This is a genomic window from Mycobacterium gastri (assembly GCF_002102175.1).
GTDB classification, from domain to species: Bacteria; Actinomycetota; Actinomycetes; order Mycobacteriales; family Mycobacteriaceae; genus Mycobacterium; species Mycobacterium gastri.
On record NZ_LQOX01000128.1, the window covers coordinates 57672 to 115342 of the forward strand.

45 protein-coding genes, 2 tRNA genes and 1 pseudogene (2 of these 48 cut by a window edge) are annotated in these 57671 nt (G+C 65.9%); 38 read left to right on the forward strand and 10 right to left on the reverse strand.

Annotated elements, in window-relative coordinates; genetic code table 11:
- The 6 genes from AWC07_RS19745 to AWC07_RS19770 form a co-directional block, all read left to right on the forward strand.
- Positions 1–1785 carry the 3' portion of a glycerol-3-phosphate 1-O-acyltransferase gene (locus AWC07_RS19745; RefSeq protein WP_036418317.1) on the forward strand. 606 nt of this gene lie to the left of the window's left edge, so 1785 of the gene's 2391 nt are visible here — the last part of the coding sequence; its start codon lies beyond the left edge, outside the window; its stop codon occupies positions 1783–1785.
- A gap of 1148 nt (positions 1786–2933) precedes the next feature.
- A complete protein-coding gene (locus AWC07_RS19750; RefSeq protein WP_306316101.1) occupies positions 2934–3461 on the forward strand; it encodes a single-stranded DNA-binding protein in 528 nt (175 codons plus the stop codon).
- A gap of 77 nt (positions 3462–3538) precedes the next feature.
- On the forward strand, positions 3539–5215 hold the full coding sequence (gene ettA / locus AWC07_RS19755) for an energy-dependent translational throttle protein EttA (protein WP_036418315.1): 1677 nt from the start codon (positions 3539–3541) through the stop codon (positions 5213–5215).
- 103 nt (positions 5216–5318) lie between these two features.
- Positions 5319–10130 carry an NAD-glutamate dehydrogenase gene (locus AWC07_RS19760; protein ID WP_036418312.1) on the forward strand — a complete coding sequence of 1604 codons (4812 nt, stop codon included), beginning with the start codon at positions 5319–5321 and terminating at the stop codon, positions 10128–10130.
- On the forward strand, positions 10127–10543 hold the full coding sequence (locus AWC07_RS19765; RefSeq protein ID WP_036418309.1) for an acyl-CoA thioesterase: 417 nt from the start codon (positions 10127–10129) through the stop codon (positions 10541–10543). Before AWC07_RS19760 ends, AWC07_RS19765 begins: the two co-directional genes overlap by 4 nt.
- The gene (locus AWC07_RS19770; protein ID WP_051508226.1) at positions 10540–11226 is read left to right on the forward strand and encodes a DUF8010 domain-containing protein; all 687 of its coding nucleotides are present in this window, start codon (positions 10540–10542) and stop codon (positions 11224–11226) included. The genes AWC07_RS19765 and AWC07_RS19770 overlap by 4 nt, the downstream gene beginning before the upstream one ends.
- A gap of 15 nt (positions 11227–11241) precedes the next feature.
- On the opposite strand, the gene AWC07_RS19775 is transcribed toward AWC07_RS19770, so the two are convergent.
- From AWC07_RS19775 to AWC07_RS19790, 4 genes are all read right to left on the reverse strand, one after another.
- Positions 11242–11868: a class I SAM-dependent methyltransferase gene (locus AWC07_RS19775; protein WP_051508225.1), complete on the reverse strand. Its 627-nt coding sequence runs from the start codon at positions 11866–11868 to the stop codon at positions 11242–11244.
- 16 nt (positions 11869–11884) lie between these two features.
- Positions 11885–13474, reverse strand: coding sequence for a glycoside hydrolase family 13 protein (locus AWC07_RS19780; RefSeq protein ID WP_036418303.1), 1590 nt, complete (start codon positions 13472–13474; stop codon positions 11885–11887).
- A complete protein-coding gene (locus AWC07_RS19785) occupies positions 13474–13869 on the reverse strand; it encodes a globin (protein WP_036418343.1) in 396 nt (131 codons plus the stop codon). Before AWC07_RS19785 ends, AWC07_RS19780 begins: the two co-directional genes overlap by 1 nt.
- Positions 13870–13943: 74 nt before the next feature.
- Positions 13944–14681, reverse strand: a complete 738-nt coding sequence (locus AWC07_RS19790) for a hypothetical protein (RefSeq protein ID WP_036418299.1) — start codon at positions 14679–14681, stop codon at positions 13944–13946.
- A gap of 220 nt (positions 14682–14901) precedes the next feature.
- Between AWC07_RS19790 and AWC07_RS19795 the strand changes: the two genes are divergently transcribed.
- The 3 genes from AWC07_RS19795 (at position 14902) to AWC07_RS19805 (ending at position 16321) form a co-directional block, all read left to right on the forward strand.
- Positions 14902–15576 carry an HNH endonuclease gene (locus AWC07_RS19795; protein ID WP_036418298.1) on the forward strand — a complete coding sequence of 225 codons (675 nt, stop codon included), beginning with the start codon at positions 14902–14904 and terminating at the stop codon, positions 15574–15576.
- A gap of 63 nt (positions 15577–15639) precedes the next feature.
- Entirely contained in the window at positions 15640–15867 is a 228-nt protein-coding gene (ctaJ, locus tag AWC07_RS19800) for an aa3-type cytochrome oxidase subunit CtaJ (RefSeq protein ID WP_036418297.1), read from the forward strand.
- Positions 15854–16321, forward strand: a complete 468-nt coding sequence (locus AWC07_RS19805; protein ID WP_036418296.1) for a DUF5130 domain-containing protein — start codon at positions 15854–15856, stop codon at positions 16319–16321. The genes ctaJ and AWC07_RS19805 overlap by 14 nt, the downstream gene beginning before the upstream one ends.
- 77 nt (positions 16322–16398) lie before the next feature.
- Here the strand turns inward: AWC07_RS19805 and pepN are convergent, their stop codons facing one another.
- Positions 16399–19002 carry an aminopeptidase N gene (gene pepN, locus AWC07_RS19810; RefSeq protein ID WP_085105201.1) on the reverse strand — a complete coding sequence of 868 codons (2604 nt, stop codon included), beginning with the start codon at positions 19000–19002 and terminating at the stop codon, positions 16399–16401.
- 187 nt (positions 19003–19189) lie between these two features.
- On the opposite strand from pepN, the gene AWC07_RS19815 reads away from it, so the two are divergent.
- The 5 genes from AWC07_RS19815 (at position 19190) to AWC07_RS19835 (ending at position 23217) form a co-directional block, all read left to right on the forward strand.
- Positions 19190–20920 carry a PE family protein gene (locus tag AWC07_RS19815; RefSeq protein ID WP_085105196.1) on the forward strand — a complete coding sequence of 577 codons (1731 nt, stop codon included), beginning with the start codon at positions 19190–19192 and terminating at the stop codon, positions 20918–20920.
- Between the two features lie 94 nt (positions 20921–21014).
- Entirely contained in the window at positions 21015–21626 is a 612-nt protein-coding gene (locus tag AWC07_RS19820) for an Rv2466c family mycothiol-dependent reductase (RefSeq protein ID WP_036412174.1), read from the forward strand.
- Between the two features lie 46 nt (positions 21627–21672).
- Positions 21673–22152, forward strand: a complete 480-nt coding sequence (locus tag AWC07_RS19825; RefSeq protein ID WP_036412177.1) for a ribose-5-phosphate isomerase — start codon at positions 21673–21675, stop codon at positions 22150–22152.
- A gap of 26 nt (positions 22153–22178) precedes the next feature.
- Positions 22179–22985, forward strand: a complete 807-nt coding sequence (locus AWC07_RS19830) for an Fpg/Nei family DNA glycosylase (protein ID WP_036412171.1) — start codon at positions 22179–22181, stop codon at positions 22983–22985.
- Positions 22986–22989: 4 nt separating this feature from the next.
- Positions 22990–23217, forward strand: coding sequence for an Mtp family mycobacterial-type pilin (locus AWC07_RS19835; protein WP_084293466.1), 228 nt, complete (start codon positions 22990–22992; stop codon positions 23215–23217).
- A 69-nt stretch (positions 23218–23286) separates the two neighbouring features.
- Here the strand turns inward: AWC07_RS19835 and AWC07_RS19840 are convergent, their stop codons facing one another.
- Both AWC07_RS19840 and AWC07_RS19845 read right to left on the reverse strand, forming a co-directional pair.
- Complete coding sequence (locus AWC07_RS19840) at positions 23287–24471, reverse strand: serine hydrolase domain-containing protein (protein ID WP_036412169.1); 1185 nt, start codon at positions 24469–24471, stop codon at positions 23287–23289.
- A 30-nt stretch (positions 24472–24501) separates the two neighbouring features.
- A tRNA-Gly gene (locus AWC07_RS19845) sits at positions 24502–24572 on the reverse strand.
- 146 nt (positions 24573–24718) lie between these two features.
- Between AWC07_RS19845 and AWC07_RS19850 the strand changes: the two genes are divergently transcribed.
- The 4 genes from AWC07_RS19850 to clpP2 all read left to right on the forward strand — a co-directional run bounded on the left by AWC07_RS19850 (position 24719) and on the right by clpP2 (position 27689).
- Positions 24719–24795 (forward strand) — tRNA-Pro (locus AWC07_RS19850).
- A 36-nt stretch (positions 24796–24831) separates the two neighbouring features.
- The gene (gene tig / locus AWC07_RS19855) at positions 24832–26334 is read left to right on the forward strand and encodes a trigger factor (RefSeq protein ID WP_084293465.1); all 1503 of its coding nucleotides are present in this window, start codon (positions 24832–24834) and stop codon (positions 26332–26334) included.
- Positions 26335–26439: 105 nt separating this feature from the next.
- Complete coding sequence (gene clpP1 / locus AWC07_RS19860) at positions 26440–27048, forward strand: ATP-dependent CLP protease proteolytic subunit ClpP1 (protein ID WP_139829797.1); 609 nt, start codon at positions 26440–26442, stop codon at positions 27046–27048.
- The gene (clpP2, locus tag AWC07_RS19865; RefSeq protein ID WP_036412165.1) at positions 27045–27689 is read left to right on the forward strand and encodes an ATP-dependent CLP protease proteolytic subunit ClpP2; all 645 of its coding nucleotides are present in this window, start codon (positions 27045–27047) and stop codon (positions 27687–27689) included. Before clpP1 ends, clpP2 begins: the two co-directional genes overlap by 4 nt.
- 1 nt (position 27690) lies before the next feature.
- Here clpP2 and mmuM read toward each other — a convergent pair whose 3' ends face one another.
- Entirely contained in the window at positions 27691–28575 is an 885-nt protein-coding gene (gene mmuM, locus AWC07_RS19870; protein ID WP_036412163.1) for a homocysteine S-methyltransferase, read from the reverse strand.
- Positions 28576–28890: 315 nt separating this feature from the next.
- On the opposite strand from mmuM, the gene clpX reads away from it, so the two are divergent.
- From clpX to proB, 17 genes are all read left to right on the forward strand, one after another.
- Positions 28891–30171: an ATP-dependent Clp protease ATP-binding subunit ClpX gene (gene clpX, locus AWC07_RS19875; RefSeq protein WP_036412161.1), complete on the forward strand. Its 1281-nt coding sequence runs from the start codon at positions 28891–28893 to the stop codon at positions 30169–30171.
- 357 nt (positions 30172–30528) lie between these two features.
- Positions 30529–32490 (forward strand): 2-oxoacid:acceptor oxidoreductase subunit alpha, encoded by a 1962-nt coding sequence (locus AWC07_RS19880; RefSeq protein ID WP_036412158.1) that lies wholly within the window; start codon positions 30529–30531, stop codon positions 32488–32490.
- 68 nt (positions 32491–32558) lie between these two features.
- Positions 32559–33650, forward strand: coding sequence for a 2-oxoacid:ferredoxin oxidoreductase subunit beta (locus tag AWC07_RS19885; RefSeq protein WP_085105197.1), 1092 nt, complete (start codon positions 32559–32561; stop codon positions 33648–33650).
- A gap of 1 nt (position 33651) precedes the next feature.
- Entirely contained in the window at positions 33652–34257 is a 606-nt protein-coding gene (gene mobA / locus AWC07_RS19890; protein WP_036417391.1) for a molybdenum cofactor guanylyltransferase, read from the forward strand.
- A 1082-nt stretch (positions 34258–35339) separates the two neighbouring features.
- On the forward strand, positions 35340–35957 hold the full coding sequence (locus AWC07_RS19895) for a transglycosylase family protein (RefSeq protein ID WP_036417397.1): 618 nt from the start codon (positions 35340–35342) through the stop codon (positions 35955–35957).
- 114 nt (positions 35958–36071) lie between these two features.
- Positions 36072–37328, forward strand: coding sequence for a saccharopine dehydrogenase family protein (locus AWC07_RS19900; protein ID WP_036417395.1), 1257 nt, complete (start codon positions 36072–36074; stop codon positions 37326–37328).
- Between the two features lie 72 nt (positions 37329–37400).
- Entirely contained in the window at positions 37401–38012 is a 612-nt protein-coding gene (locus AWC07_RS19905) for a DUF937 domain-containing protein (protein ID WP_036417389.1), read from the forward strand.
- 44 nt (positions 38013–38056) lie between these two features.
- On the forward strand, positions 38057–38677 hold the full coding sequence (locus AWC07_RS19910; protein WP_036417387.1) for a LysM peptidoglycan-binding domain-containing protein: 621 nt from the start codon (positions 38057–38059) through the stop codon (positions 38675–38677).
- A gap of 76 nt (positions 38678–38753) precedes the next feature.
- A complete protein-coding gene (locus AWC07_RS19915) occupies positions 38754–41417 on the forward strand; it encodes a valine--tRNA ligase (RefSeq protein WP_036417385.1) in 2664 nt (887 codons plus the stop codon).
- The gene (gene folC / locus AWC07_RS19920) at positions 41414–42859 is read left to right on the forward strand and encodes a bifunctional tetrahydrofolate synthase/dihydrofolate synthase (protein ID WP_036417383.1); all 1446 of its coding nucleotides are present in this window, start codon (positions 41414–41416) and stop codon (positions 42857–42859) included. The genes AWC07_RS19915 and folC overlap by 4 nt, the downstream gene beginning before the upstream one ends.
- Entirely contained in the window at positions 42856–43242 is a 387-nt protein-coding gene (locus AWC07_RS19925; RefSeq protein ID WP_036417382.1) for a DUF4233 domain-containing protein, read from the forward strand. The genes folC and AWC07_RS19925 overlap by 4 nt, the downstream gene beginning before the upstream one ends.
- 49 nt (positions 43243–43291) lie before the next feature.
- Complete coding sequence (gene ndk / locus AWC07_RS19930; RefSeq protein WP_036417381.1) at positions 43292–43702, forward strand: nucleoside-diphosphate kinase; 411 nt, start codon at positions 43292–43294, stop codon at positions 43700–43702.
- 323 nt (positions 43703–44025) lie between these two features.
- Positions 44026–46941, forward strand: coding sequence for a ribonuclease E (gene rne, locus AWC07_RS19935; RefSeq protein WP_085105198.1), 2916 nt, complete (start codon positions 44026–44028; stop codon positions 46939–46941).
- A gap of 213 nt (positions 46942–47154) precedes the next feature.
- A complete protein-coding gene (gene rplU / locus AWC07_RS19940) occupies positions 47155–47466 on the forward strand; it encodes a 50S ribosomal protein L21 (protein WP_036409685.1) in 312 nt (103 codons plus the stop codon).
- A gap of 14 nt (positions 47467–47480) precedes the next feature.
- On the forward strand, positions 47481–47735 hold the full coding sequence (gene rpmA / locus AWC07_RS19945; RefSeq protein WP_036409687.1) for a 50S ribosomal protein L27: 255 nt from the start codon (positions 47481–47483) through the stop codon (positions 47733–47735).
- A 79-nt stretch (positions 47736–47814) separates the two neighbouring features.
- Positions 47815–49254 (forward strand): GTPase ObgE, encoded by a 1440-nt coding sequence (obgE, locus tag AWC07_RS19950; protein ID WP_085105199.1) that lies wholly within the window; start codon positions 47815–47817, stop codon positions 49252–49254.
- Positions 49251–50408 (forward strand): glutamate 5-kinase, encoded by a 1158-nt coding sequence (proB, locus tag AWC07_RS19955; RefSeq protein ID WP_051508111.1) that lies wholly within the window; start codon positions 49251–49253, stop codon positions 50406–50408. Before obgE ends, proB begins: the two co-directional genes overlap by 4 nt.
- Here proB and AWC07_RS19960 read toward each other — a convergent pair.
- The gene (locus tag AWC07_RS19960; protein ID WP_036416096.1) at positions 50356–50994 is read right to left on the reverse strand and encodes a TetR/AcrR family transcriptional regulator; all 639 of its coding nucleotides are present in this window, start codon (positions 50992–50994) and stop codon (positions 50356–50358) included. The two genes, proB and AWC07_RS19960, sit on opposite strands and share 53 nt — an antisense overlap.
- 92 nt (positions 50995–51086) lie before the next feature.
- Here AWC07_RS19960 and AWC07_RS19965 point away from each other — a divergent pair, with 92 nt between their 5' ends.
- Both AWC07_RS19965 and AWC07_RS19970 read left to right on the forward strand, forming a co-directional pair.
- Positions 51087–52346 (forward strand): cytochrome P450, encoded by a 1260-nt coding sequence (locus AWC07_RS19965; RefSeq protein ID WP_036416094.1) that lies wholly within the window; start codon positions 51087–51089, stop codon positions 52344–52346.
- Between the two features lie 219 nt (positions 52347–52565).
- Entirely contained in the window at positions 52566–55439 is a 2874-nt protein-coding gene (locus AWC07_RS19970; protein ID WP_085105200.1) for a PPE family protein, read from the forward strand.
- Positions 55440–55447: 8 nt separating this feature from the next.
- Here AWC07_RS19970 and AWC07_RS19975 read toward each other — a convergent pair.
- Positions 55448–55651 (reverse strand): annotated as a pseudogene (locus AWC07_RS19975) (NAD-dependent deacetylase); the annotation flags it as partial.
- Between the two features lie 158 nt (positions 55652–55809).
- Between AWC07_RS19975 and AWC07_RS19980 the strand changes: the two are divergent.
- Positions 55810–57671 carry the 5' portion of an NAD(+) synthase gene (locus tag AWC07_RS19980; RefSeq protein WP_036415067.1) on the forward strand. The gene runs 181 nt beyond the window's last position, so 1862 of the gene's 2043 nt are visible here — the first part of the coding sequence; it begins with the start codon at positions 55810–55812; its stop codon lies beyond the right edge, outside the window.

Sequence of the window (57671 nt, forward strand, 5' to 3'; positions counted from 1 at the left end):
CGTGCCGGGCTGAAGCAAATACCCGGTGCCACGGTCGAAGAGGCCGGGAGAATTCTCGATGAACTGGCCACCGGTTGGAGCCAGGTGTCGGTAGACCTGATTTCCGTCCTCGGCAAGCTGATCAGCCGCGGGTTCGATCCCGAATTCGACTACGACGAATACCAAGTCGCGGCCATGCGCACGGCGCTGGAATCGCATCCGGCGGTCTTGCTGTTCTCCCATCGGTCATATATCGACGGTGCGGTGATACCGGTGGCCATGCAGGACAACAGGTTACCGCCGGTGCACATGTTCGGCGGCATCAACCTCTCCTTCGGCGTGATGGGTCCCCTGATGCGCCGTTCGGGGATGATCTTCATCCGGCGTAACATCGGCGACGATCCGTTGTACAAGTATGTGCTCAAGGAGTACGTCGGCTACGTCGTCGAGAAGCGCTTCAACCTGAGTTGGTCTATTGAAGGTACGCGGTCTCGCACCGGAAAGATGTTGCCGCCCAAGCTGGGACTGATGAGCTATGTGGCCGACGCCTACCTTGACGGCCGCAGTGAAGACATTTTGCTGCAAGGGGTGTCGATCTGCTTCGACCAGTTGCACGAGATCGCCGAATACGCTGCCTACGCGCGCGGTGCCGAGAAGACCCCTGAGGGTTTCAGCTGGCTCTACCGGTTTATCAAGGCGCAGGGGGAGCGCAACTACGGCAAGATCTATGTCCGTTTCCCCGAAGCGGTTTCGATGCGACAGTATCTCGGCGAACCGAAGGGGACGCTAGCTCATGATCCGGCCGCGAAACGGCTTGCGCTGCAGAAGATGACGTTTGAGGTGGCGTGGCGGATATTGCAGTCGACGCCGGTGACCGCGACCGGGTTGGTGTCTGCGTTGCTGCTTACTACCCGCGGGACCGCGCTGACGCTCGATCAGCTGCACCACACCCTGCAGGATTCACTTGACTACTTGGAGCGCAAGCAGACCCCGATGTCGACAAGTACGCTGCGGTTGCGTTCGCGCGAAGGAGTGCGCGCAGCGGTCGATGCATTGTCCAACGGACACCCGGTCACCCGGGTGGACAGCGGCCGGGAACCGGTGTGGTACATAGCGCCCGACGATGAACTCGCGGCGGCGTTCTATCGGAACTCGGTGATCCATGCTTTCTTGGAGACTTCGATCGTCGAATTGGCACTCGCCCATGCCCGGCATACCGACGGTGACCGCATGGCCGCTTTCTGGGTCCAGGCGATGCGGTTGCGCGATCTGCTGAAATTTGACTTCTACTTCGCCGACTCGGCAGCGTTTCGCGCCAACATCGCCGAAGAGATGGCCTGGCACCAAGATTGGGAGCGCCAAGTCGCAGCAGGCGCCGACGGGATCGACGCGATCCTTTATGCCAAGCGGCCATTGATGTCGGATGCGATGTTGCGGGTGTTCTTCGAAGCGTATGAGATTGTCGCCGACGTGTTGCGTGACGCTCCTCCCGATATCGGGCAGAAGGAACTGACGGAGTTGGCGCTCGGAGTCGGCCGTCAGTACGTGGCCCAGTCACGGGTGCGCAGCAGCGAGCCGGTGTCGACGCTGCTGTTCGCCACTGCGCGCCAGGTTGCCGCCGACCAGAACTTGATCGCGCCGGCTCCGGACCTGCTGGAACGCCGGATCGCTTTCCGGCGCGAACTGCGAAATATTCTGCGCGACTTCGACTACGTCGAGAAGGTTGCGCGCAACAAGTTCATCGCCCGCGAGTTCCAAGCGCGTCGGGGACACGCCGAAGAGAAGTCGTCGAGCACCGCCCAGTAGCTGGCGGGACGGCGGCGCCGGGCCCGGCACTGAATCCGCGGGCGCAGTCCCGCGTCGCGGCAGTCGCACCAGTTCGTCCCGCTTGGCTCAAATCAGTGCATACCGTGGGGGCCACGTCGCATTGGTCGCAACTGTCACATGTGTCCCTGCGTCGGTCGACTCGCGATGTGCCCCGGCTCACTCGGAAATTCATGGTGACCACGAATGCGGCTGGTCAACGATGTCTTCTTGCGCAGCCTTGGATGCCCGGCTCTGTTTTCGGCACACCTTGGCTCTTTTCGGCACGCCGATACCGCACCTTCGCTCAAACCGCTTGTGATGGCAGGCGTTCGGGGGATGTTTTACGTGCTCACCGAATCGGCGGTCATGCCGCCGCATCGAGTGTGCAGTGACGGCTTTGACTGTGTATGCAGGGCGGGAATGCCCACGATCGGCCGCCCTGACGGCACAGTCGGCGCCGCCAGCGCACAGTCGGCGCCTTCAGCCGCCGAGGCAACCGCATCAGCACGCGATTTCCATCTCCCCACACCGGGGCCGCAGCCCCACGACCGCTCTGCGCGACAGTTTTAGGGCCGGCCGTGCCGTGAATGAGGTTGTCGCGCAGGTGGGTACGCCGAGCCTCTGCCTCCGACAGAGGCCAGTGTTGCGGACGTGGCTATACAGCGATATGGACCGGAAGGCCCAACCAGCACAGCGCCCCGGGCCACCTGGAAGGCCCAACGGCGTGTTCTGGCTCTCGGTTCAGTGCACAATATTCGGCGCATCAGCAAGCGAATCCGCGATCAACGGACTGCAGCGACCCGGGTGCTGCGAATCGTGAGCTAACTCGGGTCGCAGCTGTCCCACTGTTTGTGATTGGCTCCGGTACGCGTCTTGCCCGGCAAACAGCGACAAGTCAACGTGCACAACGGAATTACCGCTAATCGTCGGGCACGACTCATTGCGGGGCCGGTGGCGAGCGGGTGACTGGTGGGCAGTCGGGCCATGGCGATAGCGGGGCTGTTATCCCCAGTTATCCCCAGTCCCGACCTTTTCCACTGGCCTACCTCGCCCGGGGCCCCCCGGGGGCCCGTTTGTCACTGACTTGTCGGTGACCCGGGGCTCAATGGGCATCAGCACGAGCACCACCTCGCACGAATGGGAAAGGAATGTGGAGTCACATGTTTGAAACGCAGCTGACCGTCGTCGGTCACATCGTCAACGACCCTCAGCGCCGGAAGGTTGGCGACCAAGATGTCGTCAAGTTCCGGGTAGCCAGCAATTCACGCCGACGGACCAGCGACGGCGGTTGGGAGCCGGGCAACTCGCTGTTCATCACCGTCAACTGCTGGGGCAGGCTGGTCAGCGGCGTAGGCGCGGCGCTGGGCAAGGGCGCGCCGGTGATCGTGGTGGGCCACGTGTACACCAGCGAGTACGAGGATCGCGACGGCAATCGCCGGTCCTCGTTGGAGATGCGGGCGACGTCGGTCGGGCCAGACCTCTCGCGGGTTTTCGTGCGGATCGAGAAGCCCAGCTACACTGGCCCGAGTTCCGAGAACGCTCCGGCAGCCGGAATGACAGGGCAGTCCGGGATCGTCGTGAGCGACGACTACCTCGCGGCCCGGGTTGATCCCGTCCCGGACGCGGCTGCCGCCGAGAACGCCGCCGACCACACCGCGCTACCGCTGTCGGCTTGATGCCGGTAGGCGGTGCCTAGGATGGTCGGCGGGATAACCCGGATAACCCGGCAAGACCAGAAAGGCAATACCGCGGCATGGCTGAGTTCATCTACACGATGAAAAAGGTCCGCAAGGCGCACGGCGACAAGGTGGTCCTCGACGACGTCACGTTGAGTTTCTACCCCGGCGCCAAGATCGGTGTGGTCGGCCCGAACGGGGCCGGTAAGTCGAGCGTCTTGCGGATCATGGCCGGTCTGGACAAGCCGAACAATGGTGACGCTTTCCTGGCTACCGGGGCCACCGTCGGCATCCTGCAACAGGAGCCGCCGCTGAATGACGAGAAGACAGTTCGGGGCAACGTTGAAGAGGGCTTGGGGGACATCAAGGTCAAGCTCGATCGATTCAACGAGGTCGCCGAATTGATGGCTACCGACTACTCCGACGAGTTGATGGAGGAGATGGGCCGACTCCAGGAGGTATTGGACCACGCCGACGCGTGGGACCTGGATTCGCAACTGGAGCAGGCCATGGACGCCCTGCGCTGCCCGCCACCCGACGAGCCGGTGACCAACCTGTCCGGAGGTGAACGGCGCCGCGTCGCGTTGTGCAAGCTATTGCTGTCAAAGCCCGACTTGTTGTTGCTCGACGAGCCCACCAACCACCTGGACGCAGAAAGCGTGCAGTGGCTCGAACAGCATCTCGCCGTCTATCCCGGCGCTATTTTGGCCGTCACTCACGACCGCTACTTCCTGGACAACGTCGCCCAATGGATCCTGGAACTGGATCGGGGCCGTGCCTACCCCTACGAAGGCAACTACTCGACCTACCTCGAGAAGAAGGCCGAGCGGATCGCGGTGCAGGGCCGCAAGGACGCCAAACTGCAAAAGCGTCTGCAAGACGAGCTGGCCTGGGTCCGCTCCGGCGCCAAGGCGCGCCAGGCCAAGAGCAAGGCGCGCCTGCAGCGCTACGAGGAGATGGCCGCCGAGGCGGAGAAAACCCGCAAGCTCGACTTCGAAGAGATTCAGATCCCGGTGGGACCGCGACTGGGCAGCGTGGTCGTCGAGGTCGATCATCTCGACAAGGGCTATGGCGGACGCACGCTGATCAAGGACCTGTCCTTCACTTTGCCGCGCAACGGCATCGTCGGCGTCATCGGTCCCAACGGCGTCGGCAAGACCACCCTGTTCAAGACCATCGTCGGGCTCGAAGAACCGGACAGCGGCACTGTCAAGATCGGCGAAACCGTCAAGCTGAGCTACGTCGACCAGGCCCGGGCCGGCATCGATCCGAAGAAGACCGTGTGGGAGGTCGTGTCCGACGGCCTGGATTACATAGAGGTCGGTCAAAACGAGATTCCGTCGCGAGCCTATGTGTCGGCGTTCGGGTTCAAGGGCCCGGATCAGCAGAAGCCGGCCGGGGTGCTTTCGGGTGGCGAACGCAACCGGCTCAATCTTGCGCTGACCCTCAAGCAGGGCGGCAACCTGATCCTGTTGGATGAGCCGACCAATGACCTCGACGTCGAGACCCTGAGCTCTTTGGAGAACGCCCTGGTGAACTTCCCCGGCTGTGCTGTGGTGATCTCGCACGATCGCTGGTTCCTCGACCGCACCTGCACGCACATCCTGGCGTGGGAAGGTGATGCCGACAACGAGGCCAAGTGGTTCTGGTTTGAGGGAAACTTCGGCGCCTACGAGGAAAACAAGGTGGAACGGCTCGGTGTCGAAGCTGCGCGTCCACACCGAGTTACCCATCGGAGGCTGACGCGCGACTAGTGTCAGGTCTGCCGGCCCCACGACGATGCGGCCGGTACGGCTGTTGAGGAGTGGGGCCAATCGAACAGCGCGCGGTATCGGTGGCGAGTTGGGAGCAGTCGGTATGACGAGCGATCCCGAAGTTAAGCAGGATGTCGGGGCGTGGACAACGTTCACCCGGCCGGCTGACGTCCCTGACTGGATCTCGCAGGCCTATCTGGATAGCTACCGCGGCCAATCGGACGACGAGTCGCAGACCCCCGGCTCGCTGCTGACGCCGCGCATGTTGGGTGCGCACTATCGGCTCGGTCAGCACCGCGCGGCCGGTGAGAGTTGTGTCGCGGTGTACCACGCGGACGATCCGGCGGGGTTCGGGCCGGCGCTGCAGGTGGTCGCCGAGCACGGCAGCATGCTGATGGATTCGGTGACGGTGCTGCTGCACCGGCTCGGGGTGGACTACACCGCCATCATGACGCCGGTGTTCGATGTGCGCCGCAGCCCCGCCGGTGAGCTGTTGCGCATCGAACCCAAAGCGGCCGGCACGTCACCGTATACCGGCGAGGCCTGGATTTTCGTTCAGCTCGCGCCCTCGGTGGACCGCAACGCCCTGACCGAAGTCGAACGGCTGTTACCGAGGGTCTTGGCCGACGTCCAGCGGGTCGCGACGGATGCGGCGGCGATGATCGCCACCCTGAGCGAATTGGCCGCGGCAGTTGACACTGATCCCGAAGGCCACTATGCAGCGCCTGACCGTCAGGAGGTCGCGGCGTTGCTGCGCTGGCTGGGCAATGGCAACTTTCTGCTGCTGGGCTACCAGCCCTGCCGGGTCGACGACGGGATGGTCATCGGCGACGGGTCCAGCGGCCTCGGCGTCCTGCGGGCGCGGGCAGGCATCCGGCCCCGGCTGACCGACGAAACCAAAATGCTGGTCTTGGCCCAGGCACGTGTCGGCAGCTACCTGCGTTACGGCGCTTACCCGTATGCCATCGCGGTGCGCGAGTACGTCGGGAATGGCAGCGTAATCGAACATCGCTTCGTCGGGCTCTTCACGGTCGCCGCCATGAACGCCGATGTCCTGGAAATCCCGGCGATTTCGCGCCGGGTTCGGGAGGCGCTCGAGTTGGCCGGCAGCGACCCCAGCCACCCGGGTCAGCTGTTGCTCGATGTCATCCAGACCGTCCCGCGCCCCGAGCTTTTCACCCTGAGCGCCGAGCGGCTGTTGGAGATGGCCAAAGCCGTGGTGGATCTTGGATCACAGCGACGCGCTTTGTTGTTCCTGCGGGTGGATCGGCTGCAATTCTTCGTCTCCTGCCTGGTCTACGTGCCCCGGGACCGTTACACCACCGCGGTGCGCTTGCAGATCGAGGACATCCTGGTCCGCGAGTTCGGCGGGACGCGACTGGAATTCACCGCTCGCGTCAGTGAATCGCCTTGGGCGCTCATGCATTTCATGGTCCGACTGCCCGAAGATTCGCCCCCGGGCTCGGTCGATGTCTCCGAGGCCAACCGCCTGCGGATCCAGGCGTTGCTGAGCGAGGCCGCGCGAACCTGGGCCGACCGCCTGATCAGCGCCGCGGCAGACGGCTCCGTCAGCCACAACGACGCCGAGCATTACGCGGCGGCCTTCTCCGAGGCCTACAAACAGGCGGTCAGTCCGGCCGATGCCATCGACCACATCGCCATCATCAACAAGCTGACCGACGACTCGGTCAAGTTGGTGTTCTCCGACAGCGACGAACAGGGTCACGGCCAGCTGACCTGGTTCTTGGGCGGCTGCACCGCATCGCTTAGCGAGTTGCTGCCCATGCTGCAGTGCATGGGTGTCGAGGTCCTCGAAGAGCGGCCGTTCACCGTGACCCGTCCCGACGGACTGCCGGTCTGGATTTATCAGTTCAAGATCTCGCTGCATCGCGCCATCCCGAAGGCCACCAACGCCGCCGAGCGGGACGCGGCCGCGCAACGGTTCGCCGATGCCGTCACCGCCATCTGGCAGGGCAGGATCGAGATCGACCGGTTCAACGAACTGGTGATGCGCGCAGGGCTGACCTGGCGGCAAGTTGTCGTGTTGCGCGCTTACGCCAAGTACTTGCGGCAGGCAGGCTTCCCCTACAGCCAGTCCTATATCGAATCGGTGCTCAACGAGCATGCCTGGACCGCGCGCTCGCTGGTGACTCTGTTCGAGGCAATGTTCGATCCCAGGCCGGCGGGCTCGCGGCGCGATGCCCAAGCGGCCGCGGCCGCCGTCGCCGCCGACATCGACGCAGTGGTGGGTCTGGACACCGACCGCATCCTGCGTGCCTTCGCCTCGCTGGTTCAGGCCACATTGCGGACCAATTACTTTGTGACACGCGAGGGTTCGGCCCGAAGCCGCAATGTGCTGGCGGTCAAGCTGGACGCGCAGTTGGTCGACGAGCTGCCGCTGCCGCGTCCCAAGTTCGAAATCTTCGTGTACTCGCCGCGGGTGGAAGGCGTGCACCTGCGGTTCGGTCCGGTCGCACGCGGCGGCCTGCGCTGGTCGGATCGCCGCGACGACTTCCGCACCGAGATCCTGGGCCTGGTCAAGGCGCAGGCGGTGAAGAACGCCGTCATCGTGCCGGTCGGCGCCAAGGGCGGATTCGTCCTCAAGCGGCCGCCGCTGCCCACCGGCGACGCGGCCGCCGACCGCGATGCCACCCGCGCCGAGGGTGTGGCGTGCTACCAGCTGTTCATTTCCGGATTGCTCGACGTCACCGACAACGTCGACCACGCGACCGGAAAAGTCAGCCCACCGCCGGAGGTGGTGCGCCGCGACGGCGACGACGCCTACCTGGTGGTGGCCGCCGACAAAGGCACCGCCACGTTCTCCGACATCGCCAACGACGTCGCCAAGTCCTACGGGTTCTGGTTGGGCGACGCGTTCGCGTCCGGCGGATCGGTGGGCTACGACCACAAGGCCATGGGCATCACCGCCCGGGGTACCTGGGAGGCTGTCAAGAGACACTTCCGCGAAATCGGGGTCGACACGCAGACCGAGGATTTCACCGTCGTCGGCGTCGGCGACATGAGCGGCGACGTGTTCGGCAACGGCATGCTGCTCAGCAAGCACATCAGGCTGGTGGCGGCCTTCGATCACCGGCACATCTTCCTCGACCCGGATCCGGACGCCACCGCCTCCTGGGCGGAACGGCGGCGGATGTTCAAGCTGCCCCGATCAAGCTGGGACGACTACGAAAGGTCGCTGATCAGCGAGGGTGGCGGCGTCTACAGCCGCGTGCAGAAGGCCATTCCGATCAGCCCGCAGGTCCGTGCCGCGCTCGGCATCGACACCGACGTCACCGAGATGTCCCCGCCCAACCTGATCCGCGCGATTCTGCAGGCGCCGGTCGACCTGCTGTTCAACGGCGGCATCGGCACCTACATCAAGGCCGAGTCGGAATCGGACTCCGATGTCGGCGATCGGGCCAATGACCCGGTGCGAGTCAACGCCAACCAGGTGCGGGCCAAGGTGATCGGCGAAGGCGGCAACCTGGGGGTGACGGCGCTGGGACGCGTCGAATTCGATCTGTCGGGCGGCCGGATCAACACCGACGCGATGGACAACTCCGCCGGCGTGGACTGCTCCGACCATGAGGTCAATATCAAGATCCTGATCGACTCGCTGGTCACTGCGGGCAAGGTCAAAGCCGACGAACGCAAACAGCTGCTGGAGTCGATGACCGACGAGGTGGCTCGGCTGGTGCTCACCGACAACGAGGATCAGAACGACCTGATGGGTACCAGCCGCGCCAACGCGGCCAGCCTGTTGCCGGTGCACGCCGACCAGATCAGGCACTTGGTGGCCGAGCGGGGACTTAACCGGGAATTGGAGGCGCTGCCGTCGGAGAAAGAGATCGCGCGGCGGGCCGAGGCGGGCATCGGGCTCACCTCGCCCGAGTTGGCGACGTTGATGGCCCACGTCAAGTTGGCGCTCAAAGAAGAGGTGCTGACCACCGAGCTGCCCGATCAGGACGTGTTCGCGTCCCGATTGCCCGATTACTTTCCGCGGCCGTTACGGGAACGGTTCACCTCCGAGATCCGCTCGCACCAGCTGCGTCGCGAGATCGTCACCACGATGCTGATCAACGACCTGGTGGACAACGCCGGTATCAGCTACGCCTTCCGGCTCACCGAGGATGTCGGAGTCACGCCGATCGACGCGGTGCGCACCTACGTCGCCATCGACGCCATCTTCGGGGTGAACCACCTCTGGCGACGCATCCGCGCGGCGAATTTGCCGGTTGCACTGTCGGACCGGCTGACGCTGGATACCCGTCGGCTGATCGACCGGGCCGGACGCTGGCTGCTCAACTATCGTCCGCAGCCCTTGGCCGTCGGTGCTGAGATCAACCGCTTCGCCGCGAAGGTCAAGGCCATGACGCCGCGCATGTCGGAGTGGTTGCGCGGCGACGACAAAGCCATCGTCGAAAAGGAAGCGGCTGAGTTCACCAAACAAGGCGCACCCCACGACTTGGCCTACCGGGTCGCCGTGGGCCTGTACCGCTACAGCCTGCTCGACATCATCGACATCGCCGACATCATCGAGATCGACGCCGCCGAAGTCGCTGACACCTACTTCGCCCTGATGGACCGGTTGGGCACCGACGGGCTGCTGACCGCGGTGTCCGAACTTCCCCGCAGCGATCGCTGGCAAGCGTTGGCCCGGTTGGCGATCCGCGACGACATCTATGCCTCGCTGCGGGCATTGTGTTTCGACGTACTGGCCGTCGGCGAACCCGACGAAAGCGGGGAGCAGAAGATCGCCGAGTGGGAGCACATCAGCGCATCCCGGGTCGAGCGGGCTCGCCGCACGCTCAATGAAATTCGGGAATGCGGCGCGAAAGACCTTGCGACGCTATCGGTGGCGGCACGCCAAATCCGCCGGATGACCCGCACCAGCGGGCGCGGGGCGTCCGCATGAGTGTCGGTTTCGTCGCGCCGGTGCCGGTGCGCTGGTCCGACATCGACATGTACCAGCATGTCAACCACGCCACCATGGTCACCATCCTGGAAGAGGCGCGGGTCCCGTTTCTCAAAGACGCGTTCGCCGCTGACATCACCACCACCGGCCTGCTCATCGCCGACGTCCGGGTTAGCTACAAAGGTCAACTGCGGCTTTCCGATTCGCCGCTGCAAGTGACGATCTGGGTGAAGCGGCTGCGCGCGGTCGACTTCACCCTGGGTTACGAAGTACGGTCGGTCCACGCGGAACCGGACTCGAAACCGGCCGTCCTTGCCGATTCGCAGCTAGCCGCGTTCCATATCGAAGAACAGCGGTTGGTCCGCCTGTCACCACATCATCGGGAGTATCTGCAACGGTGGCTTCGCGAATAGGGGGCGCGTTAGCGGAGGGAACCGGGGGCGGAGCCGAGCGCGGCCTGTGGCTGACCGACCCGGCTCACCGCGCGGATCTGGCCACGTTCGTCGAACGTGCGATGCGGCTCGACGACGCGGCGATCATTCGTATCCGGGCACGGTCGGCCGGATTGCTGACGGCTTGGGTGGCAACGGGTTTCGACGTGCTGGCCAGCCGGGTGGTGGCCGGCAGGGTGCGGCCCGACGATTTTTCGGTGGGCGCAGCAGGATTGGCGCGCGGACTGGAAGCGATGGACACGTCGGGCTATGTCGATCCAGGCTATGGGATGGACTCGGCGTGGCGGGGTGCGCTGCCCCCGGAGTCCGGTTTCGTCCACCTCGATGACGTGCCGGCCCGGGTGATGCTGGATCTGGCGGCGACCGGCGTACGGCTGGCCAAGGAATACGGCAGTTCTCAGGGTCCGCCGGCCTCGCTGCTGGATCAGGAGGTGATCCAGGTCAGTTCCGGCGACGTCGTCGTCGGGCTACCGATGCGCTGTGTGTTCGCTTTGACCGCAATGGGTTTCCTGCCGCAGCCGGCGGAGGTGATCGACGCCGACGAGATGATCCGGGTCCGGGTGCTGCCCACCTGGTTGCGGCTCGACGCCCGTTTCGGGTCTGTGTACCGGCGGCGCGGTCATCCCGCTCTGGTGCTGCGCTGAGGCGAGAAGGTTTTGCTACCGCGGGTTTCGCCAGTGCAAGCGGTACCGGTAGTAGAGGCCCCGTCGGAGTTGGGCGTTGGGCAGTACCTCGTTGGCTACCTGTCGGATCTGATCGAGGTTTTCGTGGGGCTCGGTGACCGGTACGCCGATGTCACGGGTCTCGCCATGAAGGCGCGATCCTATGCGAACGATGGGCATGCAGAGCAGGGACCACGCCCAGTCGCGGATCGTCGTGTTCGCCGCAAGCCCCACGACGGCCAGCTCGCCGCCGGGCTTGAGTAGTCGGCGCGCTTTGACTAGCGCTTCTCGTAGTGGCTGGTGATGAATGCTGGCCACGAATGCGACGACATCAAAGCTTTGCTCGGGTGCGGTAAAGCCCTGAAAGTCGCAGCAGTCGACCAAAGTATTGGTTGTCGAGTGCAGCCGGAGACGTGCTCGCTCGACTGTGACAGCGTCAGGATCGATGCCGACCACCCGGCGCGATACTGATGCCAGCCGCTGCACCAGCAGGCCCTCACCGCACCCCACATCCAAGACGTCCCCGTGGTGCTGCGCTGCAATGTCGACCAGCCATGGGTGATAGGCGGTGTTGTGGTTCCAGTAGTCCGCCACGCTTGGCAAGTCTGCCGGTGTCGAGCCCATCTACGACCGACGCAGGCTAAACCGACCAGGCCGCGGTGTCCGGCGGCAGCTGTCCGTCAACCAACGGCCCGCTCGCCATCAGCAGCTCGCCCGGGGGCAGGGTGATCGGGCGACGGCCCGCATTTAACGCGCACACCAGTCCGCCGCCGCGGCGCCGAAAGACCACCGCGTCGCCCGGTGCCGGCAGCCAATCGATTTGGCTGCCATCGAATTGGGCGTGTTCCCTTCGCAATTGGAGCGCACGACGAAAGAACGACAACGTCGAATCGGGATCTGCGCGTTGCTTCTCGACGGTCAACGCGGCCCATTCGCGCGGCATCGGTAACCAGGTGTGGGCGCACGTCGAAAACCCGAACGGGGGAGCGTCGCCCGACCACGGCAGCGGCACCCGGCACCCATCGCGGCCGCGCTCGGTGTGGCCGGAGCGTTTCCACGTCGGGTCCTGCAGTGCCTCGTCGGGCAGGTCCACATCGGGCAGCCCGAGTTCCTGACCGTTGTAGAGAAATACCGCGCCCGGCAGGGCGAGCATGACCATCGCCATCGCCCGCGCCCGGCGTAGCCCGGTCGTGCCGCCGCCGTAGCGGGTGACCTCCCGTCCCACATCGTGGTTGGCCAGCGTCCAGGTCGGCGTGGCGTTTTCTATTGCCGCAGCCGCCAGCGAGTTCTGCACGGCGTCGTGGATCTCGGTGGCGTCGAACTCGGTCCGGGTCAGCCGGAAGTTGAAGCCGAGGTGCAGTTCGTCGGGCCGTACATATTCGGCCCATCGGGTGTTGTCCTGCACCCAGACCTCGCCGACGGTGACCGCCCCCGGGTAGTCGTCGATAACTGCGCGGATATCGCGGTGGATCGCATGTACCTGGGGGCGGTTGAAGCGTGGGTCGTCATCGGTGTGGCGCAAGATCTTGGCTTCGTCAGCGGCGTCGGGCAGACCAGCGGGCTTGGCCATGCCGTGGGCCACGTCGATGCGGAACCCGTCCACCCCGCGTTCCAACCAGAAGCGCAGTGTCTTCTCGAAGTCGTCGAAAACCTCTGGGTTGTCCCAGTTGAGGTCGGGCTGCTCGGCGTCGAAGAGGTGCAGATACCACTGTCCTGGGTTGCCGTCCGGTTCGGTCACCCGAGTCCACGCCGGTCCGCCGAAGACTGACTCCCAGTTGTTCGGTGGCAGCGACCCGTCCGGACCGCGGCCGTCGCGAAAGAAATAGCGGTCCCGCGCGTCGGTGCCGGGACCGGCGGCCAGCGCCGCCTGAAACCATGGGTGCTGGGAGCTGGTGTGGTTGGGCACCACGTCCATGGTGACCTTGATACCGCGCTGATGTGCAGCCGCGACCAGTCGTTCGAACGCTGCCATCCCGCCGAAAAGCGGATCGATGTCCCGAGGGTTGGCAACGTCATAACCGTGGTCGGCCATCGGCGAGACGGTGACCGGGTTGATCCAGATACCGTCGACACCGAGCTGTTGCAAATACTCCAAGCGGGCCGTGAGCCCGTCGAGGTCACCGACCCCGTCGCCGTCGCTGTCGGCGAACGAGCGCGGGTACACCTGGTAGAACACCGCGTCCGACCACCACGGCCGCGGCTGATCTTCTCGATCCACTGCGGCGGCCATCAAAACGCGGAGTTCACCAACGAGTGGGCTGCCATCTCGAGATAGGCGAGCAACTCGCGGCGGCGCTCGTCGTCCAGGGTCTGTGCATCGATGGAGGCGACCGCGGTGTGCATGCACCGTAACCAGGCGTCGCGCTCGATGGGCGTGATCCGAAACGGCATGTGCCGCATCCGCAGCCGAGGATGTCCGCGCTGTTCGGAGTAGGTTCGCGGGCCGCCCCAATATTGCTCGAGGAACATCCGCAGTCGCTCTTCGGCGCCGGATAGGTCCTCCTCGGGATACAGCGGACGCAGGATCTCGTCTTCTGCGACCTGTTCGTAGAAGCGTGACACGATCGCGTCGAACGTCTTGGCGCCGCCGACGGCGTCGTAGAAGGATTGCTGTTGCGGTTCCATTGCTTCCATTGTGGTCTATGAATCGCGGACGCCGCGTGATGTCGATCTCACCTTCGGCTCCGGTCCGACCATCCCTAGCGGTTGGGGCCGAATCGTCGCTTGGCGCTCGCCATGTCGGCAGCAAGCCGGTCCAACAGATCGCGCAGTGGCGACGGCGGCAGGCCTGCGCCACCCGTTTCGAAAGTGCTCAGCTCGACGCCGGCCTTGGCGCACTCGATGAAGGACCAGGGTATCCCCGGTTCGTCGGCGCCCAATCGTTCGGTGATCGTGGCCACGGAGCGCTCCTGCAGCGCAGCCATCTCCGCGAGCACCGACATGAGGCGATGCTCATAGCGGGCGCGGCTCACGGCGGCCTCGTCACCCACCGAGCGTTGATCTGCTGTCCCGATGCTGACGCAGCCGTCTGATGCCACCGCGAAGGCTTCCTGGCTCGCGGCTGCGGCGATCTCCAACCTTTTCCTGTCGAGGTGCTGCATTCCGGAAATGCAGTCGTCTATCGCGCGCAAAGCGGTCTGGAGCCGTTCGGGCAGTTCCCGGCGCCGAGGCTCGGCGCGATCGGCGACATCTCGTTCGGCCAAACCCTTTGCTATCCCGCGCTTGGCGGCCAGCGCGGCCTGTCTGGATCGCGAGAAGCTCAACGCTGCCGGCAACTGTGGATCTGGCTCGGTGATTTCGATGACGCGGTTCATCGAGGCGAGCAGCTCCGCCACGGCGTCACGCGGGGTGAGCGGGTTTCGCGCGGTGCGGCGATAGCGTTCTGCCGTCGTGTCCTCGTTACCGGAATCACCTGGCGGACCCGCGTCACCCGGCATGTCGTCAGCTCCTCTTCTTGACCGCCGGATGGCGCAGCGGGATCCCGATAACTGATGCCAGTGTTGCACTCCGTTACCGCCGCTGCCGACTGCTGGCGGCAGTACCGTCGGGCAAGGATGGGGCTCGGTACGCCGGTGTTCACCCGTTCGACACGGCGTGGTCCAGGCATTTGGCGTGCGGTCGGCAAAAAATCATGGTGGACTGTTCCGCGGAGGATCTATGGCGCAGGGCAAAAAGCGCCGCAGCCACCGCAATAGCGGTGCCGCGGCAGGTGGAACAGGGCCTGCAACCGCATCATGCCTGCACAGTGCCCACTCCCATCGACCCGCCCTGGGGGTTGAAACCCATCCGCCCAACCGCTCGGAGAGCGCATCGGTCTGGAACCGCCGCCGGGTGCTGCTGTTGAACTCGACCTACGAGCCGCTCACCGCGTTGCCGATGCGGCGGGCGGTCGTCATGGTGATCTGCGGTAAGGCCGACGTGGTACACGACGATCCCGCCGGTCCGGTCATCCACTCGGCGACCAGCTCGATCGTGGTGCCGTCGGTCATCCAGCTGCGAACCTACGTCCGGGTTCCCTACCGGGCGCGGGTCCCGATGACCCGTGCTGCGTTGATGCACCGCGATCGCTTCTGCTGCGCCTATTGCGGGGCCAAGGCCGATACAGTCGACCACGTGGTGCCACGCAGCCGTGGGGGCGAGCACTCGTGGGAGAACTGCGTCGCGTGCTGCTCGACATGCAATCACCGCAAGGGCGACAAGCTGCTGACCGAACTCGGCTGGTTACTACGCCGCAAGCCGCTGCCGCCGACCGGGCAGCACTGGCGGCTGCTGTCCACGGTCAAAGAGCTGGACCCGTCGTGGGAGCGATACCTCGGTGAAGGCGCGGCCTGATTTTCTGCCGTCCTCGGTGCCCTGAGGGGCCCTCGGTGGGATACGGTTTGCGTCGTGAACGCTATGGAGATTCACCTCTTGTTCGTCGGAATCCCGCTGTTGCTGGTGGTCGTGCTGGCATTGATGATCTTCACCCGCAAGGGACCGCACCCCGCAACCTACGAAATGTCGGAGCGTTGGACACATCCACCGATCCTGTGGGCCGCGACCGACGAAGCTGTCGGCGGCGCCCACGGCGGGCATGGTTCGTCAGAGTTCTCGGTTGGAGGTGGCGCCAGTGGCACATGGTGACGTTGCGACGATCGAACCCACCGATCTGCCGAAGGGCTGGGTGATCACCAGCAGCGGCCGGCTCTCCGGGGTCACCGAGCCCGGGGAACTGTCGGTGCACTATCCGTTCCCGACCAAGGACCTCGTGGCTTTGGACGACGCGCTGGTCTACAGCTCGCGGGCATCCAAGGCTCGCTTCGCCGTCTACCTGGGTGATCTGGGTGATGACACCGCCGCACGGGCGCGGGAGATTCTGGCGAAGGTGCCCACACCCAACGACGCGGTGCTGATCGCGGTTTCACCCAACCAGTCCGCCATCGAGGTGGTCTACGGCTCGGCGCTGCGGGGTTGCGGTGCCGAGTCGGCAGCTCCCCTGGGCGTGGCCGCCGCGTCGTCGGCGTTCGAGCAGGGTCACCTGATCGACGGGCTGATCAGCGCGATCCGCGTCATCAGTGCCGGGATCTCGGCGGCGTAGTTCCACCCGGACGCGACCCTGCGCGGTCGTGCGCACCCGCGGCGGCTCGTGTTGCAGACGCAGACGCGACGCTCGCGCTATTCGGCCGCGTCGAATCGTCGGGCCCGCAGCGACCGTTTGACGCCGGCTTGGCCCTCCAGCACCAGCCGGCGCAACGGCGGCGGTAGCTCGGAGTCCGGGGCGGACAGGAAGTTGTCGGCGGCGGCGATGCCTTCCTCGCTAATATCGGAACCGGGATACAGCCCTATCACCACCGATTGCGCGACCTCGCTGGATCGCCGTGCCCACACTCCCGGGATCGCCTCGAAATAGCGTGCGGTGAACGGCTTGAGCAGCTCACCTTGCCCCGGCGCGGCGATGCCCGCGATGATCGCGCGGCTGGTGGCGTTGGCCAGGGTGTCGTCTTCGACCACTGTGGTGAAGGCGCTCTCCTTGACCTCGGATTGTGGCCGCGCCGCGCGGGCCTGGGCGGCGTACCGCTTGCCGGTGGCGGTCGGGTCGCGCTGTTCCTCGGCATCGATCCTCGGTGACTGCGGCCCGTCGGCGTCGATGGCGCCCGCGGTTGCCAGCGCGATCACGATTCGCCAGCGCAGGTCGGTGTCGACGTCCAAGCCCGCCAGTCCCAATTCGGCGGGGTCACCGTCGAGCAGCGCGGCCACGGTTTCGACGTGGCGGGGTGATAGCACCGACCCGCACAACGCGTTGACGAAGGCCAGCTGATGATCGGAGCCGGCCGCGGCGTCGCGGGCCAATTGCAGTAGCCGGTCGGCGAACTGCGGCCAACCATGCTCACGGGCCCAGCCTGGTTCGGCGTAGGAACCCAGCGCCGTCTGCGCCTGCATCAGCAACCGTTGCGCCACACCGACCTCGGTCTCGGCGTGCACGCCGCCTGACATCAGTGCTACGAAGTTGCGGGCGCGCAATTCGGCCTCGCGGGTCATCTCCCACGCCGCCGACCACACCAGGCTGCGCGGCAGCGGCTCGGCGATGTCGGCGATGCGCTGCAGCGCTGTCCGCAGCGACTCGGCGTCCAGCCGCAGCGAGCAGTAGGTCAGGTCGTCGTCGTTGACCAGAATCAGCTTTCCGCGCGGAACACCAACCAGCGCAGGCACTTCCGACTCCTGGCCGGCGACGTCAAGTTCCTCGCGGTGGACCCGGACCAGCTTGCCCGACCCGCTGGAGACATCGTCGTCGTAGATGCCCACTGCCAGCCGGTGGACCCGGGTCTCACCCGCGCCCGGCGCGGCCCCGCTCTGCGTCACCGCAAACCGGGTGAGCCTACCGTCCTCGTCGACGTCGAAGTCCGGCCGCAGCGTGTTGAGCCCGGTGGTCTTCAGCCACTGTTGACCCCAGGTCGACAGGTCGCGGCCGGACGCCTTTTCCAGCGCGGCAATCAGATCGTCGAACGTGGCGTTGCCGAACGCGTGGCTGCGGAAGTAGTCGCGCAGCCCGGCCAGGAAATGCTCCAGCCCGACGTAGGCGACCAGCTGTTTGAGCACCGACGCGCCCTTGGCGTAGGTGATGCCGTCGAAGTTCACCTCCACCGCGGCCAGGTCGGGAATGTCGGCGGCGATCGGGTGCGTCGACGGTAGTTGGTCCTGGCGGTAGGCCCATGACTTTTCGACGGTGGCGAACGTTGTCCAGGCCTGGGTGAACTCGGTCGCCTCGCTTTGGCACAGCACCGACGCGAAGGTGGCGAAGGACTCGTTGAGCCACAGGTCGTCCCACCACTTCATGGTGACCAGGTCGCCGAACCACATGTGTGCCATCTCGTGCAATACCGTCTCGGCGCGCCGCTCGTAGGCGGCGCGGGTGACCTTGCTGCGGAAAACGTAGTCTTCGAGGAAGGTCACCGCGCCGGCGTTTTCCATCGCACCGGCATTGAATTCGGGCACGAACAGCTGGTCGTATTTACCGAACGCGTAGGGCAGCCCAAAGTGCTTGTGGTAGAAGCCAAATCCCTGCTTGGTCTGGGTGAACAACCGCTCGGCGTCCATGTATTGCGCCAACGACGCCCGGCAGTAGAGCCCCAGCGGGATCTCGCCGTGCTCGTCGCGGTAGGTGTCATGCCAGGCGGCGTACGGTCCGGCGATCAGCGCCACCAGATAGGTGCTCATCGGCGGGGTGGTGGCAAAGGTGTGCACCCCGTTGTGCACCCCGTTGTCCACCCGGGTGGCAGCGGCGTTGGAGATCACCTTCCAGTGCTCGGGCGCGGTGACCCGCAGCTCGAACGTGGCCTTGAGGTCGGGCTGGTCGAAGCAGGCGAACATCCGCTTGGCGTCGGCGGTTTCGAATTGCGAGTACAGGTACGTCTCACCGTCGACGGGGTCGACGAAGCGGTGCAGACCTTCGCCGGTGTTGGAGTACCGGCAGTCGGCGTCGACAATGACGACGTTGCGGTTGGCCAGCCCTCGCAGCGGGATCCCGGTCGACTCGTCGTAGCCGGACACATCCAGTGCTGCGCCATTGAGGCTGGCGCTACGGACGGTCTCGGCGGCGATGTCGATCACCGTGTCGGCGCCGGCGAGCGCGTCGAATGCCACCGTGGTGGTGGACCGGAAGGTCTGTTCGCCGGGGCCGCCATGCCCGTCGGTCAGATCGAGGTTGATCTGGTAGCTGTCGACGGTAATCAGGGCGGCGCGTTCGATTGCCTGTTCGCGGGTGAGATTCGGAAGGGCCACGGGCTCCAACATATCGACAGCCGCGCAACACGGGGATCTCGGTCGCGGTTGCATCGTTGGCCAACGGCGTGCACCGAAGATTTGACCCGAACGCACCATCTCTCGGGTGCTGCCTCGGTAGCGTGCAATGCAGCAGTCCGAGATGTTGACCTGCACTAGTCATGTTGCGGCAACGGGAGGTTGGGCGATGTCATTTGTGATCGCGGCACCAGACACGATGGCGACGGCGGCGGAAGGGTTGGCGAATATCGGTTCGACGATCGCCGCAGCCAACGCCACGGCGGTCGCCCCGACGACCGGGTTGGTCGCCGCGGCGGCCGATGAGGTGTCGACGGGCATTGCCGCACTGTTCGACGCGCACGGACACGCATATCAAGCCCTCAGCGTCCAAGCGGCGGCGTTTCATGACCAGGTTGTGCGCGCCTTGACCGCGGGTGCGGGCTCGTATGCCAACGCCGAGGCGGTCAACGCCTCGCCGATGCAGGCGGCGTTGGGCGCGGTGAACGCGCCCGCCCAGGCGTTGTTGGGGCGCCCGCTGATCGGCAACGGCGCTAACGGCGCTCCCGGCCAGCCCGGTGGCCCCGGCGGCTTGTTGTACGGGAACGGCGGCAATGGTGGGGCTGGCGGGGCCGGCCAGTCGGGTGGGGCCGGCGGGGCGGCCGGGCTGATCGGCAACGGAGGCAACGGCGGCGCGGGCGGTCCAGGTCAGGCGGGGGGTGCCGGCGGAGCCGGTGGGGTGCTCGCTGGCAACGGCGGCAACGGCGGCGCTGGTGGCGCCGGCACCACCGTTACCGCCGGCGGGCTCGGCGGTAACGGTGGTGACGGCGGCAACGCCGGGCTGTGGGGTATGGGCGGCAACGGAGGTGTCGGCGGAGATGGTGGGGCCGGCGTCGCCGGTGTCAACCCCGGCCCCGCCGGTCCGCCGTACACGTACGCCGGCAACGGCAGCGCGGGTCTGGATAAGACCAATGCCAACGGCCTCGCCGGCGGCAACGCCAGTAGCGGTACTGCCGTCGGGGAGATCGGCGGTGTCGGCGGCCACGGCGGAGCCAGCTCCACCTCGTCGACGACTGTTACCAGCATCACAGGTGGTAACGGCGGCCTTGGTGGCGACGGTGGCCTCGGCGCGATGGGCGGCACCGGCGGCACCGGCGGCACCGCCACCGTCACGGGTGCGTCGTCAGCAACCGCTATTGGTGGTGACGGTGGCGACGGTGGTGCCGGCGGCGCTGGGGCGATGGGCGGCACCGGTGGCGCCGGTGGCACTGCCAATACCCAGCTGTCAACAAGCGGAAGGGCCAACGCGATCGGCGGTCAAGGCGGTGCGGGCGGGGAGGGCGGAACCGGCGCCGCCGGCGGCGCAGGTGGCGCCGGCGGCACCGCCGATGGGTCCGGGGCCTATGGAACCACCTTCAAGGGCGGCGACGGTGGGGTCGGAGGGCGGGGCGGCGACGGCATTGCTGGCGGCCTCGGCGGCAACGGCGGCACAGGGGGTGTCGGCGGCCGAGGTGGCTGGTTGATCGGAGACGGTGGTAGCGGAGGTGTCGGAGGTGCCGGTGGCGCCGGCGGCACCGGGTCTTTGGGCGGATTCGGCGGGGTCGGCGGCAACGGCGGCAGCGGCGGAACCAATGCCCAGTTGGCGTTTATGGGTGCTGGGGGAGTCGGCGGTGATGGCGGTACCGGTGGTGGCGGCGGTGACGGTGGCGACGGCGGCAATGGCGGCGCTGGCGGCGCCGGCGGACTGATCGGCCAATCCGGTGTCTCCGGCCTCGGTGGTGTCGGCGGTAGTGGCGGCACGGGCGGGTCCGGCGGTTTGGGCGGCCCCGGTGGAGTTGGACAGAGCGGGCCCGCCGCGGCTGGCCAGAACGGCGCAACCGGTGCGACGGGCGGCTCCGGCAATTCCGGTCAAGCCGGCTGATCGGGGCTGAGGCGATCGGGCTTGGGTGACACGGGAACAATCCTGCCGGTAACGCGGTTGCGTCTATCTGACCGTCAACGAGAGGAAGTTCGCGATGCCCGAGAGGTCTGTTGCCGATTTCTGGTTCGACCCGCTGTGCCCGTGGGCGTGGATCACGTCGCGCTGGATTCTCGAGGTGGAAACAGTCCGGGATATCGAGGTGAACTTCCACGTCATGAGCCTGGCGATACTCAACGAAAGCCGCGAAGACCTGCCCGAGCAGTATCGCGAAGGTCTGGCGAAGGCCTGGGGACCGGTGCGGGTGGCGATCGCCGCCGAGCAGGCTCACGGCGCCGCCGTGTTGGCCCCGCTGTACACCGCGATGGGCACCCGGATTCACAACGAGGGCAACAAGGACCTCGAGGACGTCATCACCCAATCGTTGGCGGAGGTCGGTCTGCCGGCCGAACTGGCCGCAGCCGCTACCACCGATGCCTACGACGACGCCCTGCGTAAGAGCCACCACGCCGGGATGGACGCCGTGGGTGACGACGTGGGCACGCCGACCATTCACGTCAACGGGGTGGCGTTCTTCGGGCCGGTGCTATCGAAGATTCCGCGCGGCGAGCAGGCCGGCAAGCTCTGGGACGCGTCTTTGACATTCGCCGCCTACCCGCATTTCTTCGAGCTCAAGAGGACTCGCACCGAGCGCCCCGAATTCGATTAGGCCGGGCGACGACGACCCGCGGCGGGTGTCGGGCACAATGGCGGGCATGCGCGTCTACCTCGGGTCTGACCACGCCGGATTCGAACTCAAGCAGCACATTATCGAGCACCTCAAGATGTCGGGACACGAACCGGTCGACTGCGGCGCCTTCACCTACGACGCCGAGGACGACTATCCGGCGTTCTGCATCGCCGCCGCGGAACGGACGGTGGCCAATCCGGGCAGCCTGGGCATTGTGCTCGGGGGATCCGGCAATGGTGAGCAAATTGCGGCCAACAAGGTCCCCGGCGCGCGCTGCGCGCTGGCCTGGAGTGTGGAGACGGCGTCGCTGGCCCGGGAACACAACAACGCTCAGCTGATCGGCATCGGCGGCCGCATGCACACCGTCGCCGAGGCGCTGGCGATCGTCGACGCCTTTGTGTCCGCGCAGTGGTCTAAGGGCGAACGCCATCAGCGCCGAATCGACATTCTCACCGAATACGAACGCTCCCACCAAGCGCCGCCGGTGCCCGGCGCGGTGGCCTGAGAGCCTGAGGCCAGAAAAGGACTGCCGTGCCCGAGGGGCATACGTTGCACCGGTTGGCCCGGCTGCATCAGCGCCGTTTCGCCGGTGCGCCGGTGGCGGTATCCAGCCCCCAGGGCCGCTTCGCCGATTCGGCGACCGCGGTGGACGGCCGGGTGCTGCGGCGAACCAGCGTCTGGGGCAAACACCTGTTCCATCACTACCAGGGCGGCGGGATCGTCCATGTCCATCTCGGGCTCTACGGCACGTTCACCGAATGGGAACGTCCAGCGGCCGATCGTCTTCCCGAACCGGTGGGACAGGTGCGGATGCGCATGGTCGGCGCCGAATACGGCACCGACCTACGCGGCCCGACGGTATGCGAGGTGATCGACGAGAGCCAAGTCGCCGACGTGGTTGCCCGGCTAGGGCCCGACCCGTTGCGTCCGGACGCTGACCCGTCGTGGGCTTGGGCGCGAATCATGAAGTCCCGCAGGCCTATTGGTGCGCTCCTGATGGACCAGACGGTGATTGCGGGGGTGGGCAACGTCTTCCGCAGTGAGCTGTTGTTCCGCCACCGCATCGACCCCTACCGGACCGGTCAGCGGATCACCGAGGCAGAGTTCGACGCGGCCTGGACCGACCTGGTGGCGTTGATGAAGGTGGGCCTGCGGCGCGGCAAGATCGTTGCCGTCCGCGCCGAGCACGATCACGGCGCCCCGTCGTACCGGCCCGGCCGGCCGCGCACCTACGTCTATCGGCGCGCGGGCGAGCCATGTCGACTCTGCGGGACGACGGTGCTTACGGCCGAGTTGGAAGGCCGCAACGTGTTCTGGTGCCCGGTCTGCCAACGGTGACAAAGTGCGCAGCCCATCGCCCATCCCGCAGTGGTGGTGCCCGGGCGACTTCTGGGATCCCGGCTGGGGCAACAACTGGGACTGGAACAACTACCACGACAACTGGCGTGGACCGGGACCCTACCCGAATGGCGGGCCCGGCTGGGGGCCCGGCCCGGGCGGAGCCGGCGGACCCGGGCCTGGTCCGGCAGGGCCTGCCGGACCAGGCGGCGGGGCCGGGGGCGGACGGTAAGCCCTTCGGTCAAACCGCATGCTGCCGAACGGCTTTCGCGGCCTATGGTCGGCAAATTGCGAGGCCGGGTTAGTCCGGCGTGACACCGAGCGTCGAGTAGACCTCGTTGCTCAGGGCGACGCTGCGAGGGTCGGCGTTGGCCTTACTGGCGTCGTAGCGGTTCATCACGTACGCGTAGCCGATCCCGTGTTCCAGATCGACAAACCCGAATGAACCGCCCAGGCCGCCGTGGCCGAATGTTCGCGGATTAGGGCCGTTGACGGCACGCTGGTTGAGCATGTAGCCCAACCCCCAGCCGTGATCGGCCACCCGGGGACCGAGCACCAGATCGGTGTCGAAGCCGCCTTGCGGCGCTCGGACCAGGTCCATGTGTTCACGGCTGAGCAGCTTCTCTTGGGCGAGCGCGTTGTAGAACGTCGCCAAGCCCAGTGCCGAGACCAGGCCGTTGGTGCCGGGGAACTCCAGCTCACGCCAGAGTTGCATGTCGTTGTTGCCGACTTCATCGGCGGGGGCGAATCCCATCGAGACCGATAGCGCGGCTTTGGGGTGTTCGTCCAGGCTGGCCGGACAGCTGGGGGCTTGCACGTCGGCGAGCATCCCGCGGACCTTCGGCTCGTTCACCATGTCGGCACAGCGATGCTGTTCGTACCGGGGCAGGCCGATGTGGATGTCGGCGCCGATCGGTTCGGCGATCTCGGTGCGCAAATAGTGGCCGATCGTGCGACCGGTGATCCGGCGGAACACTTCGCCGAGGATGAAACCGAACGTGGTCATGTGGTAGCCCTGAGCAGTACCCGGCTGCCACCATGGTTCCGCCGCCGCCAGTTGCTCGCAGACAAAATCCCAGTCGGTGACTTGCTCCCAGCTCAGTCGCTTGTTCGGTCCGATCACGCCGGATCGGTGGCTCAGCACCATGGCCACGGTCACGGCTTCCTTGCCCTTTTGCCCGAACTCGGGCCAATAGCGGGCCACCGGTGCCTGCAGGTCCAGCTCACCGCGGTCGGCGAGTTGGTGGATGCAGGTGGCCGCCAGGCCCTTGGTGCCGGACAGCACGTTGGTCAGGGTGTCTTGTCGCCAGGGCCGGGTACCGGCAGCGTCCGCCGAACCGCCCCAGAGGTTGACGACGAGATCGCCGTCCACCCACACGGCGACGGCCGCGCCGACTTCGTGACCCGACCTGAAGTTGCGCTCGAACGCGTCACGTACTTTGGCGAAGTCGGGCGCGCATGTGCCTTTGACCTCGGCATTACACATGGCGCATTCCCCCCGGGGCGGCGAAGTCTGAGCGGGCGACGGGAATCGAACCCGCGTCGCTAGTTTGGAAGACTAGGGCTCTACCATTGAGCTACGCCCGCATGCATTAAGTCGAGCGAAACTCTACGTGGTGGCCGAGATCAAATCTAATCGACGCAGTGATGTGACGCGCGCCGCGGATGCCGTCAGGTCCTCGGAGGTCGCTGCGGGCCCGGTGTCGCCGGGCCGTAGGATCGCGAGGTCAGCGCGGGGTGTAGCGCAGCTTGGTAGCGCATCCGCTTTGGGAGCGGAAGGCCGCAGGTTCAAATCCTGTCACCCCGACCAGCCGACCGTCCGGAACAACCATCGAGGAGCACATTCGTGAAGAGCAGCGTCGAGCATTTGAGCCCTACTCGGGTTCGTATCAATGTGGAGGTGCCCTTCGAAGAGCTCGAGCCTGATTTCCAGCGGGCCTACAAGGAGCTGGCCAAACAGGTTCGGCTGCCTGGGTTCCGGCCGGGCAAGGCGCCGATCCGGCTCCTCGAGGCGCGCTTCGGTCGAGAGGCGATGCTCGATCAGATCGTCAACGATGCCCTGCCCAGCCGGTATGGACAGGCGCTGGCCGAGTCGGAGATCCAGCCACTGGGCAGACCCGACATCGAGGTCACCCGAAAGGAGTACGGCCAGGATCTGGCTTTCACCGCGGAGGTCGACGTCCGCCCCAAGATCACGCTGCCCGACCTGGGCCAGTTGTCGGTCTCAGTGGAGTCCATCGAGGTCAGCGACGACGACGTCGAAGCTGAGCTGCAGTCGCTGCGCGCCCGCTTCGGCACGCTAAACCCGGTCGAGCGGCCGGTGGCGGTCGGCGACTTTGTCACGATCGACCTGTCGGCAACCGTCGATGGGGAGGAGGTGCCCAACGCCGCCGCTGAGGGACTGTCACACGAGGTCGGCTCCGGTCGCCTGATCGCAGGGCTCGACGACGCGATCGTCGGCCTGTCCGTCGACGAGTCTCGGGTTTTCACCGCCAAGTTGGCAGCCGGCGAACACGCCGGACGCGACGCGGAGGTCACCGTCACTGTCAAGTCCGTCAAGGAGCGCGAGCTACCCGAGCCCGACGACGAGTTCGCCCAGTTGGCTAGCGAGTTCGACACCATCGAGGAACTGCGAGCCAACCTGCGTGAGCAGGTGCTGCAGGCAAAGCGCGCCCAGCAGGCGGAGCAGATCCGCAACGCCACCATCGACACCTTGCTCGAGCAGGTCGACGTGCCGGTGCCGGAGTCCTATGTCCAGGCGCAGTACGACAGCGTCATCCACAGCGCACTCAGCGGCATCGACCACGACGAGGCCAGGTTCAACGAGCTGCTCGCCGAGCAAGGCTCGTCGCGTCAGGCGTTCGACGCCGAGGCCCGCAGCGCCTCGGAGAAGGACGTCAAGAGGCAGCTGCTGTTGGACGCCCTCGCCGATGAGCTGAAAGTCCAAGTGGGTCAGGAGGACCTCACCGAACGACTGCTGACGACGTCGCGGCAGTATGGCGTCGAGCCGCAACAACTGTTCGCCTACCTTCAGGAGAACAACCAGCTGCCGTCGATGTTCGCCGACGTTCGGCGCGAGGTGGCGGTACGGGCTGTCGCCCGGGCCGCAACGGTCACCGATAGCGACGGCAACACGATCGACACCGGAGAGTTGTTCGGCACGAGCCGCGAGGCTTCGGAAGAGCCCGACGCCGGTGCCCAAGACACAGCTGCGGGCGACGAAGACTCCGGCGCCCCAGACGAAGACTCCGGCGCCCCGGCTGAGACCGCCGACGCCCCGGCCGAGACCGCCGACGCCCCGGCCGAGACCGCCGCGACCGATCCGCCCGGCAAAGAACACAGCGCGTGACGCTGTGAGCGAACGCGCCCATTTCAACGGGTGCGGGAGCGCCACACAGCCAGTGCGGTTGGTTAGGGTCGGTTCTACGGAACTCAAGAAAGCAGGTGTCCCACTGTGAGCCAAGTGACTGACATGCGTTCGAACTCGCAGGGCCTTACCCTGACGGACTCGGTCTATGAGCGCTTGCTCTCCGAGCGCATCATCTTCCTGGGTTCAGAGGTGAACGACGACGTGGCCAACCGGCTGTGCGCGCAGATTCTGCTGCTCGCGGCCGAGGACCCCACCAAGGACATCTCGCTGTACATCAACTCACCGGGCGGATCGATCAGCGCCGGCATGGCGATCTACGACACCATGACCTTGGCACCCTGCGACATCGCCACCTACGCGATGGGCATGGCCGCCTCCATGGGCGAGTTCCTGCTGGCCGCGGGCACCAAAGGCAAGCGTTACGCGCTGCCGCATGCCCGCATCCTCATGCACCAGCCGCTGGGCGGGGTGACCGGCAGTGCGGCCGACATCGCAATTCAGGCCGAGCAGTTCGCGGTCATCAAGAAGGAGATGTTCCGGCTCAACGCCGAATTCACCGGCCAGCCGATCGAGCGCATCGAGGCGGACTCGGATCGCGATCGCTGGTTCACCGCCGAGGAAGCCCTGGAATACGGTTTCGTCGACCACATCATCACCCGCGCCGCAAGCGTCACCAATGGAGAAATGCAGTGAATGCCCAAAACCCTCAGATCCAGCCTCAGGCGCGGTACATCCTGCCGTCGTTCATCGAGCACTCCAGCTTCGGCGTCAAGGAGTCCAACCCCTACAACAAGCTGTTCGAGGAACGCATCATCTTCCTCGGTGTCCAGGTCGACGACGCATCGGCCAACGACATCATGGCGCAGCTGCTCGTGCTCGAGTCGCTGGACCCCGACCGCGATATCACCATGTACATCAACTCGCCCGGCGGCGGGTTCACCTCTCTAATGGCGATCTACGACACCATGCAGTACGTGCGGGCCGACATCCAGACGGTGTGCCTCGGTCAGGCCGCCTCGGCCGCGGCGGTGCTGTTGGCTGCCGGGACGCCGGGTAAGCGGATGGCGCTGCCCAACGCGCGGGTGCTGATCCACCAGCCGTCGTTGTCGGGGGTGATCCAGGGTCAATTCTCCGATCTGGAGATCCAGGCCGCCGAGATCGAGCGGATGCGCACGCTGATGGAGACCACGCTGGCGCGCCACACCGGCAAGGACGCCGCGGTGATCCGCAAGGACACCGACCGAGACAAGATCCTGACCGCCGAAGAGGCCAAAGACTACGGCATCATCGACACCGTTCTGGAATACCGGAAGCTGTCCGCGCAGAAGGCTTGAACTAGGCCTCAACGGCCAGTACCCGCCGGATCTCGGCAATGTCGGCTGGCCCCACCCGGCAGCATCCGCCGACGATGCGCGCTCCCGCGGCAACCCACTGCGTGGCGAGTTCAGCAGAAAACCGCCGCGGGCCTACCCAGGCACAGCGCCGGCTGTCCCAATGCTCGCCGCTGTTGGGGTAGACGATCACCGGCTTGCCCACGTCGGCGCAGGCGATTGCCGCCAACACGTCGTCGGGAGCGCAGCAATTGACGCCCACCGCGACGATCTCCGGAACTCCCGCGGCCACCGCGAACGCGCCGGACAGCGGTTGCCCGGCTCGGGTTCGGGTCCCGTCGATCGTGTAGCTGAGCCAGGCCGGCACGCCCACCTGGCGCACCAGGTTGACGAGTGCTTCGGCCTCGTCGACATCGGGGATGGTTTCCAGTGCCAGCACGTCTGCGCCGGCGGCCGCCAACACCTCCAGCCGCGGGCGATGCCACCGGGTTAGCGCCCTGACGCTGAGTCCGTAGCGGCCGCGATATTCCGACCCATCGGCGAGCGCGGCACCGTAGGGTCCGACGGAGGCGGCCACCCGAAGGCCGGCCGCGCCGACCTCGTCCCGGGCGCTCGCGGCGAGTTCAACACTGCGGCGCAGCAACGCGACCGCGTCGTCTCGGCCGATCCCGTGCGCGGCGAATCCCTCGAACGACGCCTGGTAACTGGCCGTCGTGGCGATCGTGGCACCGGCGCGAAAGTACGCCGCATGCACCGCGGTGATCTCCTGCGGCGCTTCGGTCAGCAGCCGCGCCGACCACAACGGGTCGGCAAGGTCATGACCGCGGGCCTCGAGCTCGGTGGCCAGGCCGCCGTCGCTGATCACCACGGAATCAGCAGCCAACCGCACAACGTCACTGTAGGGGTCACTGTAGGGTGGTCGCTTGGGGTGTGGGCCGCCACCGGGTCCGCCAGTTGATCCAGTTGATGAGCATCGGTTGCATAACGACCGCGACACGCCAGAGACACCGATCGCGCGTCTCGACGAGTGCCGGGCGCCGCCGGGCGATATGTTTCATTCCGACACGAGGCTATGAATACCCAGGAATATCAAAGACGCTATTCGGCGCCAACAGTCGCGGTGGGCCACAGCAAGCGGGTAGCGTCGGGGAGTACACGCGGCACGGTAAGTCGAACGGCGAACAGGAAGTAGGCCCTCACCATCATGGCGCGCATAGGAGACGGCGGTGACCTGCTGAAGTGCTCGTTCTGCGGGAAGAGTCAAAAACAGGTCAAGAAGCTCATCGCCGGTCCCGGAGTGTACATCTGCGATGAGTGCATCGACCTTTGCAACGAGATCATCGAAGAGGAACTCGCCGACGCCGACGATGTGAAACTCGATGAGCTGCCCAAGCCGGTTGAAATCCGGGAATTCCTCGAGGGCTACGTCATCGGACAGGACACCGCCAAACGGACCCTGGCCGTCGCGGTCTACAACCACTACAAACGTATCCAGGCCGGCGAGAAGAGCCGCGACTCCCGGCACGAGCCGGTCGAGCTGACCAAATCCAACATCTTGATGCTCGGGCCTACCGGTTGCGGTAAGACCTACCTGGCCCAGACGCTGGCCAAGATGCTCAATGTGCCGTTCGCCATCGCTGACGCCACGGCGCTCACCGAGGCCGGTTATGTCGGTGAAGACGTCGAGAACATTCTGCTGAAACTGATTCAGGCAGCCGACTACGACGTCAAGCGCGCCGAGACGGGCATCATCTACATTGACGAGGTCGACAAGATCGCCCGCAAGAGCGAGAACCCGTCGATTACCCGCGACGTCTCGGGAGAAGGCGTTCAGCAGGCCCTGCTGAAGATTCTCGAGGGCACCCAGGCATCGGTTCCCCCGCAGGGCGGCCGCAAGCACCCGCACCAAGAGTTCATCCAGATCGACACCACCAACGTGCTTTTCATCGTGGCGGGCGCGTTCGCCGGGCTGGAGAAGATCATCTACGAGCGGGTGGGCAAGCGCGGCTTGGGCTTTGGCGCCGAAGTCCGCTCCAAGGCCGAGATCGACACCACCGACCACTTTGCCGACGTGATGCCCGAGGACCTGATCAAGTTCGGCTTGATCCCCGAATTCATCGGCCGCCTGCCTGTGGTTGCCTCGGTCACCAACCTGGACAAGGAGTCGTTGGTCAAGATCTTGTCCGAGCCGAAGAACGCTCTGGTCAAGCAGTACACCCGGCTCTTCGAGATGGACGGTGTGGAGCTGGAGTTCACCGACGACGCGCTGGAGGCGATCGCCGACCAAGCGATCCACCGCGGCACCGGCGCCCGCGGCTTGCGGGCGATTATGGAAGAAGTTCTGTTGCCGGTGATGTATGACATCCCCAGCCGCGACGACGTCGCCAAAGTGGTGGTCACCAAGGAGACCGTGCAGGACAACGTGCTGCCGACCATCGTGCCGCGCAAGCCGTCCCGTTCCGAGCGTCGCGACAAGAGCGCCTAGCCTCGCGAAGATACGGGCCCGTCGCGACCAGGCTCGGTACCCGCGTCGGTTAGCATCGACACGATCGAGCGGTCTTAGACGTCTTAGACGCGGTGGGTGAGAAAGTGACCAAGACCACAGTTTGGGCTGCCATCGCAACGGTCCCCGTCCTGACATCGGCTTTTAGCGAATCGACCGCCCTCTGCCAAGGTTCCGTGCCAGCCAAGCGCGCAGGAACAAGTGTCATACTTGATACCGCCAGTGACACCAAAACGTGAGGTGGGGGAGCCATTCCGACGGCGTAACCTGAAATCGCACCGGAGTGCTTCTCCTGATTAGGGTCTGACTACATCCTGATCACAGAAGGAAGGCGGAGACGTGGATCCGAACGGCAGCGGAGCCGAGTCAGAGTCTCATGCCGTGGCGTCGCATGCCCGGCACGAGCGGCGGCGCCTGGAACATGTCGTCATCCGTTTCGCCGGGGACTCCGGCGACGGGATGCAGCTGACCGGCGACAGGTTCACTTCAGAAGCGGCCATCTTCGGCAACGACCTGGCCACCCAGCCGAACTATCCCGCCGAGATCCGGGCTCCGGCGGGCACCTTGCCCGGGGTGTCGTCCTTTCAGATACAGATTGCTGACTACGACATCCTGACTGCCGGTGACCGGCCGGACGTGCTGGTCGCGATGAACCCGGCAGCGCTGAAGGCCAATATCGGTGACCTGCCGCGCGGGGGCATGGTGATCGCCAATTCGGACGAGTTCACCAAGCGCAACTTGATGAAGGTCGGCTATGTCACCAATCCGCTGGAATCCGACGAATTGGACGAGTACGTCGTGCATTCCGTCCCGATGACCACGTTGACCCTGGCGGCAGTGGAAACCGTCGGTGCGTCGAAGAAAGACGGCCAGCGCGCCAAGAACATGTTCGCTTTGGGGTTGTTGTCGTGGATGTACGGGCGGCCGATTCGGAGCAGTGAAAACTTCATCAGAGAGAAGTTTGCGCGCAAGCCCGGGATCGCCGAGATCAATGTGCTGGCCCTCAAGGCGGGGTGGAACTACGGCGAGACCACCGAGGCGTTCGGCACCACGTACGAGGTTCCTGCGGCGGCTTTGCCGCCCGGTGAATACCGGCAAATCTCGGGCAACACCGCTATGGCGTACGGGATCGTTGCAGCGGGTCAGCTCGCCAATGCTCCGGTGGTGCTGGGCAGCTATCCGATTACGCCGGCGTCCGACATCCTGCACGAGCTGTCAAAACACAAGAACTTCAATGTCGTCACCTTCCAGGCCGAAGACGAGATCGGGGGTGTCTGCGCGGCCCTGGGCGCGGCCTACGGCGGTGCGATTGGTGTCACCAGCACGTCCGGGCCGGGTATTTCGCTGAAGTCCGAGGCACTAGGCCTTGGCGTGATGACCGAACTGCCGTTGATCGTCATCGATGTGCAGCGAGGTGGACCGTCGACTGGCCTGCCCACCAAAACCGAGCAGGCTGACCTGCTGCAGGCGTTGTATGGCCGCAACGGTGAGTCACCGGTTGCGGTGCTGGCGCCGCGGTCGCCGGCCGACTGCTTCGAGGTCGCCGTCGAGGCGGTGCGGATTGCCCTTGCCTACCAGACCCCGGTGATCGTCTTGTCCGATGGGGCCATCGCCAACGGCTCGGAACCGTGGCGAATTCCCGATATCACGACCTTTGAACCCATCGCGCACAAGTTCGCCAAACCGGACGAGCCTTTCCAGCCGTACAACCGCGACCCCGAGACTCTCGCCCGTCAGTTCGCCGTGCCCGGCACTCCCGGTCTGGAGCACCGCATCGGCGGGCTGGAAGCTGCCAATGGCTCCGGTGCCATCTCCTACGAGCCGATGAATCACGACCTGATGGTTCGAATTCGCCAAGCCAAGATTGACGGAATCCGAGTTCCCGACCTCGAGGTCGACGACCCGACGGGGGACGCTGAGCTGTTGTTGATCGGCTGGGGCAGCTCTTACGGGCCGATCGGCGAGGCATGCCGACAGGCGCGGCGCAGGGGGGTCAAGGTCGCGCATGCCCACTTGCGGTACCTCAGCCCATTTCCGGCGAACCTGGGTGACGTGCTGCGACGTTACCCGCAGGTAGTGGCGCCCGAGATGAATCTGGGCCAGCTGGCGTTGGTGCTACGCGGAAAGTATCTGGTCGACATTCAATCGGTAACCAAAGTTCAAGGGTTGTCGTTCTTGGCCGACGAAATTGGCCGAGTTATCCGCGCCGCATTGGGCGGGACACTGGCCGAGATTGAGCAAGACAAGACGATGGTCGCCAAATTGGGGGCGGCCCCCATTGGGGCGGGAGCTGTCGAATGACCGGCGCCGCGACCCGGTGGGGCACCGCCCGCCAGCGGGGGACCAGGCAATGAGGAGGAGCGACGTTCATGACTAGCGTGACCGGCGATCTGGCGGGCACAGACCTCGGGCTAACGCCAAGTTTGACCAAGAACTCGCGGGTGCCCACGACGGATCAACCGCAGAAGGCCAAGGATTACACCAGTGACCAGGAGGTCCGCTGGTGCCCAGGGTGCGGGGACTACGTCATCCTCAACACCATTCGCAACTTTCTGCCCGAACTCGGATTACGCCGCGAGAACATCGTGTTCATCAGCGGTATCGGATGCTCCAGCCGCTTCCCGTACTACCTGGAGACCTACGGATTCCACTCGATCCACGGCCGCGCGCCGGCGATCGCGACTGGGCTGGCGCTGGCCCGCGAGGACCTGTCGGTGTGGGTGGTCACCGGCGACGGCGATGCGTTGTCGATCGGTGGTAACCACCTGATCCATGCAATGCGCCGCAACGTCAACATCACGGTTCTGCTGTTCAACAACCGGATCTACGGCCTGACCAAGGGTCAATACTCACCGACGTCGGAGGTCGGCAAGATCACCAAGTCGACCCCGATGGGTTCGCTGGATACTCCGTTCAACCCGGTCTCGCTGGCCTTGGGTGCCGAGGCGACGTTCGTCGGCCGCGCTTTGGATTCCGACCGCGCCGGGCTTTCCGAGGTGCTACGCGCTGCTGCCCAGCACCGCGGTGCCGCGCTGGTCGAAATCCTGCAGGACTGCCCGATATTCAACGACGGCTCCTTCGACGCGCTGCGCAAGGAGGGGGCGGAGGAGCGGGTCATCAACGTCCGCCACGGTGAACCGATCGTGTTCGGCGCCAACGGTGAATACTGCGTCGTGAGGTCTGGCTTCAGCCTCGATGTGGCCAAGACCGCCGACGTGGCTGTCGATGAGATCGTGGTGCACGACGCGCACGCCGACGACGCGGCGTACGCATTCGCGTTGTCTCGGCTGTCCGATCAAAACCTTGAGCACACCGTGCTCGGAATCTTCCGTCACATCAGCAGGCCCACCTACGATGACGCGGCACGTTCTCAGGTCAGCGCCGCCCAGAGTGCGGTTCCGTCCGACACCACCGCGCTGCAGGCGCTACTCCGCGGGCGCGACACCTGGACTGTCGGCTGACGTGGGCGAACCGGTGCCGGGAGCAGCGTCACTGGCGGGGGTCGTCCTGGCCGGCGGAGAGTCGCGGCGGATGGGTCGTGACAAAGCCACGCTGCCGCTGCCGGGAGGGACCACAACGCTGGTCGAGCACGTGGTCGGTGTCGTCGGACAGCGCTGCGAGCCGGTATTCGTGATGGCGGCCCCCGGGCAACCATTGCCCCCGTTGCCGGTAGCCGTGCTGCGCGACGAAGTGCGGGGGCTCGGTCCGTTGCCGGCGACCGGGCGCGGCTTGCGCGCGGCCGCGGCAGCCGGCGCGCGGCTTGCGTTCGTGTGCGCCGTCGACATGCCTTTGCTGACAGTCGAATTGATCGATGATCTGGTGCGCCGTGCGGTGCAGACCAATGCCGAAGTGGTGCTGCCGTGGGACGGTCGCAGCCACTACTTGACTGCGGTATACCGGACCGAGTTGGCCGATCGGGTTGATGCATTGGTTGCTGCCGGTGAGCGCAGGATGAGCGCCTTCGTCGATGCTTGCGACGCTCAACGGATCGTGATGTCGAATTCCGGGCCGCTGTCGAATGTCAATACCGCGGCCGACTTGCGCGTACCAGCACAGCCTCGGCGCTGACCGTTAGCACTTACCGTGCCCGTGTGGCGGGCTGCAATATTTGCGCCCGGTTTGCGTCGGTTTGCTCTCCGGATTGAGCGCAATCGAATTCTTGTGCCGGGCGTGAGTCTTTCACTTCTATCTGTTTTCTCATTTAAATGTTATCTAGTGCGACGCGGAATTTGTTCCGTTATTTCGGCGGTTTTTCCGCCAAGAAAAATCTGGCCCTTGTGCTGTGGATACATATGTTGTTGTAGCACAGCGCATTTCGGCTGAAAACTACCTGGGGAGTGTTCCGTCGTCATCGCCGGCAAATGTGTCAATGCAAGAAGTCAATGTGAGCCCAGCCGACGGCAGACGCCTTGGTCGTGTGCGATCAGCGGCTGGGCCGGCCTCGGCGCGCCGAGATGTCGCGGCTACCGCGCCGGACCTGGCCGATGAGGTCATGGAACACGAAAGGCCTTAGTGCAAAAGATGTTTCGCTGAGCTATGAATTGCTTCTCGGCCCTGCGATGTCTTCCGGGATTGTCATTTCGGCCGGGGCATCCTCGTGGCCGGGCCTACCGCGATGGTGGGGGTTGGTGCACTATGACCTGCGTCACGGTCACGTGCCAAACGATCCGTTGAATAGGCTGGTGACCAAGAGCGGCAAATGCGTGGCGCAGCTCACAAAATACGCGTGATTCGGCTCACCGTGGCCCCAGAGGCCCGAGGATCGGGTCGCAGCTATAAACAGGCGCTTGACCTGCGGGGACCATTGTGCGACCGCGTCGTGATCCGCTCGTTATAGAACCGAAATATCAGTTCGACCGGGGTGACGAATCCAAATCGTTATCGTACGGTGCGTTTAGCCCGAAATCGGGCATCAGTAGTTAAACACAATTGAATCCACGGATCCCGCGTGTGAGCGGAGCTGAAGGCGGCACAGATCTAGCACAGCCGTCGCAGCGGTCGGGAAGAACCCCGACGGGCAACTCGGGCCCTCCGCTGTCGTGCCGAAACGAGACGGCACGTCCCAAAGCAGCAATTCCACCTGGACATCGCATCCAACCCACCGCCGTGGGCTGGCTCGCTTTGGCGTGCGCACCGCGAAAGGAACAATGTTGAAGAACGTCCGTAAGACGCTCATCGTTGCCGCGATCACGGGGGCGCTCGTGACCGTGCCGTCCGGTACCGCCGCTGCGGACGAGGGCCTTGACCCGAACGCGGCGCCCGGCCCCGATGCGGTGGGCTTCGACCCGAACGTGCCTCCGGCTCCGGATGCCTTTGCTCCGGGCGCCCCGGACGACGCACCGGCCCCTGAGCTCGTGGGTTTCGACCCGAACGTGCCCCCGCCTGCGGCCGTCGACGCTGTGATCGCGCCTGTCGACATGCCGGAGGCGCCGGCTCCGGACGCCGCACCGCCGGCCCCGGAACCCGGGGACTTCGACCCGAACATGGCGCCACCGCCGGCCCCGGACGTCCCGCCTCCGCCGCCGGCTCCCAAGGCCTACAGCGTGAACTGGGACGCGATCGCGCAGTGTGAGTCGGGTGGCAACTGGGCCATCAACACCGGTAACGGCTACTCCGGCGGCCTGCAGTTCACCTCCGGCACCTGGCATGCCAACGGCGGTTCAGGCTCGGCGGCCAGCGCCAGCCGTGAGGAACAGATCCGCGTGGCCGAGAACGTACTGCATTCGCAGGGGATCGGCGCCTGGCCGGTCTGCGGTCGTCGCGGCTGACCACACCGCCAGGCGATATAGCCGAACACCGGGTGCCGGGCCTTCGGGCCCGGCACCCGTCGTATTCGGGGTCGCATGCCCGCCGGGCCGCGCACCGCGGGTAGCGTCTGGCCAGTGACCGCAGCGCCGCGTGAATTCGACATCATCCTCTACGGAGCCACGGGTTTTGTCGGCAAGCTGACCGCCGAATACCTGGCTCGAGCCGGCGGAGACGCGCGAATCGCGCTGGCCGGTAGGTCTACCGAGCGATTGCTCGCCGTTCGTGACACGTTGGGAGAACCCGCGCAGTCCTGGTCAGTCGTCGACGCCGACGCCGGGTCGCCCGCGACTCTCGAGCACATGGCCGCACGCACGCGAGTCGTCGTCACCACGGTCGGGCCCTATATGCGCTACGGGCTGCCATTGGTGGCCGCGTGCGCCGCCGCCGGCACCGATTACGCCGACCTGACCGGTGAGCCACCGTTTGTCCGTGACAGCATCGATCAGCACCACAAGCAGGCCGCCGACGCCGGTGCCCGGATCGTGCATGCCTGCGGTTTCGACTCGATCCCGTCAGATCTCAGCGTGTACGCCCTGTACCGCGCCGCGCACGATGACGGCACCGGGGAACTGGGCGACACCCACTTCGTCGTCCGGTCCCTCGCCGGCGGGCTGTCCGGCGGCACCATCGCGTCGCTGCTGGAAATTCTGCGTGCCGTCTCCGCCGACCCCGACCTGCGTCGGTCCTTCGCCGACCCGTACACACTGAGCACCGACCGCGCCGCCGAGCCCGAACTCGGCCCGCAGCCCGATCTGCCATGGCGGCGCGGTAGTCAGCTTGCTCCCGAGCTGCGCGGACTGTGGATGGCCGGGTTCATGATGGCGCCGACCAATACCAGGATCGTGCGCCGCAGCAACGCGCTGTTGGAGTGGGCCTACGGCAGGCGGTTCCGGTACAGCGAGCACATGAGCCTGGGATCATCGCTGCTGGCGCCGCTGGCGTCGGCGATGATCAGCGGGGTCGGCAACGTGACGACCGGATTGGGCAGCCGATATTTCCGGCTGCTACCGCAAGGGCTGGTGCGGCGGATGGTGCCCAAGCCGGGCACCGGCCCAAGCGCGGCGGCTCGCGAGCGTGGCTACTACCGGATCGAGACCTACACCACCACAACCTCGGGCGCCCGATATGTGGCACGCATGAAGCAGGACGGCGATCCCGGCTACAAGGCGACGTCGGTGTTGCTGGGGGAGTGCGGTCTGGCGCTGGCATTCGATCGCGACAAGCTCTCGGATCTGCACGGTGTGCTGACTCCGGCCGCCGCGATGGGTGACGCACTGCTGGCTCGCTTCCCGGCCGCCGGTGTGTCGTTGCACACCGAGCGACTGGCCTGACCCGGTGACGGCGTACGTCTAGGGTCAGAAGGGAGGTGGCTTGATATCCGACCCCGAAGGCAGCCCGCACCAATGCCCGGTCTTGATGATCTCTACACCCAGATTCCTACGTCTGACATCGCGCGCAAGCTCGGCGCCGACGAAACCGAGGTGGACGCGGCGGTCCACACGCTGGTACCGGTGCTGCTTACCGGATTGCACCGGCATTCGCAGGATCCCGAACACGCCGGCCGGATCGAGTCGGCCGCCAGCAGCCACGCCGCGCGTGGTCTGCTCGACGCGGGCGGGGCGCTCGACCAGGTTGACCGGCGCCGCGAGGAAGAGGCCGAAGAGGCCGAAGAGGCCGAAGAGGCCGTCGCCACGCTATTCGCCGGTAATGACAGCGACCGCGTGGCATCGGCGCTGGCCAGTGGTGGGGCCGGAAGGAGAGAACTTCTGCAGCGGTTGTTGCCGCTGGTGCTCCCGATCGTGTTGGCATACCTGGGAAATCAGCTCCGGCCGGGCGGCGCACTGCAGGGTTCGGCTGTCCAGCACGAGGAAACAGGCGCCGGTGGCGGCCTGGCTCAGCTGCTCGGCGGGATCCTCGGGGGCGGCATTGATGAAACGTCCCTCGGCAACCTGCTGGGTGGCAGAGGCCGCGCGCTGGGGGACATCATCGGCGGGCTCCTCGGCGGCAAAAAGTAACCCGGCGCAATCCGTCGGCCGGACCGGATAACGAAAGGCACAGCATGTCAGACACGCTCGGTGAAGGACAGCGGCTGCAGCGAGGGGAATCCTTGGTCTCCAACAACGGGGCCTACACCTTGACCCTGCAAGAAGACGGCAACCTGGTGCTCGCCGCCGACGGCACGCCGGTATGGGCCACGGCGACCGACGGCCAGGACGTGGTGCATGCCGAGCTGCAGACCGATGGCAACTTCGTCCTCTACACGCCGGAGCGACCGGTCTGGCACAGCGACACCATGGGTCGGAAGAGCGTCAGGCTGGTGCTTCAGGATGACCGCAACCTGGTGCTCTACGCGCCCGACGGCCCGGCCTGGGCCACCGGGACACAGACCGACACGCCGCCGGCCGACCTGCAGAAATCTGTTGGCGTCCCGGAGGTGACCGGTGCGGCGCAGGCGGCGCAGCCCGTCGGGGCAGCGGCGCCGGAGCCCATCGCACCGGCGGTCGCCGACGAGCCGGCTGAGCCCGCTCCCAACACGTACACGGTGGTCTCCGGCGACACCTTGTGGGGCATCGCCGAACGCTTCTACGGTGACGGGAACAAATACCAGGCGCTGGTCGACGCCAACGCGATTCCCAATCCCGACCTGATCCATCCCGGCCAGGTGCTCACGATTCCTTGATTGGCTCCCTGACAGCTGTTCACCTGCGGTTTTAGGCGCCTACACGCCGCCACGCGGCGGTTCCTAGAATTGACCGGTGACCGCGCGCGCCCGCTTCGACGCCGACCAGCTGCCCAAGTCGTGGGACCCGGGTGCGATGGAGGGTGCCATCTACCAGAAGTGGCTGGATGCCGGTTACTTCATCGCGGACCCCACCAGCAGCAAGCCCGCCTACTCGATCGTGCTGCCGCCGCCAAATGTGACCGGCAGCCTGCATATGGGCCACGCCCTGGAACACACCATGATGGACGCCCTGACCCGCCGAAAACGGATGCAGGGCTACGAGGTGCTGTGGCAGCCGGGCACCGACCATGCCGGTATCGCCACCCAGAGCGTGGTGGAAAAGCAGCTGGCGGTCGACGGCAAGACCAAAGAGGACTTCGGCCGTGAGTTGTTCGTCGAAAAGGTCTGGGACTGGAAGCGGGAGTCGGGCGGGGCGATCGGTGGCCAGATGCGCCGGCTGGGTGACGGGGTGGACTGGAGCCGCGACCGGTTCACCATGGACGAGGGCCTGTCCCGGGCGGTGCGGACGATCTTCAAGAGGCTCTACGATGCCGGGCTGATCTACCAGGCCGAGCGGTTGGTCAACTGGTCGCCGGTACTTCAGACGGCGATCTCGGACCTGGAGGTCAACTACCTCGACGTCGAAGGCGAGCTGGTGTCGTTCCGGTACGGCTCGCTGGACGACTCGCAACCGCACATCGTGGTCGCCACTACGCGGGTGGAGACGATGCTCGGCGACACCGCCATCGCGGTCCACCCCGACGACGATCGCTACCGCCACCTGGTCGGCACCAGCCTGCCGCACCCCTTTGTCGACCGGCAGCTGATCATCGTTGCCGACGAGCATGTGGACCCCGAATTCGGCACCGGCGCGGTCAAAGTCACGCCCGCTCACGACCCGAACGACTTCGAGATCGGGATGCGACACAGCCTGCCGATGCCCTCGATCATGGATGCTAGGGGCCGAATTGCCGACACCGGAACACAATTCGACGGCATGGACCGATTCGAAGCGCGGATCGCGGTGCGCGAGGCACTTGCCGCCCAAGGCCGCGTCGTCGAGGAGAAACGCCCCTACCTGCACAGCGTGGGACATTCCGAGCGCAGCGGGGAGCCGATCGAACCGCGGCTGTCGTTGCAGTGGTGGGTCCGGGTGGAATCGTTGGCCAAGGCCGCCGGTGACGCGGTGCGTAACGGCGACACCGTGATTCACCCCGCCAGCCTGGAACCGCGCTGGTTCGCCTGGGTCGACGACATGCACGACTGGTGCATCTCGCGACAGCTGTGGTGGGGTCATCGCATCCCGATCTGGTACGGGCCCGACGGCGAAAAGGTGTGTGTGGGCCCGGACGAGACACCGCCGGAGGGCTGGGCGCAGGACCCCGACGTGCTGGACACCTGGTTCTCCTCCGCGCTGTGGCCGTTCTCCACGCTGGGCTGGCCCGAAAAGACGCCGGAGTTGGAAAAGTTCTATCCGACAAGCGTTCTGGTCACGGGTTACGACATCTTGTTCTTCTGGGTGGCGCGGATGATGATGTTCGGCACCTTCGTCGGCGCCGACGACGCCATTACGCTCAACGGCCGTCGCGGCCCTCAAGTGCCGTTCACCGACGTTTTCCTGCACGGGCTGATTCGTGACGAGTTCGGCCGCAAGATGAGTAAGTCCAAGGGCAACGTCATCGACCCGCTGGAGTGGATGGACACGTTCGGTGCCGATGCGTTGCGGTTCACGCTGGCCCGCGGAGCCAGCCCCGGTGGCGACTTAGCGATCGGCGAGGACGCCGTCCGCGCATCGCGCAACTTCACCACCAAGCTGTTCAACGCGACCCGCTACGCACTGCTCAACGGCGCCGTGCTGGCGCCCTTACCGGCGCCGGCCGAGCTGACCGATGCCGACCGCTGGATCCTGGGACGATTGGAAGAGGTTCGAGCCGAAGTCGATTCGGCATTCGACGGCTACGAGTTCAGCCGCGCCTGCGAGGCGTTGTATCACTTCGCCTGGGACGAGTTCTGCGACTGGTATGTCGAACTGGCAAAAACCCAACTGGCCGAAGGACTCTCGCATACCACAGCGGTACTGGCTGCGGCGTTGGACACGCTGCTTCGGCTGCTGCACCCGGTGATCCCGTTCATCACCGAGGCGCTCTGGCAGGCCCTGATGGATGGGGAGACCCGGGAAGAGTCACTGGTGGTCGCCGACTGGCCGCAGCCCTCCGGGATCACTCTGGATCCCATTGCCGCGCAGCGCATCAGCGATATGCAAAAGCTGGTGACCGAGGTCCGGCGATTCCGCGGCGATCAGGGTCTGGCCGACCGGCAAAAGGTGCCGGCCCGGTTGGCCGGTATCGACGAGTCGGACCTCAACACTCAGGTTGCCGCCGTGACATCGCTGGCATGGCTCACCGCCGCTCGTCCGGATTTCTGCCCGTCGGTGTCATTGGAGGTTCGGCTGAGCCGGGCAATGGTCGTCGTCGAACTCGACACCTCCGGCACGATCGACGTGGCCGCTGAGCGCCGCCGGCTGGAAAAGGAATTGGCCGCGGCGCAAAAGGAGCTGGCAGCAACCGGCGCCAAATTGGCGAACACGGATTTTCTGGCCAAGGCGCCCGAAGCCGTTGTCGGCAAGATCCGCGACCGGCAGCGGCTGGCGCAAGAGGAAACCGACCGCATCACGGCCAGGTTAGCTGCGCTGCAATGAGTTTCGAGTCGACAGACCGGCCATCCACCGGCATGGCTCCCACGCCCGACGAGATCGCTTCCCTGCTGCAGGTCGAGCACCTGCTGGACCAGCGCTGGCCGGAGACTCGCATCGAGCCGAGCCTGACAAGGATCAGCGCGCTGCTGGATCTGCTGGGTTCGCCGCAACTCAGCTATCCCTCGATTCACATCGCCGGCACCAACGGCAAGACGTCGGTGGCGCGGATGGTCGACGCGTTGGTCACCGCTTTGCAGCAACGCACCGGCCGCACCACCAGCCCGCACCTGCAGTCGGTGGTGGAACGGATCTCGATCGACGGAAAGCCGATCAGCCCGGCGCAGTACGTGGCGACGTACCGGGAAATCGAGCCGTTCGTGCAGATGATCGACGAGCAGTCGCAGAATGGCTTGTTAGGAGAAGAGGGCCCGCGCCTGAGCAAGTTCGAGGTGCTCACCGCGATGGCGTTCGCCGCGTTCGCCGACGCGCCCGTCGACGTCGCGGTGATCGAGGTGGGTATGGGTGGACGATGGGACGCCACCAACGTGATCAGTGCGCCGGTGGCGGTGATCACCCCGATCAGCAAGGACCATGTCGACTACCTCGGGAACGACATCGCCGGCATCGCAGGGGAGAAGGCGGGCATTATCCGCCGAGCCGCCGAGGGCTCGCCGGACACGGTCGCGGTCATCGCGCGTCAGCGCCCGGAGGCCATGGAGGTGCTGCTGGGCCAGGCGGTCCGCGCCGACGCCGCGGTCGCCCGGGAGGATTCGGAGTTCGCCGTGCTGGACCGGCAGGTCGCCGTCGGCGGCCAGGTGCTGCAACTGCAAGGCCTGGGCGGGGTGTACTCCGACATCTACCTGCCGCTGCACGGTGAACACCAGGCGCACAACGCGGTGGTGGCGCTGGCCGCCGTCGAGGCCTTCTTCGGCGCGGGCGCCCAGCGCCAGCTCGACGTCGAGGCGGTCCGGGCGGGATTCGCCGCGGCCACCAGCCCGGGCCGGCTGGAACGGATGCGCAGCGCACCTACCGTGTTCATCGACGCCGCCCACAATCCCGCCGGGGCGGCTGCGCTGGCCCGGACGCTGGCCGGCGAGTTCGACTTCCGGACGTTGGTCGGGGTGGTCAGCGTGCTGGCCGACAAGGACGTCGACGGCATTCTGCAAGCCGTGGAGCCGGTATTCGACTCGGTTGTGGTGACCCACAACGGGTCGCCGCGCGCGCTGGATGTCGAGTCGCTGGCCGCGGCTGCCCGGGAGCGGTTCGGGCCCGATCGGGTGCTCACCGCCGCGAACCTCAGCGATGCCATCGACACGGCGACCGCGCTGGTCGACGAGGCGGCAGCTGACCCGGGCGACGCGTTGTCCGGCACGGGGATTGTCATCACCGGCTCGGTTGTCACCGCCGGGGCTGCCCGCACCCTGTTTGGTCGTGACCCGGAATGACCGAGCAACCGGCAGCGCCCACACCACCGGCCGACCCGTGGAAGAGCTTCGCTGCGGTCATGGCCGCGACACTGCTTCTCGAGGCGATCGTGGTGCTGCTGGCCGTACCCGTGGTGGGCGCGGTGGGCGGCGGGCTGAGTCCGGCATCGCTGGGGTATCTGACCGGGCTGGCCGCGGCATTGATCCTGCTTGCCGGGCTGCAGCGCAGACCGTGGGCGATCTGGGTGAACCTCGGCGTCCAGCTGGTGCTGCTGGCCGGGTTCGCCGTGTACCCGGGGGTCGGCTTCATCGGCGTGCTGTTCACCGGGGTATGGGTGCTGATCGCCTACTTCCGGGCCGAGGTCCGGCGGCGGGAGCGAGGAGGAGCGTCGCCGCCGGGCTGAGCCGGGCCTGCCGTGCGCGTTCAGCGTTGGCCATCTACTGTTAGCCACCGTGACTGAACGGACCCTCGTACTGATCAAGCCTGACGGTGTGCAACGCGGACTGATCGGCGAGATCATCGGCCGCATCGAGCGCAAAGGCCTGACCATCGCGGCGCTGGAGCTCCGGAACGTCACCGACGAGCTGGCCGGCCGTCATTATGCCGAACACGAAGGCAAGCCGTTCTTCGGGTCGTTGCTCGAGTTCATCACGTCGGGGCCGGTGGTGGCGGCCATCGTGGAGGGGCCGCGAGCGGTCGCGGCGTTTCGCCAGCTCGCCGGCGGCACCGACCCGGTGGACATGGCCACGCCCGGCACCATCCGCGGCGACTTCGCCTTGGAAACCCAGTTCAACCTGGTGCACGGCTCCGATTCGGCCGAGTCGGCGCAGCGCGAGATCGCGCTCTGGTTTCCCGGCGGCTAGCGCCTGGACACCGGCCGGTGAGCCGGATTCATGGGTGTGGCGGCTCAGACGAGGGTGATCCTGCCCGGTGATATGGGATACTGACTGCGGGTGAACGTCGCCGGGCCGGCGTCGAACACCCGAATGAAGACTTCGGCAAGCGCGACCATCGCCATCCGATGGGACGCGGCGTGTCAAGCCGTCATTCAGCACGGCGCCGAGTGTGCTCGCCCGAGCGGCTCGGAGCAAGACCATCACAAGCCCGGGAGAAGTGACCCGGGCACATAGCGCAGCCCTCGCGTGGCCGCGTCGAAACGACGCGCCCGGGGGCTTGAGGAGAATACGTGGTAGACGGTGCCCCATCTTCAGACCCAAAAGAGCCGACACAGCGTGAGGAACTGCCGGACCGCCTGAGAGTCCATTCGCTGGCGCGAACGCTCGGGACCAGCAGCAGGCGGGTGCTCGATGCGCTCAACGCGCTGGACGGTCGAATCCGCAGCGCACATTCCAGCGTGGACCGGGTCGACGCGGTCCGGGTGCGCGACCTGCTGGCCGAAACGCCCGCCAACGAAGCCACAGAACCCGCCAACGAAGCCAACGAAGCCAACGCAGAAGAAAACGCAGCACCCGGGGTCGCCGGGGCGGCTGCTGCACCGGACGAATCCGAGGCGGCCCCGGAACCCGAATCCCGACTGCTGCTGGAAACGCAGGAAACGGTGCAGGTCGTCGAGACGTGGGTGGAGCGGCCACATTACCTGCCGCTGTTCGTCGCGCCGCAGCCGATTCCCGAGGCGACCGATGCGGACGACGGCACCGATGATGAGGCGGCCGACGATTCCGACGACGATGACGAGCAGGAGCAGATCGACCGGCCGAGCGGTCGGCGGCGCCGGCGTGGCCGTCGTGGCCGCGGTAGGGGACGCGGTGAGCAGGGCGGATCCGACAGCCCCGGCGAAGCCGGTGATGACGGTTCCGACGACTCCGAGGGTGACGATTCAGCGGACTCCGACGAAACAGACACCGATACCGACGCCGGCGACGAGGACAACGGTTCGGCAGAGGGCGCCAGCCGTCGCCGCCGGCGCCGCAGACGGCGCAAGCCGGGTTCCGGAGAGGACGGCGACGAGGGCCCGGCGCCCGACGATCCGCCCAACACCGTCGTGCACGAACGCGCGCCGCGCAACGGCGGCTCCGGAGACGACGAGTCCGGCGGCAACGAGATCAAGGGCATCGACGGCTCGACCCGGCTGGAAGCCAAACGGCAGCGCCGCCGGGACGGCCGCGACGCCGGGCGGCGCCGCCCACCGGTACTGACCGAGGCCGAATTCCTGGCCAGACGTGAGGCCGTCGAGCGGGTCATGGTGGTGCGTGACCGGGTCCGCACCGAGCCGCCACACCCGGGCACGCGCTACACCCAGATCGCGGTGCTGGAAGACGGCATTGTCGTCGAGCACTTCGTGACGTCTGCTGCTTCGGCTTCCCTGGTGGGCAATATCTACCTGGGCATCGTGCAGAATGTGTTGCCGTCGATGGAGGCGGCCTTCGTCGACATCGGTCGCGGCCGCAACGGTGTGCTCTACGCCGGTGAAGTCAACTGGGACGCAGCAGGCCTTAACGGGTCCGACCGCAAGATCGAACAGGCCCTCAAACCCGGCGACTATGTCGTCGTCCAGGTCAGCAAGGACCCGGTGGGCCACAAGGGGGCACGGCTGACCACGCAGGTGTCGTTGGCCGGCCGCTACCTGGTCTACGTGCCGGGCGCGTCGTCGACCGGGATCAGCCGCAAGCTGCCCGACACCGAACGCCAGCGGCTCAAAGAGATCTTGCGCGAGGTGGTGCCGTCCGACGCGGGAGTGATCATCCGCACCGCGTCCGAGGGGGTCAAAGAGGGCGACATCCGCGCCGACGTCACCCGGTTGCAGGAGCGCTGGCAACAGATCGAAGCCAAGGCCGCCGAGATCAAGCAGAAGGCGGCCGGCGCTGCGGTGGCGCTCTACGAAGAACCGGATGTGCTGGTCAAAGTCATCCGCGACTTGTTCAACGAGGATTTCGCTGGGCTCATCGTTTCCGGCGACGAGGCGTGGACCACGATCAACGACTACGTGAATTCCGTTGCGCCCGATCTGGTTTCGAAATTGACCAAGTACGAGCCGGCTGAGCTCGCTGAGGGTCAGACTCGCCCAGATGTCTTTGCGGTGCATCGTATCGACGAGCAGCTCACCAAGGCGATGGACCGCAAGGTGTGGCTGCCGTCGGGCGGGACACTGGTGATCGACCGGACCGAGGCCATGACGGTGATCGACGTCAACACGGGCAAATTCACCGGCTCCGGGGGCAATCTCGAGCAGACCGTCACCAAGAACAACCTGGAGGCGGCCGAGGAGATCGTGCGCCAGCTGCGGCTGCGGGACATCGGCGGCATCGTGGTCATCGACTTCATCGACATGGTGCTGGAATCCAACCGCGATCTGGTGCTGCGCCGGCTGACCGAGGCGCTGGCCCGCGACCGCACCCGTCACCAGGTGTCCGAGGTGACCTCACTGGGCTTGGTCCAGCTGACCCGCAAACGCTTGGGAACCGGCCTGATCGAGGCCTTCTCGTCGTCGTGTCCCCAGTGCAGCGGTCGCGGGATCCTGCTGCATGCCGATCCGGTGGATGCGGCGCCGGCGACCGGGCGAAAGTCGGAATCCGGAGGCCGGCGAAACAGGCGTTCGAAGAAGAGCCGCGCCGAGGAGCCCGGTGAGAAGGGGATCGTGGCCAAGGTCCCCGCTCACGCCCCCGGCGAGCATCCGATGTTCAAAGCGATGGCCGCCGGCTCGTCCCTGGGACCGGGCCGTGGGGACGGGGAACCCGAGGAGTCCGGTGAGGAACTCGCGGCCGCGATCGACGAGGACACTGCGGTGGCGGTGTCCAACGGCATCGATGACCTCGAAGACACCGATGATGCCGGCGAGCCCGACGACATCGAAGACTTCGAGGACACCGACGAAGATACCGACGAGGACACCGACGAGGACGAAGAACTCGACGACGAGGAGCTCGATGACGACGAGCTCGACGACGACGACCTCGGTGATGACGACCTCGATGACGAGCTCGACGTCGATGATTCCGACACCGACGACGAGGTCACCGGTTCCGAGCCCGCCGACAGTCCCGACGGCCCATCCGGACCCGTCGAGGCGGCCTCGTTGCCGGAACGTTCGCGCCGGCGACGGGCGGCGGGCAGGCCGGCCGGTCCGCCGATCCATGTGGACTGAACGCCCCAACCGCTGCGCCGGTTTGACCCTCTAGCCGCTGGTCACGTAGCCTGGGTCAGTTGTCGCCAGGCTGCCAGCCTACGACGGCGATCCGGTCCAATCGCGCCTGCGGTGGCGCTGTGTGCCGAATCGCGAACCAGACCCGCACGCGTAAGCCACCGGTGACGCGTGCCCGCAAGAGTAAGCACGACAACGAGCAGAGGTGCACCCACGATGGCGACCTACGCAATCGTCAAGACCGGCGGCAAGCAATACAAGGTTGCCGTCGGCGACGTGGTCAAGGTCGAAAAGCTCGAATCCGACCCCGGTGCGAAGGTGTCGCTGCCGGTCGCCTTGGTCGTCGACGGTGCCACCGTCACCACCGATGCCAACGCCCTGGCCAAGGTCGCGGTGATCGGCGAGGTCCTCGAGCACGTCAAGGGTCCCAAGATCCGGATCCACAAGTTCAAGAACAAGACCGGCTACCACAAGCGGCAGGGCCACCGTCAGCAGCTGACGGTCCTGAAAGTCACCGGCATCAAATAGCGGAGGCGACATCAATGGCACACAAGAAGGGCGCTTCCAGCTCGCGCAACGGTCGGGATTCGGCGGCACAGCGGCTGGGTGTCAAGCGGTTCGGCGGCCAGGTCGTCAAGGCCGGCGAGATCCTGATTCGTCAACGTGGCACCAAAATCCATCCCGGCGTCAACGTCGGCCGTGGCGGGGATGACACGTTATTCGCCAAGGCGGGCGGGGCAGTCGAGTTCGGCATCAAGCGTGGGCGCAAGACCGTCAGCATCGTGCCGCAGCCCTAAGCGCTTCGCGAGCGTAACGACAGGGCGGTATCGCGGGCTTTGTTTCGCCCTCACGTCACATTCGGAGGGTTGGTAACCGATGCCCCGGTTCGTGGATCGGGTGGTCGTTCACGTGCGGGCGGGCTCGGGTGGCAACGGCTGTGCCTCGGTTCATCGGGAGAAATTCAAGCCGTTGGGCGGTCCCGACGGCGGCAACGGCGGTCGCGGCGGCAGCATCGTGTTTGTGGTAGATCCGCAGGTGCACACCCTGCTGGACTTCCATTTCCATCCACACATCAGCGCGCCGTCGGGCAAACCGGGGATGGGCAGCAACCGCGACGGTGCCGCGGGCGCCGATCTGGAGGTCAAGGTGCCCGACGGCACGGTCGTGCTGGACGAAACCGGGCGGCTGCTGGCGGATCTGGTCGGCGACGGCACCCGCTTTGCGGCCGCCGCCGGTGGCCGCGGCGGATTGGGCAACGCCGCGCTGGCCTCGCGTGCCCGCAAAGCCCCGGGGTTCGCCCTGCTCGGCGAACCCGGGCAGTCCCGCGAGCTCACCCTGGAACTCAAGACCGTCGCCGACGTCGGGCTGATCGGCTTCCCGTCGGCCGGAAAGTCGTCGCTGGTGTCGGTCATTTCGGCGGCCAAACCCAAGATCGCCGACTACCCGTTTACCACCCTGGTGCCCAATCTCGGCGTGGTCGCGGCGGGCGAACACGCCTACACCGTCGCCGACGTGCCCGGCTTGATCCCGGGCGCCGCCCAGGGCCGCGGCCTGGGCCTGGACTTCCTGCGGCACATCGAGCGCTGCGCGGTGCTGGTGCATGTCGTGGACTGCGCGACCAACGAGCCGGGCCGCGACCCGATCTCTGACATCGACGCGCTGGAAGCCGAACTCGCGGCCTACACACCCACGCTGAGAGGCGACGCGGTGCTCGACGATCTCACCGAGCGGCCCAGGGCGGTGGTGCTCAACAAGATCGACGTTCCCGAGGGCCGGGAGCTGGCCGAGTTCGTTCGCGACGAGATCGCCCAACGTGGCTGGCCGGTGTTCCTGGTGTCCACAGTCACCCGGGAGAACCTGCAGCCGTTGATCTTCGGGCTGTGGCAAATGGTTGCGCAATACCACGCCGCACGGCCACAAGTGGTGCCGCGACGGCCGGTCATTCGCCCGGTGCCCATCGACGACCGTGGTTTCGACGTGCAGCCCGACGGCCGCGGCGGCTTCGTGGTGACCGGTGCCCGGCCCGAGCGCTGGATCGGCCAGACCGACTTCGACAACGACGAGGCGGTCGGCTATCTCGCGGACCGTCTGGCGCGCCTGGGTGTCGAGGACGAGCTGCTGCGGCTGGGCGCCCAGCCCGGGTGCGCGGTGACGATCGGTGACATGACGTTCGACTGGGAGCCGCAAACTCCCGCGGGCGGTCACGTCGCGATGTCGGGCCGGGGCACCGATGCGCGCCTGGAGCGCAGCGAGCGGGTCGGCGCCGCCGAACGCAAGGCGGCCCGCCGGCAGCGACGCGAACGCGGTGAGAAATGAAGGCCGGCGCGCACCGGGAAGTCATCCGGGCCGCTCGCAGCCTCGTCGTCAAGGTCGGGACGACGGCGCTCACCACGCCGTCGGGGATGTTCGATGCGAGCCGGCTGGCCGAGCTCGCCGACGCGATCGAGGCGCGGATGAAGGCGGGCACCGACGTCGTCATCGTGTCATCGGGCGCGATCGCCGCCGGCCTCGAGCCGCTCGGATTATCGCGTCGGCCAAGAGATCTGGCGACCAAACAGGCCGCCGCCAGCGTCGGGCAGGTAGCGCTGGTGAACTCGTGGAGCACCGCGTTCGCCCGGTACGGGCGCACGGTGGGGCAGGTGCTGCTGACCGCCCACGACATCTCGATGCGGGTCCAGCACACCAACGCTCAGCGCACCCTGGACCGGCTGCGGGCGCTGCATGCGGTGGCGATCGTCAACGAGAACGACACGGTGGCTACCAACGAAATCCGGTTTGGCGACAACGATCGGCTGTCGGCACTGGTGGCTCATCTGGTGGGCGCCGAGGCGCTGGTGCTGCTGTCCGACATCGACGGGCTTTACGATGCCGACCCGCGAAAACACCAGGGGGCCCGGTTTATCCCCGAAGTGTCCGGGCTCGCGGATCTCGACGGCGTTGTCGCCGGGCGAAGCAGTCACCTGGGTACCGGCGGGATGGCCTCCAAGGTGTCCTCGGCGTTGCTGGCCGCCGACGCCGGGGTGCCGGTGCTGCTGGCTCCCGCGGCAGACGCGGCGACCGCGCTCACCGACGCCTCGGTGGGCACCGTGTTTGCCGCTCGGCCCGAACGGATGTCGGCGCGCCGGTTCTGGGTGCGATATGCCGCCGAGTCCGCGGGTTGGCTGACGCTCGACGCGGGTGCCGTTCGTGCCGTCGTGCGGCAACGCCGGTCGTTGCTGCCGGCGGGCATCACCGCGGTGTCGGGTAAGTTTTTCGCCGGTGACGTGGTCGAACTTCGTGGACCCGACGCGACCACGGTGGCCCGTGGCGTGGTCGCCTACGACGCGACGGAACTGGCCGCCATGATGGGCCGGTCCACCTCCGAGCTGCCCGGCGAGCTGCGCCGGCCCGCGGTGCACGCCGACGACCTGGTCCCGGTCAGGGCGTCGAGGTTGGCTTCAGATACAGTGCACCCCAAACGATCTCGGTAAGCGTGGTAGCCAGCTCCGCATCGTAGTCGCGCGGCCTGGCCGGAAGGTTCTGTTGGCATGCCCGCTCGACCATCCAGGTGAGCGCACTTGCAGTGCTGGCCGCCGGCAGCTCACGGCGGATCGAGCCGTCGGCCTGCCCGTTCTCAATGACGCGGGTCATTCGCTGCGAGATGCCGGTCAGCAAGTCGCGATAGGTGTGCGCCGTCTCCGGGTCGTAGGCCGCCATTTCGTTCAGGGCGACGAGCACCGGTTGATGACGCCGATAGCTGGCGATGAGGCCGTGCATCGCGGCGCGGACGTCGTCTGGATTCTGCCGCCAGGCCATCCCCCACCAGCGTTCGGCGCCGGTGGCGAGTTCGCCGAACACCTGGCCGGCGAGGTTGCGAAGGAGGTGGCCCTTGTCCTGGAAGTAGATATAGAAGCTGGCCCGTGAGATACCGGCCTCGCTCGACAGCCGATCCACGCTGAGCTCGGTGAAGCTGGTGCCGTCGCCCATCAGCCGTTCCGTGGCGTCCAGCAGCCGGCGCTCCATCTGCTTTCGCCGCTGCTGGCGGTTCGCCTGCGGCTTCCGGGTGACCGACGGCATTTGCAAAGCATAACCAATGGTTCGACATATTGACTAGACACTCTGTCTAGGAATATGGTCATGGTCGGCTGCACCTCTCCTGGAGGATCCCAATGACGGTTATCTCTGCCACTTCCCGCGCCTACGACGCGATCGATCTGTCCTCGCGAGCGTTCTGGTCGGGCACCGCTGCCGTGCGGGAACGCTCGTTCGCCGTGCTGCGTACCGAACGGCCGGTGAGCTGGCATCCCCCGGTCGAAGACGCCCTGATGCCCGATCCCGACGATCCCGGTTACTGGGCGGTCACCCGGCGTGCCGACATCGTCACGGTCAGCCGCGCCAATGAGGTGTTCCTGTCCGGCAAGGGGGTGATTTTCGAGAACGTCCCCGTGGAGCTACTCGAGGCGTCGCAGTCCTTTCTGGCAATGGACCCGCCGCGACACACCAAGCTCCGCAAGCTGGTCAGCGCCGCGTTCACGCCGAGGCAGGTCCGCCGCATCGAGGACTCGATCAAGGCGAACGCCAGGAGCATCGTCGAGGAGCTGCGGACCGCCGGCAGCGGCGTCGATTTCGTTGACCATTGCGCCAAGGAACTGCCCATCCGAACGCTGTCGGACATGGTGGGGATTCCGGAATCCGAGCGTGCGCACGTGGCGCACGCTGCCGATGCGCTGGTGTCCTGGGCCGACCCTGTCTACCTCGACGGTCGCAACCCGCTGCAGGTCTTGGTCGAGAACCAGATATACCTTCATCAAGTTGCCAGCGCGCTGGCCGCCCAGCGTCGCGAACACCCCGGCGACGACTTGTTCAGCGGCCTGGTCAACGCCGAGGTGGACGGCGACCGGCTGGCCGACGCCGACGTGGCCGCGTTCTTCGTTTTGCTGTCTGTGGCCGCCAACGACACCACCCGTCAGACCACCAGCCACGCGATCAAAGCGCTCACCGACTTCCCCGACCAGAGGGCATGGCTGCGCGAGGATTTCGAGAACCGCATCGGCGCCGCGGTCGAGGAGTTCATCCGATGGGCCTCGCCGGTGATGACCTTCCGTCGCACGGCCGCAACGGATTTCGAGCTCGGTGGGCAGACCATCTTGGCGGGTGAGAAGGTTGTGATGTTCTATCCCTCCGGCAACTGGGACACCGAGGCGTTCGATCATCCGGAGCGTTTCGATCTCAGCCGCAGTCCCAACCCGCATGTCGGCTTCGGCGGTGGCGGAGTGCACTTCTGCCTTGGAGCTCATGTGGCCAGGGCGCAACTGCGCGCCATCTTCGGCGAGCTGCTCCGGCAGGTGCCCGATATTCAGGCGGGCGATCCGGCGTACGTACCGGGCAACTTCATTCATGCCATCCGCAGCATGCCCTGCACGTTCTGATCGATTAGCGAGCCCTGGGCCGCGACCGCCAAAATAGGTCCACTACCTGGGAGTCTCCCTGATCTGCTCCGGGCGGCGGGCAGCAGGTCCGACGCCGACGTTTCCGGCAAATGGGATTGTTGAAAACTTCGATAGTCGGCGGCGGTTGCCCATACAGTTTTTGTCGTCGAGGTTCCTTGAGCGACCGGCTGAGGGCGCGTGTGGTGTGGGACGAGCAGGATGAATTTTTCATTTCTGGCGCCAGAGATCCTTTCGGGGCGGATTTATGCGGGTCCGGGTCCGGCGCCGTTGTTGGCCGCCGCGCAGTCTTGGGCTGGGTTGGTCGATGAGCTGAGTTCGGCGGCTGCCGGGTTTTCGTCGGTGGTTTCAGGGTTGGCGGGCTCGTCATGGCAGGGTTCGGCGTCGGCGGCGATGGTTTCTGCGGCCAGCTCATATGCGAGTTGGCTCAACGCCGCAGCTTCCCAGGCGTCGCGTGCCGCGGCCCAGGCCAGAGCTGCGGCTTCGGTCTATGAGACGGCGCGCGCGGCGATGGTGCATCCGCTGGTGGTGGCGGCCAACCGCACGCAGTTGGTGTCGCTGGTGAGGTCGAATCTGTTGGGGTTGCACGCTTCGGCGATCGCGGCGACCGAGGGCGTATATGCGGAAATGTGGGCCCAGGATGCGGCCGCGATGGCGGCCTATCACGGCGGGGCGTCGGCGGTGGCCGCGCAGCTGTCACCGTGGCAGCAGGCGCTGCGGAGCCTGCCGGGCCGGGCAGGCCTGGGCGCCGCGGCGCCGATGGGCGCCGCAAACACGACCATCGTGGCTGGCGTGTCCGGGGCCGCAAAGGCGATAGGCCTGGCGATCGACTCCGCCTTGGGGAACAACGGCGGCGGGAGCCTGGGCATCGGCAACAACGGCGGGTTTAACTTCGGCGGCGGAAACCTTGGCACTGCGAACCTGGGCGGTGGAAACTCTGGGCGGGCCAACCTGGGCAGCGGCAACTTCGGCTTTTTCAACGTGGGCAACGGAAATTCTGGCTACATAAACTTCGGCAACGGGAACATCGGCAACCTCAACTTTGGCAGCGGAAACCACAACGGCGACGGAAACATTGGCTTCGGAGCCAACGGATCGTTCATGGCCGGCTTCGGAAGCGTCGGCTTCTCCAATTTTGGCGGCGGGGACACCGGCACTCTTAACTCGGGTTTCGGAAATTTGGGTGACTACAACTTGGGTTTCGGAAATACCGGTAACTTTAACGAGGGTTTCGGCAACACCGGTGATTTCAACCTCGGCTTTGGGAATCACGGCAACAATAACGTCGGCTTTGGGCTCGCGGGCGACAACATGGTGGGCATTGGCGGGTTGAACTCGGGCACCGGGAACATCGGCTTCGGTAACTCGGGCAACAACAACATCGGCTTCTTTAACTCCGGCAACAGCAATGTGGGCTTCTTTAACTCGGGCGACGGTAACTTCGGCTCGTCGAATTCGGGCAACATCAACACGGGCTTCTGGAACGCGGGCTCCGTCAACACCGGCTTCGGAAACGGGGGTAGCTACAACTTCGGTTTCGTAAACGGCGGCAGCTACAACCTCGGCTTCGCAAACGGCGGCAGCCACAACGTCGGCTTCGGAAACTCGGGTTCGTTTAACACCGGCGGCTACAACTCGGGCTCGACAAACACCGGCGGCTTCAATTCGGGCTCGGTGAACACGGGCTTCTTCGACGCGGGCAACACCAACACGGGCCTTTTCAACTCGGGCGACCTGAATACCGGCATCGGCAGCTCGGCCACGCAGACCGGCCCGAACTCGGGGTTCGGCAATGCGGGTACCGACATCTCGGGTTTCTTCAACTCAGGCACCGATACCTCCGGCTTCCAGAACACCAACACGTCGTCCGGTGTCTCGGGATTCCATAACTCGGCTGGCTCCGGCCTGGTCGGCCTCTTCAACTCGGGCAGCAACAACGTGGGCCTCGCCAATATGGGCAGCGGTAATACGGGCGTCGCCAATACGGGCATCAATGACTCGGGCGTGGCAAACTCAGGCACCGATAGTTCGGGTGGCTTCGGCGCGGGCACCGGGCAGTCCGGTTTCTTTGGCGGGGTCATCCCGGCCGTGGTCGCCGTGGCTGCGGCTAGCCTGCCGCTGCCGGACGTGCATTTGCCCGCCGTGCCTGCGATCAGTATCCCGGCCATCAACATCGGTTTCGGGAACAGCGGTGCCGGGAACTTGGGGCTTGGAAACATCGGAACCAGCAACATTGGCGGTGGAAACGACGGCAATGGCAACTACGGCGGCGGAAATACCGGCAGCTCGAATGTGGGTGGCGGAAATTCCGGCCACGCGAACACGGGCGGCGGAAACAACGGCTACCTAAATGTTGGCGACGGCAATACCGGTATTATCAACAGTGGCAGCGGAAACAACGGCAACGGAAACTTCGGCTTCGGAAACATTGGCGACGTAAACATCGGCATCGGAAATGTCGGCCCCAACCTGGCCGGCAACGGGAACAACGGAGATGCTAATCTCGGTGGCGGAAATTTGGGCTCGTTCAACCTGGGTTACGGAAATGACGGCTCCTTCAACGTGGGCTTCGGGAACACCGGTAGCTTTAACGTCGGCTTTGGGAATCATGGCAACAACAACATCGGCTTTGGGCTCACGGGCGACAACATCGTGGGCATCGGCGAGCTGAACTCGGGCGCCGGGAACATCGGCTTGGGGAACTCGGGCAACAACAACATCGGCTTTTTTAACTCCGGCGACAACAACGTGGGCTTCTTCAACTCGGGCAACGGTAACTTCGGCTTCTCGAATGCGGGCAACATGAACATGGGCTTCTGGAACGCGGGCTCCGCCAATACAGGCGCCGGCAACGGGGGCAGCTACAACCTCGGTTACGGGAACGCCGGTTCCTACGACATTGGCGGCAGCAACGCGGGCGACCACAACGTGGGCTTCGGGAACTCCGGCTCCGACAACAACGGCAGCTTTAACTCGGGTGACAACAACATGGGCGGCTTCAACTCGGGCGACGCCAATACCGGCTTCTTCAACTCGGAAGGCACCAACACGGGCCTGTTCAATTTGTCGGTGTGAACACCCGGAGCTCCTGCTAGCTCCGAGACGAGCAACGTCAGCGTCTCCGAGCACCCGCCGTCGACCTTGACGGGGGCCAGGTCGTCGCCGCGGGTAGGTCCCCGGTTGACGATCGCGATCGGGAGGCCCTGCGCTGCGGCGTGACGCATGAACCGGTAGCCGGAGAACACGGTGAGCGATGAGCCTGCCACCAGCAGTGCGTCAGCCTGATCGCGTGTGGGGGCATGCTCCCGTCAGCGCCGCGATCCGGCGACGGCCCAGCACCGCGACGAGTTCAGGGGATTGGGGGGGTTTCACGCCAACCGAGCGTAGGTATTCGTTGACCACCCGTCACCCGATCTTGACACTCGGGACGCGACAATAGTGGGCAATGAGCTTCTATTCCGCCTATGAGCACGGGTTCGTGCGCGTCGCCGCTTGCACGCACCACACCACGATTGGCGACCCGGCGTCCAATGCCGCCTCGGTGTTGGAGCTGGCGCGCGCCTGCCACGACGACGGCGTGGCGCTGGCGGTCTTTCCCGAGCTGACGTTGTCGGGCTATTCCATCGAGGACGTGTTGCTGCAGGATGCCCTGCTCGACGCGGTCGAGGTCGCGGTGCTCGACGTCGTCGCCGCGTCCACCGAGCTATTGCCGGTTCTGGTGGTCGGTGCGCCGCTGCGGCGCCGGCACCGCATCTACAACACCGCGGTGGTCATCCACCGCGGCGCCGTGCTCGGTGTGTCCCCGAAGTCGTATTTGCCCACCTACCGAGAGTTCTACGAACGACGCCAGGTCGCGCCGGGAGATGGCGAGTACGGCACCCTCCGGATCGGTGATACCCAGACACCATTCGGCCCGGACCTGCTGTTCGCCGCGTCGGACCTGCCCGGCTTCGTGCTGCACGTCGAAATCTGCGAGGACATGTTCGTGCCGGTGCCGCCCAGCGCCGAGGCGGCGCTGGCGGGCGCGACCGTGCTGGCGAACCTGTCCGGCAGCCCGATCACGATCGGTCGCGCCGAGGACCGCCGCCTGCTCGCCCGCTCGGCGTCGGCGCGGTGTCTGGCCGCCTACGTCTATGCCGCCGCGGGGGAGGGTGAGTCGACGACCGATCTGGCCTGGGACGGCCAGACGATGATCTGGGAGAACGGGGTGCTGCTCGCGCAATCCGAACGCTTCCCCAAGGGAGTGCGCCGCAGCGTCGCCGATGTCGACACCGAGTTGCTTCGGTCGGAGCGGCTGCGGATGGGCACCTTCGACGACAACCGGCGCCACCACCGGGCGTTGGCGGAATCGTTCCGGCGCATCGAGTTCCGGCTCGACCCGCCGTCCGACGACATCGGGCTGCGACGGACCGTCGAACGTTTCCCGTTCGTGCCGGCCGATCCGCAACGGCTGCAACAGGATTGCTACGAGGCCTACAACATCCAGGTGTCCGGCCTCGAGCAGCGGCTGCGGGCACTGAACTACCCGAAGGTGGTCATCGGTGTGTCGGGTGGTCTGGACTCCACACACGCGCTGATCGTCGCCGCCCGTGCGATGGACCGCGAAGGGCGTTCTCGCAGTGACATTCTGGCGTTCACGCTGCCCGGTTTCGCCACCGGCGATCGCACTAAGAACAATGCGATCCGGTTGTCACGCGCGCTGGGCGTCACGTTCGAGGAGATCGACATCCGCGACACCGCCGAGCTGATGTTGGCCAACATCGGTCACCCGTTCTCCCGGGGAGAGAAAATCTATGACGTCACCTTCGAGAACATCCAGGCGGGGCTGCGAACCGACTACCTGTTCCGGCTGGCCAACCAACGCGGCGGCATCGTGCTCGGTACCGGCGACCTGTCGGAGTTGGCGCTGGGTTGGTCGACATACGGTGTCGGCGACCAAATGTCGCACTACAACGTCAATGGCGGGGTTCCCAAGACGCTGATCCAGCACCTGATCCGGTGGGTCATCTCGTCGGGCCAGTTCGACGACGAGGTCTGCGCGACCCTGCAATCCGTCCTGGACACCGAAATCACCCCCGAACTCGTGCCCACCGGTGAAGACGAAGAGATTCAGAGCAGCGAGGCCACGGTTGGGCCTTACGTGCTGCAAGACTTTTCACTGTTCTGTGTGCTGCGCTACGGATTCCGGCCGTCGAAAATCGCGTTCCTGGCCTGGCATGCGTGGAGTGACCCCGAGCGCGGCACTTGGCCGCCCGGCTTCCCGGAGGAGAAGCGGCCGTCTTTTTCGCTGGCGGAGATCCGGCATTG

Coding starts and splice junctions, on each gene's coding strand:
- AWC07_RS19750 (WP_306316101.1), top strand. CDS start 2,934: ATGTGGAGTCACATGTTTGAAACGCAGCTGACCGTCGTCGGTCACATC.
- ettA (WP_036418315.1), top strand. CDS start 3,539: ATGGCTGAGTTCATCTACACGATGAAAAAGGTCCGCAAGGCGCACGGC.
- AWC07_RS19760 (WP_036418312.1), top strand. CDS start 5,319: ATGACGAGCGATCCCGAAGTTAAGCAGGATGTCGGGGCGTGGACAACG.
- AWC07_RS19765 (WP_036418309.1), top strand. CDS start 10,127: ATGAGTGTCGGTTTCGTCGCGCCGGTGCCGGTGCGCTGGTCCGACATC.
- AWC07_RS19775 (WP_051508225.1), bottom strand. CDS start 11,868: ATGGGCTCGACACCGGCAGACTTGCCAAGCGTGGCGGACTACTGGAAC.
- AWC07_RS19780 (WP_036418303.1), bottom strand. CDS start 13,474: ATGGCCGCCGCAGTGGATCGAGAAGATCAGCCGCGGCCGTGGTGGTCG.
- AWC07_RS19785 (WP_036418343.1), bottom strand. CDS start 13,869: ATGGAACCGCAACAGCAATCCTTCTACGACGCCGTCGGCGGCGCCAAG.
- AWC07_RS19790 (WP_036418299.1), bottom strand. CDS start 14,681: ATGCCGGGTGACGCGGGTCCGCCAGGTGATTCCGGTAACGAGGACACG.
- AWC07_RS19795 (WP_036418298.1), top strand. CDS start 14,902: ATGGCGCAGGGCAAAAAGCGCCGCAGCCACCGCAATAGCGGTGCCGCG.
- ctaJ (WP_036418297.1), top strand. CDS start 15,640: ATGGAGATTCACCTCTTGTTCGTCGGAATCCCGCTGTTGCTGGTGGTC.
- AWC07_RS19815 (WP_085105196.1), top strand. CDS start 19,190: ATGTCATTTGTGATCGCGGCACCAGACACGATGGCGACGGCGGCGGAA.
- AWC07_RS19820 (WP_036412174.1), top strand. CDS start 21,015: ATGCCCGAGAGGTCTGTTGCCGATTTCTGGTTCGACCCGCTGTGCCCG.
- AWC07_RS19825 (WP_036412177.1), top strand. CDS start 21,673: ATGCGCGTCTACCTCGGGTCTGACCACGCCGGATTCGAACTCAAGCAG.
- AWC07_RS19840 (WP_036412169.1), bottom strand. CDS start 24,471: ATGTGTAATGCCGAGGTCAAAGGCACATGCGCGCCCGACTTCGCCAAA.
- clpX (WP_036412161.1), top strand. CDS start 28,891: ATGGCGCGCATAGGAGACGGCGGTGACCTGCTGAAGTGCTCGTTCTGC.
- AWC07_RS19885 (WP_085105197.1), top strand. CDS start 32,559: ATGACTAGCGTGACCGGCGATCTGGCGGGCACAGACCTCGGGCTAACG.
- AWC07_RS19905 (WP_036417389.1), top strand. CDS start 37,401: ATGCCCGGTCTTGATGATCTCTACACCCAGATTCCTACGTCTGACATC.
- AWC07_RS19910 (WP_036417387.1), top strand. CDS start 38,057: ATGTCAGACACGCTCGGTGAAGGACAGCGGCTGCAGCGAGGGGAATCC.
- folC (WP_036417383.1), top strand. CDS start 41,414: ATGAGTTTCGAGTCGACAGACCGGCCATCCACCGGCATGGCTCCCACG.
- AWC07_RS19925 (WP_036417382.1), top strand. CDS start 42,856: ATGACCGAGCAACCGGCAGCGCCCACACCACCGGCCGACCCGTGGAAG.
- rplU (WP_036409685.1), top strand. CDS start 47,155: ATGGCGACCTACGCAATCGTCAAGACCGGCGGCAAGCAATACAAGGTT.
- rpmA (WP_036409687.1), top strand. CDS start 47,481: ATGGCACACAAGAAGGGCGCTTCCAGCTCGCGCAACGGTCGGGATTCG.
- obgE (WP_085105199.1), top strand. CDS start 47,815: ATGCCCCGGTTCGTGGATCGGGTGGTCGTTCACGTGCGGGCGGGCTCG.
- proB (WP_051508111.1), top strand. CDS start 49,251: ATGAAGGCCGGCGCGCACCGGGAAGTCATCCGGGCCGCTCGCAGCCTC.
- AWC07_RS19960 (WP_036416096.1), bottom strand. CDS start 50,994: ATGCCGTCGGTCACCCGGAAGCCGCAGGCGAACCGCCAGCAGCGGCGA.
- AWC07_RS19965 (WP_036416094.1), top strand. CDS start 51,087: ATGACGGTTATCTCTGCCACTTCCCGCGCCTACGACGCGATCGATCTG.
- AWC07_RS19970 (WP_085105200.1), top strand. CDS start 52,566: ATGAATTTTTCATTTCTGGCGCCAGAGATCCTTTCGGGGCGGATTTAT.